The organism is Candidatus Profftia sp. (ex Adelges kitamiensis) (genome assembly GCF_020342455.1).
Classification (GTDB): Bacteria; Pseudomonadota; Gammaproteobacteria; order Enterobacterales; family Enterobacteriaceae; genus Profftia.
Genome location: NZ_CP080506.1, coordinates 461371 through 519041, shown reverse-complemented (window position 1 = coordinate 519041; position 57671 = coordinate 461371). Strand labels below are relative to the sequence as shown.

Annotated in this window: 49 protein-coding genes and 3 pseudogenes (2 of these 52 only partly in view); 10 read left to right on the top strand and 42 right to left on the bottom strand. The window is 27.7% G+C overall.

The genetic code is table 11. The annotated features are described in order from the left end of the window. The 4 genes from mscM to znuB all read right to left on the bottom strand — a co-directional run. Positions 1-857, bottom strand: partial view of a miniconductance mechanosensitive channel MscM gene (gene mscM, locus K0T98_RS01340; RefSeq protein ID WP_225639616.1) — the beginning only. 2437 nt of this gene lie to the left of the window's left edge; only the first 857 of its 3294 coding nucleotides appear in the window; it begins with the start codon at positions 855-857; its stop codon lies beyond the left edge, outside the window. A gap of 162 nt (positions 858-1019) precedes the next feature. Continuing rightward, positions 1020-1889 (bottom strand): archaetidylserine decarboxylase, encoded by an 870-nt coding sequence (gene asd / locus K0T98_RS01335; protein ID WP_225639661.1) that lies wholly within the window; start codon positions 1887-1889, stop codon positions 1020-1022. A 2372-nt stretch (positions 1890-4261) separates the two neighbouring features. Then, the gene (gene dnaC / locus K0T98_RS01330; RefSeq protein WP_225639615.1) at positions 4262-5008 is read right to left on the bottom strand and encodes a DNA replication protein DnaC; all 747 of its coding nucleotides are present in this window, start codon (positions 5006-5008) and stop codon (positions 4262-4264) included. A gap of 2183 nt (positions 5009-7191) precedes the next feature. After that, positions 7192-7977, bottom strand: coding sequence for a zinc ABC transporter permease subunit ZnuB (znuB, locus tag K0T98_RS01325; RefSeq protein WP_225639614.1), 786 nt, complete (start codon positions 7975-7977; stop codon positions 7192-7194). Positions 7978-8814: 837 nt separating this feature from the next. On the opposite strand from znuB, the pseudogene znuA reads away from it, so the two are divergent. Further along, a pseudogene (gene znuA, locus K0T98_RS03095) lies at positions 8815-9734 on the top strand (zinc ABC transporter substrate-binding protein ZnuA); the annotation flags it as partial. Positions 9735-9747: 13 nt separating this feature from the next. Beyond that, positions 9748-11082, top strand: coding sequence for a murein DD-endopeptidase MepM (mepM, locus tag K0T98_RS01315; RefSeq protein ID WP_225639613.1), 1335 nt, complete (start codon positions 9748-9750; stop codon positions 11080-11082). A gap of 9 nt (positions 11083-11091) precedes the next feature. On the opposite strand, the gene rplQ is transcribed toward mepM, so the two are convergent. The 29 genes from rplQ to pgm all read right to left on the bottom strand — a co-directional run bounded on the left by rplQ (position 11092) and on the right by pgm (position 27356). Then, positions 11092-11457, bottom strand: a complete 366-nt coding sequence (gene rplQ / locus K0T98_RS01310; RefSeq protein WP_225639612.1) for a 50S ribosomal protein L17 — start codon at positions 11455-11457, stop codon at positions 11092-11094. 44 nt (positions 11458-11501) lie between these two features. Next, positions 11502-12491, bottom strand: a complete 990-nt coding sequence (locus K0T98_RS01305; protein WP_225639611.1) for a DNA-directed RNA polymerase subunit alpha — start codon at positions 12489-12491, stop codon at positions 11502-11504. 25 nt (positions 12492-12516) lie between these two features. Then, complete coding sequence (gene rpsD, locus K0T98_RS01300; protein WP_225639660.1) at positions 12517-13137, bottom strand: 30S ribosomal protein S4; 621 nt, start codon at positions 13135-13137, stop codon at positions 12517-12519. 31 nt (positions 13138-13168) lie between these two features. Next, positions 13169-13561: a 30S ribosomal protein S11 gene (gene rpsK, locus K0T98_RS01295; RefSeq protein WP_225639610.1), complete on the bottom strand. Its 393-nt coding sequence runs from the start codon at positions 13559-13561 to the stop codon at positions 13169-13171. A gap of 20 nt (positions 13562-13581) precedes the next feature. Next, a complete protein-coding gene (gene rpsM, locus K0T98_RS01290; RefSeq protein WP_225639609.1) occupies positions 13582-13938 on the bottom strand; it encodes a 30S ribosomal protein S13 in 357 nt (118 codons plus the stop codon). A 150-nt stretch (positions 13939-14088) separates the two neighbouring features. Then, a complete protein-coding gene (rpmJ, locus tag K0T98_RS01285; protein WP_225639608.1) occupies positions 14089-14205 on the bottom strand; it encodes a 50S ribosomal protein L36 in 117 nt (38 codons plus the stop codon). 37 nt (positions 14206-14242) lie between these two features. Beyond that, positions 14243-15571 carry a preprotein translocase subunit SecY gene (secY, locus tag K0T98_RS01280; protein WP_225639607.1) on the bottom strand — a complete coding sequence of 443 codons (1329 nt, stop codon included), beginning with the start codon at positions 15569-15571 and terminating at the stop codon, positions 14243-14245. Between the two features lie 7 nt (positions 15572-15578). Next, positions 15579-16013, bottom strand: coding sequence for a 50S ribosomal protein L15 (gene rplO / locus K0T98_RS01275; protein ID WP_225639606.1), 435 nt, complete (start codon positions 16011-16013; stop codon positions 15579-15581). A gap of 3 nt (positions 16014-16016) precedes the next feature. Continuing rightward, a complete protein-coding gene (gene rpmD / locus K0T98_RS01270; protein WP_225639605.1) occupies positions 16017-16196 on the bottom strand; it encodes a 50S ribosomal protein L30 in 180 nt (59 codons plus the stop codon). Between the two features lie 7 nt (positions 16197-16203). Next, a complete protein-coding gene (gene rpsE, locus K0T98_RS01265) occupies positions 16204-16704 on the bottom strand; it encodes a 30S ribosomal protein S5 (protein WP_225639604.1) in 501 nt (166 codons plus the stop codon). A gap of 19 nt (positions 16705-16723) precedes the next feature. Then, the gene (gene rplR, locus K0T98_RS01260; protein ID WP_225639603.1) at positions 16724-17077 is read right to left on the bottom strand and encodes a 50S ribosomal protein L18; all 354 of its coding nucleotides are present in this window, start codon (positions 17075-17077) and stop codon (positions 16724-16726) included. Between the two features lie 22 nt (positions 17078-17099). Beyond that, the gene (gene rplF / locus K0T98_RS01255; RefSeq protein ID WP_225639602.1) at positions 17100-17633 is read right to left on the bottom strand and encodes a 50S ribosomal protein L6; all 534 of its coding nucleotides are present in this window, start codon (positions 17631-17633) and stop codon (positions 17100-17102) included. A 15-nt stretch (positions 17634-17648) separates the two neighbouring features. After that, a complete protein-coding gene (gene rpsH / locus K0T98_RS01250) occupies positions 17649-18041 on the bottom strand; it encodes a 30S ribosomal protein S8 (RefSeq protein WP_225639601.1) in 393 nt (130 codons plus the stop codon). Between the two features lie 34 nt (positions 18042-18075). After that, positions 18076-18381 (bottom strand): 30S ribosomal protein S14, encoded by a 306-nt coding sequence (gene rpsN, locus K0T98_RS01245; protein ID WP_225639600.1) that lies wholly within the window; start codon positions 18379-18381, stop codon positions 18076-18078. 13 nt (positions 18382-18394) lie between these two features. Next, the gene (gene rplE, locus K0T98_RS01240; RefSeq protein ID WP_225639599.1) at positions 18395-18934 is read right to left on the bottom strand and encodes a 50S ribosomal protein L5; all 540 of its coding nucleotides are present in this window, start codon (positions 18932-18934) and stop codon (positions 18395-18397) included. 16 nt (positions 18935-18950) lie between these two features. After that, the gene (gene rplX, locus K0T98_RS01235) at positions 18951-19265 is read right to left on the bottom strand and encodes a 50S ribosomal protein L24 (protein WP_225639598.1); all 315 of its coding nucleotides are present in this window, start codon (positions 19263-19265) and stop codon (positions 18951-18953) included. Between the two features lie 10 nt (positions 19266-19275). Continuing rightward, positions 19276-19647, bottom strand: a complete 372-nt coding sequence (gene rplN / locus K0T98_RS01230) for a 50S ribosomal protein L14 (protein ID WP_225639597.1) — start codon at positions 19645-19647, stop codon at positions 19276-19278. 168 nt (positions 19648-19815) lie between these two features. Next, positions 19816-20070, bottom strand: a complete 255-nt coding sequence (gene rpsQ, locus K0T98_RS01225) for a 30S ribosomal protein S17 (RefSeq protein WP_225639596.1) — start codon at positions 20068-20070, stop codon at positions 19816-19818. 2 nt (positions 20071-20072) lie between these two features. Then, complete coding sequence (gene rpmC, locus K0T98_RS01220; RefSeq protein ID WP_225639595.1) at positions 20073-20264, bottom strand: 50S ribosomal protein L29; 192 nt, start codon at positions 20262-20264, stop codon at positions 20073-20075. Further along, positions 20261-20677: a 50S ribosomal protein L16 gene (rplP, locus tag K0T98_RS01215; RefSeq protein WP_225639594.1), complete on the bottom strand. Its 417-nt coding sequence runs from the start codon at positions 20675-20677 to the stop codon at positions 20261-20263. The genes rpmC and rplP overlap by 4 nt, the downstream gene beginning before the upstream one ends. Positions 20678-20688: 11 nt before the next feature. Continuing rightward, entirely contained in the window at positions 20689-21393 is a 705-nt protein-coding gene (rpsC, locus tag K0T98_RS01210) for a 30S ribosomal protein S3 (RefSeq protein ID WP_225639593.1), read from the bottom strand. 19 nt (positions 21394-21412) lie between these two features. Continuing rightward, positions 21413-21745: a 50S ribosomal protein L22 gene (rplV, locus tag K0T98_RS01205; RefSeq protein WP_225639592.1), complete on the bottom strand. Its 333-nt coding sequence runs from the start codon at positions 21743-21745 to the stop codon at positions 21413-21415. Between the two features lie 16 nt (positions 21746-21761). Continuing rightward, positions 21762-22040 (bottom strand): 30S ribosomal protein S19, encoded by a 279-nt coding sequence (gene rpsS, locus K0T98_RS01200; RefSeq protein WP_225639591.1) that lies wholly within the window; start codon positions 22038-22040, stop codon positions 21762-21764. 10 nt (positions 22041-22050) lie between these two features. Continuing rightward, a complete protein-coding gene (rplB, locus tag K0T98_RS01195) occupies positions 22051-22878 on the bottom strand; it encodes a 50S ribosomal protein L2 (protein WP_225639590.1) in 828 nt (275 codons plus the stop codon). Between the two features lie 19 nt (positions 22879-22897). Continuing rightward, the gene (gene rplW / locus K0T98_RS01190) at positions 22898-23200 is read right to left on the bottom strand and encodes a 50S ribosomal protein L23 (RefSeq protein WP_225639589.1); all 303 of its coding nucleotides are present in this window, start codon (positions 23198-23200) and stop codon (positions 22898-22900) included. Beyond that, positions 23197-23802 (bottom strand): 50S ribosomal protein L4, encoded by a 606-nt coding sequence (rplD, locus tag K0T98_RS01185; protein ID WP_225639659.1) that lies wholly within the window; start codon positions 23800-23802, stop codon positions 23197-23199. The genes rplW and rplD overlap by 4 nt, the downstream gene beginning before the upstream one ends. Before the next feature lie 10 nt (positions 23803-23812). Continuing rightward, complete coding sequence (gene rplC / locus K0T98_RS01180) at positions 23813-24445, bottom strand: 50S ribosomal protein L3 (RefSeq protein WP_225639588.1); 633 nt, start codon at positions 24443-24445, stop codon at positions 23813-23815. Between the two features lie 30 nt (positions 24446-24475). Then, positions 24476-24787 carry a 30S ribosomal protein S10 gene (gene rpsJ, locus K0T98_RS01175; protein ID WP_225639658.1) on the bottom strand — a complete coding sequence of 104 codons (312 nt, stop codon included), beginning with the start codon at positions 24785-24787 and terminating at the stop codon, positions 24476-24478. Positions 24788-25724: 937 nt separating this feature from the next. Continuing rightward, entirely contained in the window at positions 25725-27356 is a 1632-nt protein-coding gene (pgm, locus tag K0T98_RS01170; RefSeq protein WP_225639587.1) for a phosphoglucomutase (alpha-D-glucose-1,6-bisphosphate-dependent), read from the bottom strand. Positions 27357-29457: 2101 nt separating this feature from the next. On the opposite strand from pgm, the gene fldA reads away from it, so the two are divergent. From fldA to suhB, 3 genes and pseudogenes are all read left to right on the top strand, one after another. Next, positions 29458-30000 (top strand): flavodoxin FldA, encoded by a 543-nt coding sequence (fldA, locus tag K0T98_RS01165; protein WP_225639586.1) that lies wholly within the window; start codon positions 29458-29460, stop codon positions 29998-30000. A gap of 924 nt (positions 30001-30924) precedes the next feature. After that, positions 30925-31378: pseudogene (gene fur / locus K0T98_RS01160) on the top strand (ferric iron uptake transcriptional regulator). A 1591-nt stretch (positions 31379-32969) separates the two neighbouring features. Further along, positions 32970-33749: an inositol-1-monophosphatase gene (suhB, locus tag K0T98_RS01155; RefSeq protein WP_225639585.1), complete on the top strand. Its 780-nt coding sequence runs from the start codon at positions 32970-32972 to the stop codon at positions 33747-33749. Positions 33750-34117: 368 nt separating this feature from the next. On the opposite strand, the gene tusA is transcribed toward suhB, so the two are convergent. Beyond that, the gene (tusA, locus tag K0T98_RS01150) at positions 34118-34396 is read right to left on the bottom strand and encodes a sulfurtransferase TusA (protein ID WP_225639584.1); all 279 of its coding nucleotides are present in this window, start codon (positions 34394-34396) and stop codon (positions 34118-34120) included. A gap of 1716 nt (positions 34397-36112) precedes the next feature. Here tusA and K0T98_RS01145 point away from each other — a divergent pair. From K0T98_RS01145 to miaA, 5 genes and pseudogenes are all read left to right on the top strand, one after another. Continuing rightward, positions 36113-37414, top strand: a complete 1302-nt coding sequence (locus K0T98_RS01145; RefSeq protein WP_225639583.1) for an anaerobic C4-dicarboxylate transporter — start codon at positions 36113-36115, stop codon at positions 37412-37414. A gap of 2227 nt (positions 37415-39641) precedes the next feature. Further along, entirely contained in the window at positions 39642-40403 is a 762-nt protein-coding gene (gene mlaA / locus K0T98_RS01140; RefSeq protein ID WP_445082779.1) for a phospholipid-binding lipoprotein MlaA, read from the top strand. Between the two features lie 4264 nt (positions 40404-44667). Continuing rightward, a complete protein-coding gene (gene tsaE / locus K0T98_RS01135) occupies positions 44668-45144 on the top strand; it encodes a tRNA (adenosine(37)-N6)-threonylcarbamoyltransferase complex ATPase subunit type 1 TsaE (RefSeq protein ID WP_225639581.1) in 477 nt (158 codons plus the stop codon). 3 nt (positions 45145-45147) lie between these two features. Further along, positions 45148-46455: pseudogene (locus K0T98_RS01130) on the top strand (N-acetylmuramoyl-L-alanine amidase); the annotation flags it as partial. 925 nt (positions 46456-47380) lie between these two features. Further along, the gene (miaA, locus tag K0T98_RS01125; protein ID WP_225639579.1) at positions 47381-48340 is read left to right on the top strand and encodes a tRNA (adenosine(37)-N6)-dimethylallyltransferase MiaA; all 960 of its coding nucleotides are present in this window, start codon (positions 47381-47383) and stop codon (positions 48338-48340) included. Between the two features lie 433 nt (positions 48341-48773). Here the strand turns inward: miaA and nuoN are convergent, their stop codons facing one another. The 8 genes from nuoN to nuoG form a co-directional block, all read right to left on the bottom strand. Continuing rightward, complete coding sequence (gene nuoN, locus K0T98_RS01120) at positions 48774-50258, bottom strand: NADH-quinone oxidoreductase subunit NuoN (protein WP_225639578.1); 1485 nt, start codon at positions 50256-50258, stop codon at positions 48774-48776. A gap of 20 nt (positions 50259-50278) precedes the next feature. After that, a complete protein-coding gene (gene nuoM, locus K0T98_RS01115) occupies positions 50279-51790 on the bottom strand; it encodes an NADH-quinone oxidoreductase subunit M (RefSeq protein ID WP_225639577.1) in 1512 nt (503 codons plus the stop codon). Between the two features lie 90 nt (positions 51791-51880). Next, positions 51881-53731, bottom strand: coding sequence for an NADH-quinone oxidoreductase subunit L (gene nuoL / locus K0T98_RS01110; RefSeq protein ID WP_225639576.1), 1851 nt, complete (start codon positions 53729-53731; stop codon positions 51881-51883). Next, on the bottom strand, positions 53728-54030 hold the full coding sequence (nuoK, locus tag K0T98_RS01105) for an NADH-quinone oxidoreductase subunit NuoK (protein WP_225639575.1): 303 nt from the start codon (positions 54028-54030) through the stop codon (positions 53728-53730). Before nuoK ends, nuoL begins: the two co-directional genes overlap by 4 nt. Positions 54031-54057: 27 nt before the next feature. Then, positions 54058-54606: an NADH-quinone oxidoreductase subunit J gene (nuoJ, locus tag K0T98_RS01100; protein WP_225639574.1), complete on the bottom strand. Its 549-nt coding sequence runs from the start codon at positions 54604-54606 to the stop codon at positions 54058-54060. Positions 54607-54737: 131 nt separating this feature from the next. Then, positions 54738-55280, bottom strand: a complete 543-nt coding sequence (gene nuoI / locus K0T98_RS01095; RefSeq protein WP_225639573.1) for an NADH-quinone oxidoreductase subunit NuoI — start codon at positions 55278-55280, stop codon at positions 54738-54740. A gap of 12 nt (positions 55281-55292) precedes the next feature. Next, positions 55293-56270, bottom strand: a complete 978-nt coding sequence (gene nuoH / locus K0T98_RS01090) for an NADH-quinone oxidoreductase subunit NuoH (RefSeq protein ID WP_225639572.1) — start codon at positions 56268-56270, stop codon at positions 55293-55295. A gap of 11 nt (positions 56271-56281) precedes the next feature. Then, on the bottom strand, positions 56282-57671 hold the 3' portion of the coding sequence (gene nuoG, locus K0T98_RS01085; RefSeq protein ID WP_225639571.1) for an NADH-quinone oxidoreductase subunit NuoG. 1346 nt of this gene lie beyond the right edge of the window; 1390 of the gene's 2736 nt are visible here — the last part of the coding sequence; its start codon lies off the right edge, out of view — the gene reads right to left on this strand; its stop codon occupies positions 56282-56284.

Genomic DNA, 57671 nt, shown 5'->3' with positions numbered 1-57671 from the left:
ATCTCATTCATTTTAGCTGTTTGTTCATTCCATAATCGTGAGAGATCTTGGTTTATTTTAAGCTGTTTTGTGATAAATTGCGGAATATCTTGACTGTGTTCTATTAGTTGTTCAGTATGCCTTAAGACCTGCTTAGCTTCTCTCTGACGCTGAAAATGTAGAATATTATGTAAATCTTTTAATTTAATTTTAAGCCATTTGTGATGCTTACGTAATACATCAACTTGTAATCGCGATAATTCTTGACGATTTTCTGCTGAAATCTGCTCAAGTTCTAATTCATCTACCAATGCTTCGTGTGCTACAACTTCAGCTTGCAATTGGTTATATTTAGCCTGTGATAACTGTGTATTAGTAGTAATAATATTTTTTAATCTATATTCTGCTTCTGCTAAATATTTACGAAATATAACTTGTTTTTGTGGAATTTTATTAAGTGAATCACTAATCTTACGTGATTGATATAACTCTTGTTGTAATGCATGTGATACTTCCAATAATTGCCTGCTAGTTTGTAAGATTAGCTGTTCAACGTCTTTAGAAGACATATTAGATACAATTAGTGGTGGAATTTTTTTATTGCCTAACTGCTGACGTAGTTCAGTGTTAAGTTTAGGAAAGTCACTAATAATTTTTAAGTACTTCTGAGTACGTTGGGTAGATTCCTTAATCTTATTTAACCACTTTAAACTGCCCTGGAGTACTTCAACTATTTCAGCTTGATTAGCAGTATTGTTATGAGTCTCAATTTGTGTTAATGTATGATAAATTTTCTTTTCATTAAAGGTAGCATTCAAATCTACCGGAAGGGATAATATCAGTAACCCGGTTATCAATAATTTGGTAATCAGGCGCATAATTTTTCCTTTCTTTAGAGATTTTTTTCATTAATCCTTATATAATATTTAATAGTAAAAAATATTTAAAATAAAGCATATAGATATAATATTTTTATTTAGTAAAGAGATTTTATCTTTTATATTATTAAGTTAATCTTAGAATATTTCTTAGTATTTTATTTATCCTTTTGTTTGTGTAAGAGTTGCTCTTTGCGCAAAATCTCCACCCATAATAATCTTAAATCCACTGATAAAATTTGGAGTAAATTGAATATGATTAGCTGTAAATAAATTTATAATAGTGGATCCTAATTTAAAATATCCCATCTCTTCTCCTTTTTTTAACATAATCACCCCGGTACCAGTACTAGGGTAAGTCCATCTCTTAACAATGCCTTCACGAGTTATATTTACAGTTCCTGACCATGCTGTTTTAATACTACCTACAATAGTAGCACCCACTAAAATTTGTGCCATTAAGCCAAAATCCGTTTTAAAAATACAAATTAAACGTTCGTTACGAGCAAATAAATTAGGTATATTTGAAATCATCAGGAGATTGACAGAAAATAACTCTCCTGGTACATAAATCATCTCTTGTAGTATACCGTTACATGGCATGTGTACCCGATGATAATCTCTAGGAGAAAGATAAATAGTAGCAAAATGACCATCTTTAAATTCTTCTGCTAAGAAGTAGTTACCTGCCAGAAGTGATTCAAGGGAGTAATCATGCTTTTTAGCCTGTATAATTTTACCTTGTTTTATTTTACCTAATTGGCTAATTATACCATCTACAGGAGATACTAAATGATCAGGATTTTCAGTAACTGGACGTATACCATAACGTAACTGACGAATAAAAAAATCATTAAAAGTTTTATAGTGCTCAGGATTTGGATATAAAGCTTCCTTCATATTAACTTTATAATATTTGATAAAAGTTTTAATAAATAACTGAGTAAACCATCCAAACTCTTGATCTGCTACCCAACCAATAAGATGAGTAATAATTTGTTTAGGAAGTAAATATTGAAATTTAATTTTCATTTTATCGAACACATTAACCTCTTCTAATAGGTAGATATCGTTATCGTTAAATATTATAAATAAAATATACGCTGTCTAAATATATTATTTAAAATTATTTTTACATAGATATATATCTTAAAGTTATAGAAACTCATATTGTAGTAATCTACTAATTAAGTATATTTACGTTTTAATTATAATTAACATATTATATAATTTTTTGTTTTTAGAAAGTAAGTTATCTTTAGGCAAAAAATATTATATAGGTAATATAATGGAAGTATTTTAAAATACTAAATTATATTACATGGTGTTTGATAGTTAAAATTACTTTTTTAAATAAAAGTAAAATTTTACTAAAAAATTAGTATAATAAATAATTAGAAGTACTACTAACTAATAGTAGACTATAAAAAAATTTGTATTTAGTGAATATCAAAAATAAAATATTAATTAAATAGTTTAAACATAAAAAAATTTTATTTTTAAGATATATATAAAATATGTCTTTTAACTATGTAGCTAACTAAATAATTTATGTTATTCTACGCATGATATGTTTTTATTTTATAAAATGTTATATTATAAAATAAATTATAAATTTCAACACACTAAATAAAAATTTATTTTTATTACTGTAAAACACTTTATTAGGTCTTTATAATATATTAAGTATTTATACTATGTAGTATATTCAGTACTAAATAATCTATTATAACCTCTTTAAAACTAAAATATTAGATATAACTATCAGATTCAATATAGATTATATAATTATATAAAATGAATTGATTAAAATAATAAGTTTAGCGCTATTTTTTATAAAATAATTATATATAATATATAGAAATAATACTTAATTCATAGAAATATTATTCTAGGGACTTACTTATATTATGAAGTTATAGTTACTCTTATTTACCTAACTGATATTTATTAAAAATTATAAAAGTTAAAGTATTGTATAAATAGCGCTGTAATGCATCTTAATATTATTATAATGAATAGGTATATATCAATAAAATTTAATGTAATATACAAGACATAACTACTTAAAGCTTAAAGTACTTATATAACAAAATGTTGATATAGATATAAATACTTCCTATGAATAGCTGTTTGTATCTATTCAGTATATACTTATAATAAGTAAATGGTTTATTTTTCTCTATGATAAAATAAATAAATTATACGCTATGTTATGATAATATCATTTATTTAAGTAGTTTTAGTTAATCTAATACCGCTTGAACAAATATATCTATATTTTCATGCAATGCTGTATAAGACATAAGATCTTAAATAGATATTTTGATATATTATGTAAATCTAGACTGAACAGAAGATATCTGATATTTATAAGTACAAATAAAAAGTATTATATTTACTTTGCGTACTTTAGATAAATGGTTTAAGAATTATGATAGTTAAATAGCTATACTAACTATTTTTGTTACTAATAAATTAGAAAATTAGTGGAGTAATATTATTACTCTTAATACTCTACTTATAAATTAACTTATAATCTATTTTCTAAAAACATTTTTATTAATGATAATATCTTATATAACAAATAAATATAGTAATAATATTATAAAACCATAGTATATTTATCTATACTTAATATAGAAAAATAAAGTAAAGACTTAAATATATATTACATATTAAACATATAAATATTAGTATTAAATTTTATTAATTATATAAATAATTCTTATTAATATTAATAATATAAACTGAAAAAATATAATCAATTATTTAAATTATTATAGATAAAATAAATAAATAAATGACTAATCTTAATAACTCATATATAATATTGCAAGTCAGTTTTCATTATTTAATAATGACCGGATAATTAATTCTATTAATAATTAACACATTATTATTCTTAAATATATTGTTGTAGAAAAAAAGATAAAATATAAATTACCTAAATTTATAATATTTTTATACATATCAATAGGTATTCTACGTTACTACTTAATATGATACCGCATATATCAGTTGTTTATGTGATCGTCAATATTTTATTTTATTATGAAAAATTCTATTCTAGAATATATAGAAATATACTTGATTTTAAAAATTATTTTATATTAACTATTATTTACTGTAGGATATGAATAATCTTATTATATATTTAAATAATAAAGGTATAAAATAGTATATAAAACATAGTAGAATATGTATTCTACATATTAAAGTTAATACAAATACATCTATTATCAACATGATTGATAATTCATAACATTCTTAACATCTAATAATAAATGAGATATTTATCTAAAATAATAAAAGAAATAAGTAATACTAATATTACCTCTTCACAATAAAACCCTTTAAAGGATATAGTTAAACACCTACAAATATTACCAGGTTACTTAATTTTAGTATTCATTACCAACTACCCTGCTACGATAGCTTTCCCAATCAAAATTAACCCATAAACTATTACCTAAACTCATACGATCTATAACACGTTCACCTAAAAGAGCATTCATATTTTGTATATTCAAGTTAGAAAGCATACCCGTAGGACGTTTTGAAGAAGATCGTCGATCGACTATTTGGTTGATGATAACTTTTTCATAACGTGATTCAGTCTGCACACCAATTTCATCAATCACCAATAGATCAACTGAACTAATATTTGTTAATAAACACTCTTCTGTAGTATTACTGTTACTATTAAATGTTCTTTTCATACTAGACATTAAATCAGCTACTGTTATAATAAATACCGATTTATTACGCAAAATTAAATTATTACTAATGGCTACTGCTAGATGGTTTTTACCAGTTCCAGGTTTACCTGAAAATACAAAACTAGCAATATTACCATCAAATTCATTAGCGTACTGACGAGCACGTTTTAAAGCTAAACTCTGCCCTTTACACTCTATTAGATAATTATCGAATGAGCAATTCATATGTAAAGAACGTATGCCAGAGTTTTTAAATACACGCTGCATCTTCATAGCCTGATTTTCTCTTGCAATAGCTTCTGAACACTTACGTCCCTCCTTCTCTTGCCATATACGCCATTCTTCAGCATTTGTGAACTTAGGAATAATATGGGTAGGCATTATTCTTTTTAATTTCTGCATGAGATTCATGCTAGTAATATCTTTCATTATAACCTCTAACACTTTAGGCGCATAATAGTACTTTTACCTATTTAATTAATACTCTAATATAATGGAATGTAATGTAATTAAACTTACATTGTATCGTGGATATTATACGCTATTTTCTAATTTTTATTATGGATAGAATGATTTACTTTTGAAAGCATAAAAAGAGACTAAATGACGATTTATTGTCTTTTTATTTACTTCAGATAATATAAATTTATACTGATAGTTTAATTAGTATTAATAGAATATTTACTTTTAAAGAGTAATTCTTATTATTCTATTTAATAAATATATCTCCAAAATAAATTTATTAATATCAATTACTGTATTATAAAAATAATCGTGTGATAAAAATTAATAACAATACACTATAACTGTAATCAGTACTGATATTTATCATTCTGTATATCTTTATATAAAAACAAAATTTTAATTACATTATATACTGAATCAATATGTATAATCTAAGTTATACTTTACTTTACTTTTAACTATATAGTATTATTTATAATAAAATGAATGATTTCAAGAAATTATAATAAGGGTATATAATTACTTATTATATAATAATAAGCTTATTTTACCTTATTTTACTAAATTTAATACAAGTTATAACTTTTAATTATATAAAAAATTATTTTAATAGACAAAAATTATAATAATAAAAGTATTAACTTAAGATCAGAAGCACAGAAAATTTATATACGCATATAACCATAAAAATTAATATAATTAACGAGAAGAAATGAAAAAATTTATTAAATTTTTTAATAAATAAATTTTAGTAAATTACTGCTATAAAAATTAGTCACTGTAATTTCTAGTTGTTTTTCTATTCATAAGTATACACTGTTGATAAACATAACTATTTATTTAAATTACCTCAACACTAAAAGACTATTATGGCTAAGTAGTTAGATTATTAAGGGATGATTCTTTAATCCTAAAAATATTATCCTATAAAAATTAATACTAATCATTCTAAAGATAGAATTTTTCTTTCATTCACTATATCTAAATAAAGGTCTTTTATGTTAGTTACTTACTACAATATAATTGTATAATATATTATTTCTAGAATAGAAATACACTTTCTCCTAATAATAACAGTAAATATACTTTTGCATTATTAAATATATGATAAAAATCAAAATATTAAGTTATTCTGTAAGAATAAATGCTATATTATTGATCAATAAAATAGATAATATACAAAAAATTATATACTTGAATCACGCTACTAAACTACAGATTGGTGTAAATATTTTACGTATGTATTATATATACACTTATATATATTGAAAATATATCTTTATTTCTCATTAGAATATTATTAAATTTTCTTAATAAAGTATATTCAAAAAATTAAATGAGTAGTTAAGAATAAGTTATTATATATAATATTATTTTTTCTTATTATATTTACGGTATATCATTAAATAGCGAATTCAAGATTACTAATGCTTATAATTTTATATTATAACTAAGGATTATTACCATAAATTATTATTAATTAGTAATTAAGTTTAATTTGTTATAAAAATATGATTAAGATTTCTTTTGAAATATTTATATATATAAAACTAATAGTCATCCCTCAAAATAATCTAAAAAAATTTAAGAATAAAAACAAAGATTTGTTATTTTATAAAAAATAATTTTTTTATTAATGTATGTTTTCTGTTAAATAAATGCCGATGAAATTTAGTTAATATAATATCTATTTTTTTAAAAATAATCTTTAAAAGATTAACTTACAGAAGTTATATATTATAAAAATATAAATTCATAGTATTTTAAATTTTAGGACTATCACATATAAAATATGTTAGATATTAACAACAAAACGGGTATGATTAAATCTTTTTTATAGTTTACTCTTATTCAATACTATAAATAATAAAATTATTTAAATTTTCAATATATGAAAGACATCATCTTTGGTGCGCATTATTCTTATTAATACAAATAAAGAAAAGACATAAAGATATTGTAGGTACCTTATAATCTTGTAGGCAATATATAAAAAAATATTAATACTTTAATCCTAATAAAACTAATTTTATTAAATTTAAACCTCTTTACTAATTATTATAAATTTTTAATACATAAATCTTGTGGGATTATTACCCTTCTTTAACTAAAAAATATATATTTGATCCTTTAATATATTAGTAATACTAAATATTATTTTTCTTATTTAAACTAATAACAAACATCACTGTTGCGCATAGAACTACTGCAGGACCAGCAGGAAGATCGTATAAAGCAGAAAATGTAAGACCTCCACTTACTGCTAAAATACCTATTATAACTGCTATACCTGCCATCTGCTCTGGTGTTTGAGAAAAATGACGAGCAGTAGCAGCAGGAATAATGAGTAATGACGTAATAATGAGAGCACCAACAAATTTCATAGCTAACCCAATGGTTAAAGCAGTTAATAACATTAGTATCATGCGAACACGTTCAAGTTTTACTCCGTCTACATAAGCAAGTTCTGAACTAATAGTTACTGAAAGCAAAGGACTCCATTGATACCATAAAATAACAAGAACAATTATAACACCAATAGCAATCATTAGGATATCTTTATAGGTGACAGAAAGTAAATCCCCAAATAAATAAGCCATAAGATCTACACGTACATTAGACATTAATGAAGCTAATACTAAACCTAGTGAGAGCGCGCTATGAGCCATGATACCAAGCAAGGTATCCACACCAATCGTTAGACGACTTTCTAACCATACCAAACCTATAGCTAACGGCAAGACTACTATGATAACAGCAATAAAATGATTAACATTAAATAATAAGCTCAATGTTACACCTAGTAATGAGGCGTGTGCTAACGTGTCACCGAAATAAGACATACGTCGCCATATAATAAAAGAACCTAGAGGACCTGCTATCAATGATAATAATATTCCTGCAATCCAACTAGGAAGAAGTAATTCAATCATTACTACTAATCCTCGCTATTCTTTTATATTATATTTGTCTATAAATATTAGTAATATATTATACTTAAAATAAAACATCCTCCTTTCTTTTAATTTGAATAACTGAACGACAGCTATAAATCTATATATAGAAATATCTTAGATATATATAAAAAATAAAGTTAGATTTAATTTTGTAAATACTATATAATAAAAATATAATTTTGTTTAAAACGTAGTAGGTAATTTATATTACAAATCTAATTAATCATACATTATAAATTTAATAAAATAATAGCTAACATTAAATTATATACTATATATAATAATTATATACAGCAAAACTAGCGCTAATAATATTTGTTTATTTATTATATATAACTAATGATTTATGTAATATATTTATTTAACATACTAACTAAATATACATACATTCTATATAATGAATATCTAAAATACTTAATAACAGTATTGTAATGACATTTTTATAAAAAATATCATAATTAAATTATTTTATAGTATTAGTTAAATTTTTCTAAAATTCATCTCATCATATTAAATAATATTTACTAAAATTATTAATTATTTATAATTTAAGCAAAAATTACTAAATAAAATACCTTTATATGTAAAGATGATATAAATAAAATTTTATCTCATGTGCTTTAAAACAATATGAATACGTTATTATCATTAAACTGATATATATTTGTATAATATATAATTTATGCATTGTTATGGTAAATAATATATATAAATTAATAAAGATAATTTGATATGATACATAATAAAAATTGGTTTCAGTGCATAATTATTTTCTCTGTATTAATACTCAATGCAAGTATTTATTGTGCTAAAGCAACGATATTAACCTCTATAAGACCGTTGGGATTTATTGCATCAGCAATTGCTGATGGTATAATAAATACTGAAATTTTACTTCCTAACGGTTCTTCCCCACATAATTATGCACTAAAACCATCTGACATAAAACGCTTGCATGATGCAGATCTAGTTATATGGGTAGGACCAGACATGGAGTATTTCCTAAAAAAAACTACCCAACAGATAGAGAGTAAAAATAATCTTATTTTAGCTAATCTACCTAATATTCATAGCTTACTCATTGCAGATAATAAAGAACATAATATAAACACCACACCGGTGGTAACATACAATAAAAAGGAGTATAATTTTTTTTTAGAAAAAATACTGAAAATAATACTAATTCTATCATAAAAAAACATAAAGATTACCATCGAGGCCAGTATAACCTGCATATTTGGTTATCTCCAGAAATTGCAAAACAAATTGCAATTTCTATTCACAACAAATTATTATTACAATATCCAAATTATAAAGATAAATTAGATGTTAACCTACGTAAATTTGAAAAAAAATTAGAACAAACACAAAAAAATATTGTTATTATGCTACAACCTGTGCAAAATAAGGGTTATTTTGTATTTCATGATGCCTATGGTTATTTTGAGAATGCATTTGGACTGAAACCTTTAGGGTACTTTACTATTAATCCCGAGATTCAGCCTGGTGCACAACGTTTACATCAAATTAAAACACAACTAGTTAAGCCAAAAGCTATTTTTACTGAACCACAGTTCAGGCCGGCAGTAATAGAGGCGATCGCGCAGGGGTCTAAAGTATGCCATGGAACTTTGGATCCCTTAGGAAGCGCAATTGCATTAGGTACTGATAGTTATATGAAGTTTTTAACTCATCTATCAAAACAGTATTTAAGCTGCCTGAGTGGAGATTAAGAGGAACATCCTAGTGCAGCAGATAGCGCGAACTATCGCCCTAGCTTATAACAACTTACCCCGAAAACATAGAATTATGCTAGAATTATTAACTGTTATAACTCTAGCCATTTCTATTGGGCAATCATTTATTTACCAATCAAATAGCGGTAATAACACTGTTAATAGTATTTATTTAGACCACAAACAATTAAAGACAATTAATAATGAAGCGAGTGAACCAATCGATCAACCAGCTCCAGAAAATGAAATTAGTACGGACGAATTAGAAGATAAAACAGATAATAATTCTGATACTCATGACTATATAGTTACTGCAGGTGATACTCTTGGAAGTATTCTAACTCAGTTTGGTATGGATATATCTGATGTTTATATGATTGCTAAAAATAATTTAGCACTCCGCAATATTAAGATAGGTCAAACTATTTCATGGACTGTAAATAATATAGGAGAACTTCAACAATTAAAATGGAAAGTTAATAGTTATGAAACTCGTCTTTATACTCTGATTAATGGTAAATTTCAAGAAACCATCGAACCTCAACAGGGAGAGTGGAAAAATAAGGTTTTTACCGGAAAGTTAAAGGGAAGCTTTGTAAATAGTGCTCGTATTGCAGGGCTAAGCTATATTGAAGCTAATGTAATTATCAAGATTTTACAGTGGCAAATGGATTTTCGCAAATTACATCAAGGTGATCAATTCGCTGTACTAATTTCTCGTGAAGAATTAGACGGTCGTAATATACAAAGTCAACTACTAGGTATAAGAATTAATACCGGTGGAAAAGATTTCTACGCAATACGGGCTGAAGATGGAAAATTCTATGATCGTCAGGGTGGTGGTTTAGCAAAAGTATTTATGCGTTTCCCTACAATTAAACATTTTCGCATTTCATCTAACTTTAATCCACGACGAGTAAATCCTGTAACTGGACGTATAGCACCTCATCGAGGTGTAGACTTTGCTATGCCTGTAGGAACCCCAGTATTTGCAGTAGGAGATGGTGAAATTATAATTGCAAAGCACGGAGGAGCAGCGGGTAATTATATTGTTATTAGACATGGTAGCCAATATACAACACGTTTTATGCACCTTAAAAAGATCCTTGTAAAACCAGGACAAAAAGTTAAGTGTGGTGATCGTATAGCTTTATCTGGTAACACGGGGCGCTCTACAGGTCCACACCTTCATTATGAATTTTGGTTAAATAATCATGCTGTAAATCCATTAACTGCGCAGCTACCAAACTCTTATAAATTATCAGGAAGTGAACGAAGAGCGTACTTAATACGTGTAAGCCAAGTTGTACCTAAACTACAAAACTTTAATATATCACTTGGATAAAAAAGAATGTTACTTAACATTACGGTCAACCAGTTCAATATAAGCCATAGGTGCCTTATCCCCTGTACGAAAACCACACTTAATAATACGAGTATAACCACCAGGACGGTTGGAAAATCGCCGTCCTAGTTCGTTAAATATTTTTGATACAATTTTATTGTTCCTAGTATGAGAGAATATTAATCGACGATTAGCTATGCTATCAATCTTAGCAAAAGTAATTAATGGTTCAAACACACGACGTAGTTCTTTGGCTTTTGGTAGGGTCGTTTTAATTATTTCATGAAGTACCAAGGAACTAGCCATATTGCGAAACATAGCTTTACGATGACTACTATTACGATTTAATCGACGACCAATTTTGCGATGGCGCATAATATTTTATCCTTTTATTAAAATAATTAAAATAAATTATTTAATTATTCTTCAGTAATGCTAACTGGTGGCCAGTTTTCAAGACGCATACCAAGAGATAAACCACGTGAAGCTAAAACATCTTTAATCTCAGTAAGAGATTTTTTACCTAAGTTAGGTGTTTTTAATAATTCAACTTCGGTACGTTGTACTAAATCTCCAATATATTGTATAGATTCTGCTTTTAGGCAATTAGCAGAACGGACAGTTAATTCCAGATCATCAACAGGACGTAGTAGATTTGGTTCAAACTCTGGTTTATCTTCTTTTACTTCAGGTTGGTGTACGTCACGTAAATCAACAAAAGCTTCAAGTTGTTCAGCTAAGATAGTAGCTGCACGTCGGATTGATTCTTCAGGATCAATTGTACCGTTAGTCTCCATTTCAATAACTAGCTTGTCTAGGTCAGTACGCTGTTCTACACGAGCTGCCTCAACATTGTAAGCAATGCGTTCGACAGGGCTGTAACAAGCATCAACTAGCAGCCGTCCAATGGGACGTTCATCTTCTTCTGCATGAATTCTGGAAGAAGCTGGTACATAACCACGTCCACGCTGAATTTTAATACGCATACCTATAGATGCATTTTTATCAGTTAAGTGGCAAATGACATACTTTGGTTTGACTATCTCAACATTACCGTCATGACTAATATCGTTAGCAGTTACAGGACCAATACCAGATTTATGTAACTTAAGAATAACCTCATCCTTACCTTGGACTTTTACAGCAAGTCCTTTTAGATTTAGTAGTATTTCTAAAATATCTTCTTGCACGCCTTCCTTAGTACCATATTCATGTAATACTCCATCAATTTCAACCTCTGTTACTGCATAACCTGGCATAGATGAAAGCAAAATACGGCGAAGTGCATTACCAAGAGTATGTCCAAAACCCCGCTCTAAAGGCTCAAGGGTCACCCTGATATGCGTTGAACTTAGCTGTTCTATACCAACTAAGCGCGGTTTTAAAAAATCTGTTACAGAACCCTGCATTATATCCTCTCTTTTATACTAAGCTTTATTTGGAGTAAAGCTCAACAATCAGGTGTTCGTTAATATCTGCAGATAGATCGGAACGTTCAGGATTACTTTTAAATACACCTTCCATCTTAAAAGCATCTACTTGAAGCCAGGTTGGATTCTCACGTTGCCCTGATAATTCCAGGGCAGCCTTTACACGAGATTGATTTTTAGCTTTCTCACGTACGCTCACAATATCTCTAGGAGATATTTGATAGGAAGCAATATTAACAACGCGACCATTAACTACTACTGCTTTATGGCTAACTAACTGACGAGCTTCTGCGCGAGTGGCACCAAAACCCATACGATAAACTACATTATCTAAACGACCTTCTAATAATTGTAGTAAATTTTCACCAGTATTACCTTTAAGTCGAGCTGCTTTTTTATAGTAATTATGAAATTGACGTTCTAAAATACCATAAATACGACGAACTTTTTGCTTTTCACGTAATTGAATACCATAATCAGATAGGCGCATTTTGCGTGCACCATGCTGGCCAGGTGATTGTTCAATTTTACACTTAGTATCGATCGAGCGAACTCCAGACTTAAGAAATAAGTCAGTGCCTTCACGACGGCTTAGCTTGAGTTTAGGACCCAAATATCTTGCCATTTTATTTCTCCAACAATCCGAAGAAATGACGTTATACGCGACGTTTCTTAGGGGGACGACAACCATTATGAGGTATAGGAGTAACATCAGTGATATTAGTTATACGAAAACCAGCTGCATTTAACGCACGTATAGTAGATTCACGACCTAAACCAGGTCCTTTAACCATGACATCTAAATTTTTAATACCGTACTCTTTTACTGCTTCAGCACAACGTTCTGCTGCTACTTGTGCAGCAAAAGGAGTGGATTTGCGAGAACCACGAAACCCAGAATCACCCGATGTTGCCCAACCTAATGTATTACCATGACGATCTGTTATAGTAACGATAGTATTATTAAAAGAAGCATGGATGTGTGCTACACCATCTAATATTTGCTTGTTTATACGCTTATTACGTACACGAATAGGTGTTTTTGACATTTTATTTAATCATCCCTATTTTATTTCTTAATAGGTTTACGAGGACCTTTACAGGTGCGTGCGTTGGTCTTAGTGCGCTGACCACGAACAGGTAGACCGCGACGATGACGCAAACCGCGATAGGTACCAAGATCCATTAGGCGCTTAATACTTAAGGTTATTTGACGACGTAGATCACCTTCTACGGTATATTTGACAACTTCTTCACGAAGATTATCTATTTGCTCTTCAGAGAGCTCACTGATCTTAGCATTTTTAGCAATACCAATTGTCTCACAAATAGTATGTGAACGGTTCTTGCCTATACCGAAAATAGCAGTTAACGCTATAACAGTATGTTTTTGATCAGGAATATTAATGCCTGCTATACGGGCCACTATTCACTCCTAAATTTTTTTATACAACAGCAGCACTCTGAAAAGCCCGTTTCAGGATACTCAAATGATACTGTAGCAACATACAAAAATATTATCTAGCTAAAATTGAGTTAATTTTAATATTAACTCTGCAAGAAATATGTTAGATTATCATCCTTGACGCTGTTTGTGTTTGGGTTCTACATTACATATAACATACAAGACACCACTACGCTTAACAATTTTACAGTTACGACATAATTTTTTGATAGAAGCACGCACTTTCATGTTATTCTCCGTAAATCTTTCAAACTTATTAATACTATTAGTGATGGATTTTTAGATTAGCTCTCTTTAATGCAGATTCATACTGACTTGACATCATTATTGTTTTAACTTGAGCCATAAAATCCATGATAACAACTACTACAATAAGAAGTGATGTACCCCCAAAATAAAATGGTACTTTCATTGCATCACGCATAAACTCAGGAATAAGACAGATAAAAGTAATATACATGGCACCGATTAAAGTTAAACGAGTCATAACCTTATTAATATACTTAGCTGTTTGTTCTCCAGGACGTATTCCTAGTACAAATGCACCTGATTTTTTTAGATTATCAGCTGTTTCTCTTGGATTAAATACTATGGCGGTATAGAAAAAACAAAAAAAGATAATTGCAGATGCATATATTAATAAATAAAGAGGTTGTCCTGGATGCAAATAAAGAGAAATTATAGTCAACCAATTCCAATTAGTACCTCCTCCAAACCAAGATGCAATTGTAGCTGGAAATAAAATAATACTAGACGCAAATATAGCAGGTATTACACCGGCCATATTAACTTTTAATGGTAAATGCGTACTCTGTGCTGCATAAATTCTACGACCATGCTGACGTTTAGCATAGTTAACTACTATACGACGTTGTCCACGTTCAACAAAAACAACAAAAAAAGTTATTATAAATACAAATATTACAATTAACAGTAATAATAGAAAATGCAAGTCTCCTTGCCGTACTTGCTCTATAGTATTACTCATTGCCGATGGTAACCCAGCTACAATACCCGCAAAAATAATAATTGAAATACCATTACCTATTCCACGTTCGGTTATTTGCTCACCTAGCCACATCAGGAATATAGTTCCTGTTACTAAACTTACCACCGCAGTACAGTAAAATGTAAATCCAGTATTTATAACTAAACCTTCCATTCCTGGCATACTAGGAAGACCAGTTGCAATTCCGATAGACTGAAATATAGATAAAATTAAAGTGCCATAACGAGTATACTGACTAATCTTACGACGACCAGCTTCACCTTCTTTTTTAATTTCTGCTAAATATGGATGGACTATCATTAATAATTGAATAATAATTGATGCCGAAATATATGGCATAATACCTAAAGCAAAAATAGAAGCACGACTAAGTGCGCCACCAGAGAACATATTGAACATTTCAATAATAGTACCTCTCTGCTGCTCTAATATCTTGGTAAGTACAGAGGTATCTATTCCAGGGATAGGAATAAAAGAACCAATACGAAAAACTATAAGTGATCCAATTATAAAAAGTATCCTATCCTTGATCTCGCTAAGTCCACTTTTAGCACTTTGAAAAGCTAGTTTTGGCTGTCTAGCCATCTGCTTTTTATTCCTCAATTTCACCACCAATAGCTTGAATAGAAGCGCGAGCACCTTTAGTTACACGCAGGTTACGTAAGGTCACAGCACGCTTTATTTCACCAGAAAGAATAACTTTTACAGATATAATTTTTCGGCTAACTACGTTAGCGTCTTTTAGGATATTTAAATCAATAACATCAGCTGTAATGTGATTAAGATCTGATAAACGAATTTCTGCAGTAGTCATTGCAGAACGAGAAATAAATCCAAACTTGGGCAAACGTCGACAAAGAGGCATCTGACCACCCTCAAATCCCCGACGTACACCACCACCAGAACGAGAGTTATGTCCCTTATGACCCCGACCACCAGTTTTACCTAATCCAGAACCAATACCGCGTCCTAGACGTTTATGGGGGTGTTTAGACCCCTTAGCTGGAGATATATTATTTAAACGCATCTCTTATTCTCCAATTTTTACCATGTAAGAAATAGCATTAATCATACCCCGTACAGAAGAAGTATTTTCACGCTCTACAGTATGACCAATACGACGTAAACCTAAACCAAGGAGAGTTGCTTTATGTTTTATCCGACACCCTATTTTACTACGAATTTGAGTAATCTTAATAGTTTTAACCATGTGTAAATTACCTAAAAATTTCTTTAATGGATTTGCCGCGCTTAGCAGCTATCATACTTGGAGATTTCATATTAGCTAGACCTTCTATAGTTGCACGAACTACATTAATTGGATTAGTAGAACCATAAGCTTTAGCTAAAACATTATGAACTCCAGCAACTTCTAGAACTGAACGCATTGCGCCACCTGCAATAATACCAGTACCTTCAGAAGCAGGTTTCATAAATACACTAGATCCAGTATGAGAACCTTTTACAGGATGTTGTAGAGTACCACTATTAAGTATAATATGCATAATATTACGACGAGCCTTCTCCATAGCTTTTTGGATTGCAGCTGGGACTTCTCGAGCCTTACCATAACCAAATCCTACGCGACCGTTGCCGTCACCCACTACAGTTAGTGCAGTGAAGCTAAAAATACGCCCTCCTTTTACAGTTTTAGAGACACGATTTACTGCAATTAGTTTTTCCTGTAGTTCATTGTTTTGTTTATCTATATTAGCCATCCAATACCTCTTTTACACCTTAAAAATGTAAACCAGCTTCACGAGCAGCATCGGCTAGTGCTTGGATTCTACCGTGATACTGAAAGCCAGATCGATCAAAAGATATATCTTGAATACCTTTCTCCAATGCACGTTCAGCAATTATTCTGCCTACAACTATTGCTGCATTTTTATTTCCAGTATATTTTAATGAATTACTAATTACTTTTTCTAGAGTAGAAGCAGTAGCTAGAATTTGAGAACCATTAGGAGCAATTATTTGTGCATAAATATGACGTGGGGTACGATGTACTACTAATCTAGTAACACCCAGCTCTTTAATTTTTTTGCGTGTGCGCGTAGCACGGCGCATACGGGCGATTTTTTTATCCATAGCGAGTTTTTTTTACCTTACTTTACTTTTTCTTAGCTTCTTTGGTACGTATGACTTCGTTAGAGTAACGAATACCCTTGCCTTTATAAGGCTCAGGAGGACGATAAGCACGTAGATCTGCTGCTACTTGTCCTACTAACTGTTTATTAGATCCTTTCAATATAATTTCAGTTTGGGAGGGACATTTTGCAGTTATACCTGTTGGTAAATCATATGCAATCTGGTGAGAAAAACCTAGGGATAAATTTACAGAGTTATCCTTAACAACTGCACGGTATCCAACACCTACTAGATGGATCTTCTTTGTAAAACCCTTAGTAACACCAATAAGCATTGAGTAAAGTAGCGCGCGAGCTGTACCAGCCTGAGCCCAAGCATTTGTACAATCTCTATGTGGAATAAAAGTTAATACATTATCAATATATTGAACTTTAACAGCGTTATTAAATATATGAGTAAGATTACCATTTTTACCCTGTATCGAAATTACCTGACTATTGAGTGTAATCTTTACTCCCACAGGAATGACGATCGGTATTTTTGCAATACGAGACATTCTTGACTCCCGCAATTAAGCTACATAACATATAATCTCACCGCCAATACCATCCTGGCGTGCTTCATAATCAGTCATTACACCTTTTGAAGTAGAAATAACAGCTATCCCTAAACCGGCCATAACTCTTGGTAGATCATCTTTATTTTTATAGATACGTAAACCTGGACGACTAATACGTTTAATATTTTCTATCACTGGATGGCCTTGGAAGTACTTAAGAGTTAATTCTAATATAGGTTTAATATTACCTACAACTTGAAAATTTTTAATAAAACCCTCCTCTTTAAGCACATTTGCTATTGCTCTCTTAAGTTTAGAGGAAGGCATGATAACTATTTTTTTTTTCGCAGCTTGACCATTACGAATTCTAGTTAACATATCTGCTATAGGATCTTGCATGCTCATTAATCTTTACTCCCTTCATTCAATTGATAATGAATTACCAACTAGATTTTTTCAAACCAGGTATTTCACCACGCATAGCAGCTTCACGGACTTTAATTCGGCTTAACCCAAACTTACGCAAAAAAGCATGAGGACGACCAGTTTGACGGCAACGGTTACGCTGACGGGACCTACTGGAGTCACGTGGTAAGGTTTGTAGCTTAAGTACAGCATCCCAGCGATCTTGGTTAGAAAAATTCATATTAGAGATGATCTCTTTTAGTTTAACACGCTTAGCAAAGAATTTATTAGCTAATTTTACACGTTTAACTTCGCGTGCTTTTATGGATTGCTTGGCCATTAATAAACCTACCTTACTTACGTAATGGAAAGTGAAAAGCAGTTAGCAGAGCTCGGCATTCATTATCTGACTTTGCAGTAGTAGTAATTGTAATATCTAAACCACGCGCACGATCTAATTTATCATAATTAATTTCGGGAAAAATAATCTGCTCACGTACCCCTATACTATAGTTACCACTGCCATCAAAAGATTTAGCAGACAAACCACGAAAATCATTAATGCGAGGTATGGCAATATAAATAAGACGCTCAAAGAAATCCCACATACGTTCACCACGTAGAGTAACCTTACAACCTATTGGGTATCCCTGGCGTATTTTAAAGCTTGCAACTGACTTACGTGCTTTAGTTATTAACGGCTTTTGACCGGATATTGCTGTTAAGTTAGCTACTGCATTATCTAATAACTTCTTATCTGAAATTGCTTCACCAACACCAATATTCAGGGTAATTTTCTCTACTCTAGGAACTTGCATGATAGATTTGTAACCGAAAAAAGACATTAATTGTTTGATTACCTTGTCTTTATAGTAATCATGCAGTTTCGCCATTTTACTATACTCCAAATTACTTAATTGTTTCACTGTTAGACTTAAAGAAACGTACTTTTTTCTTATCCTCAAATCTAAACCCTACACGGTCAGCTTTACCTGTTGACGCATTGAAAAGAGCTATATTAGAAACCTGAATACAAGATTCTTTTTCAATAATGCCACCTGGTTGTTTTAGGGTAGAACTAGGCTTTTGATGCTTCTTAACTAAATTAATATTTCTTACTATAACCTTCCCAGAAGAAAAAATATTTTTTACTTTACCGCGCTTACCTTTATCCTTACCAGTAAGCACGATTACTTCATCATTACGACGAATTTTTGCTGCCATGATATATTCCTTATATTACTTCTGGTGCTAACGATATGATTTTCATAAATTTTTCATTGCGTAATTCACGAGTTACAGGACCAAAAATACGTGTCCCTACAAGCTGCTCAGAATTGTTATTTAAAATAACACAAGCGTTATTGTCAAATCTAATCACAGAACCATCTGAACGACGAACACCTTTTTTTGTACGCACAACTACTGCCTTAAGTACATCACCTTTTTTCACTTTTCCACGAGGAATTGCTTCTTTTATTGTAATTTTAATAATATCACCTATTCCTGCATAACGACGATGGGATCCTCCTAGCACCTTAATACACATAACAAGACGTGCTCCGGAGTTATCGGCTACTTTTAGTGTGGTTTGTTCTTGAATCATTTTATTGCTCTACTAATTTTTATTCAAAATTATACCTATAATAGGTATTTTGAAAATATTACAATGAAGAATTTATTATTCTAGAATGGTTTATAAATATATAATAGAAATACACTGCTCATAAACTAAGACGTATATACGATTGAAGATATATACTCTGCAGTATTATTACATAATAGATTTTTCTATTATACGTACCAAAGTCCAGGCTTTCATTTTGGATAGTGGACGGCATTCTTTTATTTCTACTACATCACCAATCATGCATTCATTTTTTTCGTCATGTACATGTAGTTTAGTTGTACGTTTAATAAATTTACCATATATTGGATGTTTTATCATGCGCTCTATTGTAACAACAATGGATTTCTCCATTTTATCACTAACTACTTTACCCTGCAGGGTGCGTATTTGTTCAATCATTATTACGTACCTGCCTTCTCAATTAGTAAAGTGTTAGCGCGTGCTATATTACGCCTTACTTGCTTGAGTAAGTGCGGCTGTTTTAACTGTCTACTTGCTGCTTGTATTCGCAACCTAAATTGTTCACCCAGCAAGTTTAAAAGTTCAGTTTTTAAATCTTTCACATTTTTTTGATGTATTTTATGTACTTTCATGACATTACCGTTTTAGTTACAAAGGTAGTTTTTATAGGTAATTTTGCTGCTGCTAACTTAAAGGCTTCACGAGCTAACTCCTCAGATACACCATTTATTTCGTATAGTATTTTACCAGGCTGAATTAAAGAAACCCAATATTCTACATTACCTTTACCCTTACCCATACGAACTTCAAGAGGTTTTTCAGTAATTGGTTTATCCGGGAATATTCGGATCCAAATTTTACCCTCACGCTTCACTGAACGAGTCATAGCACGACGGGCAGCTTCAATTTGACGAGCACTCAACCGGCCACGGCTAATAGCTTTAAGACCAAAAGTACCAAAGTTCAAATCTATACCTTGCGTTGCTAGACCACGATTACGATTTTTATGCATCTTACGGAATTTTGTACGCTTTGGTTGTAACATTCAGGACCCCCTTACTTGCGGCCTTTACGTTGCTGTTTTTTAGGTTGAGCAGTAGATGGTTTTTCTAATTGCGACATAGCAAGAACACAACCTAAAATCTCTCCTTTAAAGATCCATACTTTAACTCCGATGACACCATAAGTAGTATGTGCTTGAGATATATTATAATCTATATCAGCACGTAAAGTATGCAAAGGAACACGACCCTCACGATACCACTCAGTACGAGCTATTTCAGTACCACCAAGACGACCACTTACTTCTACTTTAATACCTTTAGCACCTAGACGCATAGCATTCTGTACAGCGCGCTTCATAGTACGACGGAACATAACTCGACGTTCCAGCTGTGCAGTAATACTATCAGCAACTAATTTTGCATCTAACTCTGGTTTGCGTACTTCAGAGATATTAATTTGTGCTGGAACCTTTGCTATATCAGATACTACCTTACGCAGTTTTTCTACATCTTCACCTTTCTTACCAATAACTATACCTGGACGAGCAGTATGAATAGTAACACGAATACTCTTTGCAGGACGTTCAATAACAATACGAGAAATAAAAGCCTGCTCCAGTTTTTTATTTAGAAATTTACGAACTTTAAAATCGCCATCTAAGTTATCGGCAAACTCTTTAGTATTTGCAAACCAGGTAGAATTCCAAAGTTTGACAATACCTAAACGCATACCATTTGGATGTACTTTCTGACCCATACTAGCCCCTCCAAGAGTCTCAATGATCAGACACGACCACTGTAATGTGGCTAGTGCGTTTCAAGATACGATCTGCACGACCTTTAGCACGCGGCATAATACGCTTCATACTTGGTCCTTCATCAATAAATATTTTTATAACCCTTAGATCATCAATGTCAGCGCCATCGTTGTGTTCTGCATTAGAAATAGCAGAATAAAGCACTGTCTTAATTAAACCAGCAGCTTTTTTATTTGTATAAGATAACGTCTCTAATGCTTGAGAGACCTTCTTACCACGAATCATGTTAGCCACGAGGCGAATCTTCTGAGCAGAAGAACGCGCATAGCGATGTTTCGCAAAAGTTTCCATATCTATCTCCTGTAACTTAGCGCTTTTTAGGTTTTTTATCGGCTAAGTGACCGCGATAAGTACGAGTATTTGCGAATTCACCTAATTTATGACCAACCATTTCATCAGCTATAAATACCGGGACATGTTGATGTCCATTATGAATGGCGATAGTTAAACCGATCATGTTTGGAAAAATCGTCGAACGACGAGACCAGGTCTTAATAGGTTTTTTATTTCCATTTTCCACTGCTTTCTCTACTTTCTTTAGCAAGTGTAGGTCAATGAAAGGACCTTTCTTGAGAGAACGTGGCATGGCTTATCCTCTAATTATTTTTACTACGATGACGTAAAATGAATTTATCAGTACGTTTATTACTACGGGTCTTCTTGCCTTTAGTCTGCAGTCCCCATGGTGATACAGGGTGCTTACCAAAATTACGACCCTCACCACCACCATGTGGATGATCAACTGGGTTCATGGCAGTACCGCGGACAGTAGGACGTACGCCACGCCAGCGACTTACACCTGCTTTGCCTAATACTTTTAACATATGCTCAGCATTCCCTACTTCACCTAAAGTAGCGCGACATTCAGAATGAATTTTGCGCATTTCACCAGAACGTAACCTTAAGGTTACATAAGAGCCATCTCGAGCAATTATCTGAACATATGCACCAGCAGAACGAGCTAACTGCCCCCCTTTACCTGGTTTCATTTCTACATTATGAACTATAGAACCTACTGGAATATTACACATTGGTAAGGTATTACCAATCTTAATATTAACATCTAAACCAGATTGAATCTTATCACCCTCTCGTAAGCTTTTAGGTGCTAAAATATAACGATATTCTCCGTCTCTATATAAAACAAGAGCAATATTAGCTGAACGGTTTGGATCATATTCTAAATGCTTCACAATAGCAGAAACACTGTCTTTATTACGTTTAAAATCAATTAAACGATAATGCTGTTTGTGACCACCACCGATATGACGAGTAGTAATACGACCATTATTATTACGACCACCAGATTTACTTAACTTTTCAAGTAACGGAGTATAAGGTTTACCTTTATGTAACGAATAGTTTACAACTTTAACAACATGGCGACGCCCAGGAGATGTCGGTTTACATTTTATAAGTGCCATTGTTTATTACTCCTCCAACTTAATCTACGCCGCCTATAAAGTTTACTTGTTGTCCTTCTTTAAGAGTTACGTAAGCCTTTTTCCAGTCGTTACGACGACCAATACGTTTACCTTGACGCTTAATCTTTCCTTTAATTATTAAAGTATGCACTGCATACACGTCAATTTCAAACAGCTTCTTGATTGCTGTTTTAATGTCTGTTTTTGTTGCATCTCTCACAACTTTTAAAACTATAGTATTATTTTTTTCAATAACTATAGATGTTTTTTCAGATATGTGCTTCGCTAGAATTATTTTTAGAAAACGTTCTTCACAGATCATGTCAGCATCTCCTCAACTTGCTTTACAGCTTCACCAGTCATCATAACTCTATCAAAGGAGATTAAACTAATTGGGTCTATGCTTGTAACAATGCGTACATCAACTTTATGTAAATTTCGAGCAGCTAGAAATAAATTTCTATCTACTGCGACGGTCAGAATAAGAACTTCTTTTAATGCTATATTTTTTAATTTCTGTGAGAGTAATTTAGTTTTAGGAGCTTTTATAGAAAAATTCTCAACAATAATAAGACGATCTTGACGTACAAGTTCAGATAAAATGCTTCTAAGAGCAACACGGTACATTTTTTTATTAACTTTTTGGTAGTAATTTTGAGGCTTAGCAGCAAACGTAACACCCCCAGATCGCCAGATAGGACTTTTAACTGAACCAGCTCGAGCACGGCCAGTACCTTTCTGACGCCATGGTTTCTTACCCGATCCAATAACTTCAGCACGGGTCTTCTGAGAGCGAGTTCCTTGACGAGCACTAGCTGCATAAGCAACAACAACCTGATGTACTAAAGCTTCGTTAAAATCACGACCAAAGATTGTTTCGGAAACAGTAAGCATGCTTTGTGCGTCTTTTATTGCTAATTCCATTCTTCTAGCCTCACGCCTTAATAGCTGCTGGTGTAACAATGAGATCACAGCCAGTTGCACCTGGAACAGCTCCTTTTACCATTAGAAGATTACGATCAAGGTCAATATTTACTATATTTAAGTTATTAATAGTTACACGCTCATTACCTAATTGACCTGCCATTTTTTTACCTTTAAACACTCTACCTGGTGTTTGGTTCTGACCAATAGAGCCAGGAACTCGATGGGATAATGAGTTACCATGGGTAGCATCTTGTGTATGAAAGTTCCATCGTTTAACTGTACCAGAAAAACCCTTTCCTTTTGAAATTCCGGTAATTTTAACTTTTTTAACATTAGCAAAAATTTTAACACTAATATTCTGACCTAAAATAAAAGATTCTTCTGTATTTAAACGGAATTCACGTATAATACGACCGGCTTCAACGCAAGCTTTAGCAAAATGGCCAGCTGCTGACTTAGATACACGACTTGATTTTTTAATACCCGTAGTAACTTGAATAGCATGGTATCCATCATTACTCAATGTTTTTACCTGAGTCACACGATTTACTTCTATTTTGATAACGGTTACTGGGATAGATACACCATCATCAGTAAAGATGCGGGTCATACCCACTTTTTTACCGACTAAACCAATCATGCTCATCCTCTCATTTATTTAATAAATCGTTTAACCTAGGCTAATTTGAACATCTACACCAGCAGCTAAATCTAAGCGCATCAAGGCATCAACAGTTTTTTCTGTTGGCTCAACAATATCAACAAGACGCTTGTGTGTACGAATTTCGTATTGATCTCGTGCGTCTTTATTTACGTGAGGAGAGATAAGAATAGTTATTTTCTCTTTACGTGTTGGTAATGGAATGGGTCCATGAACTTGCGCACCAGTGCGCTTAGCAGTATCGACAATTTCTGCAGTTGATTTATCAATTAAACGATGATCAAAAGCTTTAAGGCGTATACGGATTCTTTGGTTCTGCATGAGACCAGAGCTCCAGATTATTTTATGAACAAAAGAAATTACCCTCACACCCATTAAATTAATGGAGAGCGTAATATTGGATATATCACCCCATAATCGAGGATATTTTAAATAGTTTAAAACTATCTCTGATATAAAATCGAGTTTACTGCAATTTAAGTAAAACACTTTATAATATATTGTATTATAACTTAAATATTTAAGGAAGCATCTTAAATAGATAGCAATAAAAAGTAATTATTTTTAACTTACTATAAAATATTTAGTATAAATATACTTAGTTAATGCACATAAAACCATAAATAATAGATAAAATCAATTCTATTAAGTTTTTATTGTATAAATTATTAGAGTATATAACCTTATGCATAAATATCTTAATAAGATGTACCTCATTTCACATAAAAATTATAGCATATAATATGATTATATATACAGATAGCAGTATTTATTTTTGTATATAAAAATAAATATTATTTGTATTTAATACTCTTTTACATTTAATGATATTGTTTATTTATATTTTTACTAAATATACCTAAATTGTCTTATCTCATATAGATATATAGTAAAAATATTCCAGTAAATATTAATCTTTATTATTAATAATAATATCAAAATTTTTTTGCATTGTGTATCTATAATTTTACAAAATTTATTTTTATATTTTTTAATATTTATTAATATAATTAATTAATGTAACGCTGAATTATAAAATTAACTCCATTAAGTACCTTCAACCCTATTGTAACTGAATAAATGATATTTTTAATTATTTTAAATTAAAAGATAGAAAATAAAAAATTAATTAGTAAATTATAAAATATATTTTTATAATATATTTTATAATATATATATATTATAGATCTTGCAAGATATAAATGACTATTTAATAGCACTATATAAACACACTATAAGAGTATATTACTATAATTAATTATAGTACCGTATTAATAATATTCAAGGCTTCTCTTTCGATACGTTGACGATGTTCTATACTAAAAAAACTTTCACAATATATTTTATAAGCCTCTTCAGTACCAGATGGACGTACAGCAAACCAACCATTATTTGTTATAACTTTTAAACCACCGATAGAAGCGTTATTACCGGGTGCTTTTGTTAAACATGCTATAATAGGATCACCTGCTAATTTATTATCTCTGATAATATCAGATGAAAGTTTAGAAAGAACTTTTTTTTGTTCATGGGTTGCTGGTGCTTGGATACGGTTATAGCTTATCGTGCCAAAACGTTCAGCTAACTTATTATAATGCTTCTGTGGATTTTCACCGGTCACAGCGGTAATTTCAGCAGCAAGTAGGCACATTATTATACCGTCTTTATCTGTTGACCAAGGAGTTCCGTTAAACCGTAGAAAAGAAGCCCCTGCGCTTTCTTCACCACCAAAACCAAAACTACCGTTAAAAAGACCGTCAACGAACCATTTAAAACCAACTGGCACTTCTATTAGCCTACGACCCAAATTTTGAACTACGCGATCTATCATACTGCTAGATACAAGAGTTTTACCAACCATAATATCTGCAGACCACAATGGGCGATGTTGAAAAAGATAGTTAATCGCTACCGCTAAATAGTGATTTGGTTTCATTAACCATGAGGGAGTAACTATGCCATGGCGATCATAGTCTGGATCATTAGCAAATACTAAATCAAACTTATCTCGTAGTGCTAATAAACCAGCCATTGCACTTTCTGATGAACAGTCCATACGAATTATATTATCGTAATCTAAATGCATAAAACGGAATGATGGGTCAATCTGATCATTTACCATAGTGAGATCAAGTTTATAGTACTCTCCAATTCGCTGCCAATATTCTATCCCAGAACCACCTAAAGGATCAATACCTAAATGTAATCTAGAATTATAAATAGCTGTCATATCAATAATATCAACTAAACCTTCAATATATGGCTGTACAAAATCTTTAGTATGTATAAGACCACTATTACATGCTGCATATAACGTTTGGCGTTTTACTCCATGTAAATTAAGTCTTAGTAGCTCATTTGCACGCTGTTCAATAACCTTCGTAATTCGATAATCAGCAGGTCCACCTTTTGGTGTATTATATTTAATACCACCATATTCTGGTGGATTATGCGAAGGAGTAATCACTATACCATCTGTAAGTACGGTATGTTTTCTATTATAAGTAAGAATAGCATGAGAAACTACAGGTGTTGGAGTAAACCCATTATCTCGTTGTATAACTACGTCTAAACCATTTGCCGTGAGAACCTCTAGAACACTTATAAAAGCAGGTTCAGAGAGAGCATGAGTATCTTTGCCAACGAAACATGGACCGTCAATTCCATATGATTTACGCACTTCAGCAATAGCTTGTGAAATAGCTAAAATGTGTACTTCGTTAAAACTATGGCGACTTGCACTACCACGGTGACCAGAAGTGCCAAAATTTACTGCATGAGATAAATTACCTATCTCTGGCGTTAATACATAGTAATGAGAAACAAGTTGTGCCACATTAATTAAATCTTTTTGTTGAGCAAGCTGTCCTGCGCGGGTATGATTTACCATAGATGGTTTCTTCTCCCATGCACTTAAATAATTAAGTGCCCAATAATTTTATCTTAACATAGTTACAGTATATAATACTAAGAGCAGGTATCCACGCAGTATTTTAAATAATTTTTAGTTAAGAGCTATATCAGCTTACCTTACATATTTAATAAAGTTCTTTTATATTTTATATTACAATTATTAATATACAATAAAATTTAAAGTTATGTATGTGAATAATATATGTATCCTCTAAAGATACATTGTAATTATTATTTATAAAAAATATTCTTAATATAAGAAGTTAATATACAAGTATATATGATTAATGTCCTATATTATATAATATTTAAAGTAATGTAATGCAAGTATTTATCACTTTATTTTGATATTTGTATACTTACTTTCATAGTAGAGATTAAATCTATTAATTTATTAATTAATATAATAGAGATTATTTCTTTGTATTAGCTATTAATGTTTTTTAGCATTATTATGCTACCGCATATATATTCTTTTTAAAATATAAATTTTTATTGTAATTTTTAAATTATGGTTTCATTTTTTAATAAAATAGATTAGTGCTGTAGAAATATTCTATTTATGTAAATATAAGTATCATTATTTCAATAATTTAACTTATTACAGATATCTTTTATAAAGATACATATTAAGAAATAAAAAAATCTTTTTATTACCTAATAAAATTAAATACATACTCACATAAAATAAAACATAAAGAAAGCCTATTTTATTTTTTATTAAACGATATAACCTGATAATATAGATTATTATATAAAAGTACTACGTTTAAAAATATTGTATAGCAAGGTAAAAATAAATTTATAAATGTATACTTAAGAAGATTATCATACTTTAATTAAAATAATATATATGATTGATTATGTTAGCATTTAAATATTATACTTTTATAAGTATAAAAAAGATATCATCTTAATCATGTTATATAAGCATATAATTTTAAACTTATCAATAAACTTTATATTTAATAAATTTATTTTTAATAAAATATTGTATAAATAACATATCATTACTAAATATTTTATATTTAGAATTTTTCTATTATTCTTTAATCATTAAAACGAAAAATATTCATTAAAACAGAACAATTATTATAAATAATTCATAATAAACAAAATATTAAGATTGTATATAAAATATTCTTCCAAAACTATAGCCATAAGTTTATTAAATCATAATAAAATTGAGGAGTCATATAAAATTATTATTAAAATTTTATAAAAACATTTGTATGTTTATTTGAAAAAACTTGCCGAAATTATTAATTTTTTATTTACACTACTTTTATCAATAAATTAGTAAGCAGAATACAATGGGTATAACTACTTATGTAATATTAAGTCACTCTTATATTATATAAATATTATAATATAATATATTATAATTTCTACCTTGTAAGGTGTTCTTTAAAAACAATAAGTACTACCTATTAGTACATAATATTAATACATATAAAATATAGTATATAATACGTGTCTTATAATTTAGCTTGAAATATATATAATATAGTTTATCCTATGAACTAGGGGAAAAAATAGTAAGATTATTCACATACAATTACGTTACCTTTTATAATAATACAAATAGTATCCTACTAATGTGTTATTAGTTAATTATTTTAATACATAAGATATTTTATAGTAGGGGAATCAATTATCGCAATATTATATTATTAATAAGTATATTTGTCTGCCATCTAAATAATATAGAAATTCTAACACAATACTAGCTAGTTTATCTATACAATAATTGGTTATCATTAGTATAAAAAATACTATCGATATATAATAATAGTTCTTAATTTTATTATACCAATATAGTATTATAATAAAGATAATATAAAAAATTTTCATTACTGTAGTATATCAAAATATTTTTATCTAGCTAAAAGTATTTATAAAATACTCCAAACTGAATATTAGTGGAAATAAATTTATTATTTTAATCGATAATATTTTCTAAAATTAGTATTAAAAATACTAAAATAAGAGACTAAATAAAATTTAACTTGATATATAGTATATAAGTAATGATATACTCTATATGAATGATGAATAGACTTAAGGTATAAATTAATATGGTAAAATTAGGAATTTTCTTTGGTAGTGATACAGGTAATACAGAAAATATTGCTCATATGATACATAATCAACTAGGCAAGGGAGTTTCTGAAGTTTATGATATTGCTAAAAGCAATAAAGAAGATATTGAAAAATTCAACATTCTTTTATTTGGTGTTCCTACTTGGTATTATGGTGAAGTTCAATGTGACTGGGATGATTTTACCCCTTCATTGAAAAGTATAGATTTTAACGGAAGGTTAGTTGCTTTATTTGGTAGCGGCGATCAAGAAGATTATGCAGAATATTTCTGTGATGCTATGGGTATTATTCATAATCTAATAAAACCCCTAGGTGCAAAAATTATTGGCTACTGGCCAATAACAGGTTATTATTTTGAAAATTCTAAATCATTAATAAATGATAAAGAATTCGTTGGTTTAGCAATAGATGAGGACCGTCAACCTGAACTAACTACTGTCAGAATAAAAGCATGGATAAAACAAATCACTAAGGAGATAAATATGTATAATAAAGTATTTAATATAAGTACTAGCTAAATAATGATTTAATAATCAATCAAAGAAAAAACACAGCAAAGTCGCAACACTCTTATAATATAAAAATAGTATATCAGTATATGTACTGTTAATATTATTTCTTAATTAAGTAAAAAATATAGATAATCGTTAAATTTATTACGATTGCAGTACTTTTTAATCTTTAGTTGCTACTTTTGAATGGGATATTATAAGAATAAATAACTTTTTTCATTATAGCAGTAAATATACACCATACATTTCTCAGTAAAATAATTGTTCCAATAACATTATAATTACAATTAATAAAATCACTATAGAATATCTATTCTAGAGTGTTTTACTTTTTTATAAATTACATAAATAAACTTTATAAGTCATTAATTAGATACATATAAATAAGATAATCTATAAACTATGCTTGTGTATTAGTAATATGTTGCCAAGCATTTAATGACTGTTACTACAAAGTAAGACAAGAGAATATAAAACAATTAAAGTAAAAAGGATAATTCATAAAATTATATGATATTAATATTTATTATATTTTATATTCTTTACACGTAATATACTGATTAAAAAACATAAGGAATATTCTTCTTCATAAATATGTTAGAGTTATATTAACTTGATTACGAATGTCAAGTAATTACATAGTTTACCTAAGTTAGGTTATCAACTAATAAAAATAATTTATACCATTTATGCAATAATTTTATTATTATGCCATAGTATAATTACGTAATATCTTATATGTTACGTTATAATTAATAATATAAAATGACTCTTAAATAATTAGATTAATAAGTATTTTTTATTAAAAGTATTATATTTAAAATAAATAATTAATGATATTTAGGTATATTAATTATTTTAAGGTAAATATTATTAAATATATAATTCATCCAAAACGTCTTTAAGATAATTAAAGGATAATAATCCTTAATGACAAATAACAATACAACATTAAAAAAAGCTGAACTCAAAGTTATACTACCACGTTTAAAGATTTTAGAAATACTATCAAGATCCTACTTTTTAGTACGTAAGTGCAGAAAATTTATATAAAAAGATGATAGATATGGAAGAAGAAATAGGTTTAGCAACTATTTACCGTATATTAAATCAATTTGAAAATGCTGGTATTATTATTCGCCATAATTTTGAACGCAGAAGATCCCTATTTAAACTAACTCAACAGCAACATCACGATCATTTAACCTGTTTAGATTGCAGAAAAGTAATTGAATTTGGTGATGATGCCATAGAAAAGCGTCAACATAATATTGCTCAAAAATACGGAATGCATCTTATAAATCATAGTCTATACTTATATGGTCATTGCGTTTTAAAAAAGTGTTGTACAAATAGATCCTTGCAAGATAAATTGGAATCATAATAAAATCTTATAAATAAACATAGAAAGACTATTTAAAATCATTATTATTAATAATAATACAACAATATTCAATAACGTCATATAATCTCAATATGTTTTATATTTTATGTATATTTTATAGTAATTAAGGGGCATTATGCATCCAACTAATTATTATAATAGTATTATTATGTTATATATGTATTTTAATATTTACGGGATATAATCTATTTTATAGATACTAGTATATTTTTTAAAAAAATAGATTTATTTAGCGTATTTATATATATTATCAATTATAAAATATTGAGTGAAAATAAAATATCACAATAAATTATTTCTACCAAATAATCTTCTTACCTTATAATAAATAACCATAAACTATTATACCATTTTTTAAATCATAAAGTATTTTTCTGAAATACTAGTTCAAATGATTTAACTAATATCTAAAATTACTTATTATTGTATTTACTAATTTTAGATATTTAAAAACATCACTTAACCAAATAATATAAATAATAAAAATTTTATATAAACTACCTTGAATATAATTATAAAATTAGAACAAATTTCTTCAAAAAATTCCATGTTTATACGCGCTTTATATAAGTAGTTAATTTTTAATGACATAAAACACTAATTACTAGTAAATACTAATTAATATAATGTTGTATTGTACTTATTGATTTTTTAATGATGGTATTATGATTTTATTTTTAAATATAGTACCTCGTACTTATAAATAACCTTAATCTAGATTATAACGCTGTGCGGTCTTAATACGTGCTTTATGATTGTATTCCTAAAAACGTATATTTGCTCCTAATTAATAAAATATTTATTTAATAAGGAAACAACATCTAATAATAATTAACTAAGACTACTATTCCGTAATCAATCTTCACTACATATCGTAAAGTATAATTGGTATATATCAAAAGATGACCTTATAAGATACAAAATTATTGTATTATTTTGTGCATTTGACTTACTATTATATAGCTCTGATTATTACGATATAACTATATAAATGATTAAAAGTTTAGCTAAATTATATAAAACTAATAATATATTTTTTTAAAAAAATATCAGTAATAATAATTTTTTTTAATTAAAAGAAAATATTCTTTTAATTAATCTACTCTATATAGCAATAATGACCAATATATGGTATATATAATACTATATTAATAACATCTAACTTTAGATATCTATATTATAAAATCTTTAAGGTAAATTTAATTAAGAATATTGATTTTCTATAATTTTAAGTAAGATAAATCAATAAGTGATATTTATTACTTTATTTCATCACTAACAAAATAGTAATCTTACTTAAAAAGTAAAATACATTATACAATCATCCTTATATAAAGTAATAAAAATTAATTAAATATTACAATATTTAGATAATCTTAATTTGTTTCTAAATATTATACTTTTAAAGTATAGACTTATTATTAAGATTATATAGCATCTATATAATTGGTTTATAAATTATCAATAAAGATAAAATTAAAATCAGTCATAGCTGTTTTATTGGAAATAATCTATTATTATAGAATAATATTCTTGTGCTTAAATGTTTTTCTATGGGAAATAAAAAGACATGAATCCAATACTAAATATCGCTATACGAGCAGCACGTATGGCTGGTAACCTGATTATTAGATATTATGAAAATTCTAACGCTATTCAAAATAATCAGAAATATGGAAATGATTTTGTCATAAAACTTAAGCGTAATGCTGAACACTTAATTATAGAAACTATCCGCAAATCTTATCCTAATCATATAATTATAAGTGCAGCACAAAATACAGTAAGCAGTACTGCTACTAATATTCAATGGGTAATTGAACCACTTGATAGTACTGCAAACTTTATTAGAAATTTTCCACACTTTGCAGTATCTATCGCAGTAAGTGTAAAAGGACGCACTGAAGTGTCTGTAGTTTATGATCCTATGCGTAACGAACTATTTACTTCAATTAGAGGTGAAGGAGCTCAGTTAAATGGATATCGTTTAAGAGTAAAAACAGCTAAATATTTAGACAATACTATCCTAGCAACAGGTTTTCCATTAAATATCAAATATTCCTCTTCTAATTATTTAATTATATTGAGCAAATTATTAAAACAATGCGTTAATTTTCGTTGTACTGGATCCCCTGCGCTAGATCTAGCTTATGTTTCAGCTGGACGTGTAGATGGTTTTTTTCAACCAGGCTTAAAACCTTGGTATTTTTCAGGTGGAGAGTGTTTAGTGCGTGAAGCAAATGGTTTAGTAACTGATTTTTTGGGTGATCATAACTACTTAAAATCCGGCAATATTATTGCCGGTAACCCGCGTATTGTTAAAGCTATTCTAGCTAATATACGTTATTAATCTAAATACAGAACTTAATAGTTACATATTCTAAGATTTTTATAAAGTATTAATAAAATTTAAAAATTAAATGTTATAAAATGTATTCAGTAAAGAATTTGTATTTACCCATATAAATAAATTGTAGTTACCCTATATAATATATATAAACATTTTAATCTTTATATATATTATATATTATTTTTTCTTTTTAATTATTTAAGCATTACCACATATTATGCGTTTTATAATACAATATTATATTATTAATAATAAAAAATTTTAATATAATAATCTATATATTATTACTATTTTATATAAAATATTTTATGCTTATAGCACTTAAATATTTAACGTTAAAAAATTAAATATTTTATATCAAAATTATTTTAACAATACTTATCAATTGAATGTGTATTATTACCTAAACCTTTGCGTAATAGATAACAATAAGGTATTGTTTCAGTATTTTTTGCAATCATTTGATGATCCATAAAGTTACAGAAACCAGGAATATCCCGAGTAGTCGATGGATCATTAGTGATAAGCAATAGAGTTTGTCCATCTTCCATATAGCGTATAATTCTACGTACCATCATAAGAGGTTCGGGACAAATAAGTCCTAATGTATCTAATATTTTATCGGGATTAGAAAAAATATTGTTCATAAATTTTCTCTGACTAATAATAAAATGAGCAATGTTGGTAAATCAATAGATTAAACCATTGTAAATAAAAAATTATTTTATTTTATCTCTTTAAAAGGATTAAAAAAGTATTTATATAAATTATATTTAATTAACACTTTAATATAAAATTTTTAAAAAATATATGAGTGATGATACTAATCATATTAATGACTCATTATATGTTTTTTATAAAATTTAGAAAACAATTATATTGTGTTGTACATACACTTAATAATATTTAATATTATTAAGTTTATACCTAATAATTATAGTCAATAATTACTTATTAATATACTCAGTTTTGAAACTATTTACAGTTATCTAGATAACTATCATTTTATTCTTTATAATATTTATATAATAAAAATATCTAAATTATTCAATTGCCTATTATATCACAAAAATATAAAAAAGAAGAATTAATAGATCTAATATATAAGTAAAGATACAACCTAATACTTTTAAGTAACTATAAATTTTAATATTATTAATTATGGATAGATAATATACTAAAACTAGTTGTTAACTATACTTTAATAGTTGTATTAATATTTGTTTTTACTTTTAGGTGGATATAATATTATATACTGTATTTATACAGTAAATAATAATTAATTAATGATTAAATACAAACTTAAAATATCTAATAAAATAATAACTATTATAGAAGTAAAATTAAAATAAATAAAGATCACTTAATTACCTTTTATATTGCATATTCTAGCATAATTTATTAGATTACATATTTTATGTGATAATAATTAAAGAACATTTAGTATAGAAAAATAAAAAAATTTTATCTATAAATACAGTCACTATTCTAGCAAAACTATATTATTACTACAAAAGTAGTTTTTTTATTACTGATAGTGATTTAATCATATATTTTAAAAACATTAAATGTATAAGATATTAAAACCTAGATTAGTAAAATTTTTTTATAAGCAGTACAAATAAATAGCATTTAGATACACTAACTTAAATAATCAGTAATATAATGAAACTATGATAATATAAATAATATTTTATAACCTAGTTAACAAAAAATTATAATTAATATTATATGATGCACTGAAAAAAATAACTATTATATATAAGTATCTGCTTAAGAAGAATGTAGATTCTTATATGTTATCGATTAATTATCATAGCTTATAATTTTAAATATATTTTTATACTCTTGATAAGAATATTTAGTGTATCTCTAATGAATATCTAGCCTATAATCAATATTAATACCTACTCTTAGTTTTTAATAAAACATAATACTGTCGTATATCATTTTCCTAATGAGATACGTTGCAGAATACATAAATATTATTTTTTGTAATAAAATTCATATGACTACTAATCATAATATGTGAGGATTATTATGCTGTAAAATATTCGATACAATATAAACTTCATTATGTTTTTTATAAACTTAACAGTGTTATTATTAAAATAAATATAAAAAGATAAAAAATAATTATATTTAATAATAATAAGTAACTTATGATATTTTTACATATGACTTGTTATTGACAATAACAAATATACTTAATACTTAAGTATTTTTAACTATTATTTTTTTAACTAGTTATAGAATTAATATTCTACTTATAAACCTTGATTACATATACAAAATAATTTCTTTTTAGCAATTTTATTAAGAATAACAGTAATATTATCACTGTAGCTTAAGGAAAAAGCATTATGTTAGCTTTAGAATTAATAATTGTATTACTTACTATATTTTTAGGTATAAAACTTGGAGGGGTTGGAATAGGATTTACTGGTGGTTTAGGGGTTTTAGCTCTCGCAATGCTCGGTATTAAACCTGGCAATATTCCACTAGACATCATTATTATTATAATGGTGATTATGACCACAGTATCTACTATACAAATTGCCGGTGGCATGGATTATTTAATACAAAAAACTGAAAAAATTTTACGTAAAAATCCTAAATACATTACGGTTATAGCACCTATTATTACTTATTTTCTTACTATTTTTACCGGTACTGGAAGTATTATCTTATTTACTCTTCCAATTATTACAGAAGTAGCAAAAGAACAAGGAATTAGGCCATGTCTCCCACTATCTACCTCAGTTATTGCATCTCAACTTGCAATTACAGCTTCTCCAGTCTCAGCAGCTGTAGTATATATGTCTTCTATTATAGAAAGCCAGGGTATTAGTTATATTAATCTGCTAATAGTGGTTATTCCGTCTACTTTTATGGCTGTATTAATAATGTCAATAATAGTTTCTCTATGCCTTAATTCAAAACTGTCAGATCACCCTATCTATCAAAAACGTTTATCTGAAGGACTTATTAAGGTAGTTAGAAAAAAGCCGCTGGTTATTAAATATCAAGCAAAAAGATCTGTATGGATATTTTTGTTGGGTATTATATGTATAGTATGCTATGCAATAATTAATAGCCCAATTACAAATTTAATTAAAGAACCAATTATGAATACAACAGAAGCCATTCTAAGTATTATGCTGAGTATTGCAGCAATTACAATTATTTTATGTCATATTGAAACTAATAAAATATTAAATTCCAGTACACTTAAATCTGGTATGAACGCATGTATTTGTATTTTAGGTGTTGCTTGGCTAGGGGATACTTTTATTCAAGCCAACCTTGAGTGGATTAAGGACAATATAAGTAGTATAATTCAATATCACACGTCGTTTTTAATAATAATATTTTTTTTTATATCGATATTATTTTATTCTCAAGTAGCAACAGCTAAAGCATTAATGCCGATGATAATAACACTAAATATTTCTCCTGTAGATGTAATATCTGCTTTTGCAGCAATTTCTGGTCTTTTTGTAATACCAACATACCCAACTTTAGTTGCAGCAGTAAGAATAGATGATACTGGTACTAGTAATATTGGTAAATATATTTTTAACCATACATTCCTTATCCCCGGTACTATAGGTGTAACTTTGTCTATTATATTTCATATTTTACTAGGTAGTGCAATACTTTAAGACTATTTATTTATATAATTACAAAAATTACGTAAAAAATTCTTTGATAGCTATCTTTTAAAATTGAATTATAAAACACTGATAATTTTATTATATTAGCCATTATATATAAGTTATAGTAAAATTAAATATATGAGGAGCAATTATTAAATACAATAACGTAATAAAATAATAGAATTATACAGGTTATTATACTAATCACATATAATATTTGCGTACTTAACTAAAATAGTTTTCATATAACATATAAAATATTTTTACTATGAACTTACATATATATACTGTTTATATTAAATGAAATTTAAATTTACTCACACTTAAATAATACTACTTTTAAAAAAGAAAGAATTATAATAACTCAACAAAATACCATGTTTATAAGTTACGATACTAATAAAGTATTTATACATATTTTTAGAAAAGATAAAAGTATATATATATGGAAATAAAGATATTACTAATATATTGAGAGTATTTTATTTTTAAAAGTAAAATTATATTAATAAGTATCAATACTTAGTAATTACTATACTATATATCAATATTTTTATATAAATCAAGATAACTCATTATTATATTATATTGATTAACAATATAATACTACTTTCCTAGGTTTAATTTGATACTTAATATAAGTGTATATTAATAATAATATTAATATATTATATATGAACTAAAAGTTATTACTATTTATAAAATATATAATACCTAAAGTTTATAATCTAATTGTTTGCAGTATAAAAAAACCTTTTAATAAAAAGGAAATATAATTTATTAAAACACAGTATTTAATAAATATTTTATACAGTAAAAATAATATATAGATATTTATCTATTATGTAAATAATGCTATTTATAATTTAATAATATTGTGGATACAACTATAATAAGTAATCAATATTAATATAATAATATTATTATACAAAATATGCTGCTTTACTCTTTGATAATTTAGTATGTATCTTTATATACAATAGTTATTTAATATAAAATATGCTATAAAGATTATTATTGCATACTTCTTGATATCAATATTTTGAAAAGATTATTTCCACCAGGAAAAATTTTAATAAAAATATTATTTTACAATCACTAAAGTTTAATATAGAAGCAATAATACATCACTCTTAATATATCGTTATTTTTAACCAACTATATTAAAATTATAATTTTACATAGTACTAGAGTAGACTAATGAGTAAAAGTAAAAATTTTTACTCATTAGAAATGATATACCCTTAAATATACTGTAATTATCAAAATATATATCTTATTAATAAGATCAGTTAAACTTTCTTAATAAACTTATTAATATTAAATACAGATATTTTTTTAAATAAATTATACTAATATTTGTAATAATGATTATATATTCACTAAATATTTAAACAATACATTTATTGTAGTAATAATAATTTTAAAATTATATAAATATAGTCATAATAGAATATTTAATTAATTTAATTATATATATTCTTATTCTAAGAGTTTTAATTTTAGTGCATGATAAATAATAAAAGGATATATCTCAATTATTTTAAATAAATTATTTATAATATAAATTTTTATAATTAAGATTTGATATTTTTTTTTACAAAAAAATTATAATACATATAATAATTAATTTTAAGTATTTTATAAAATTCAATATAATATCTATATAAACCAATCTAACCATTCTAGTAGGTAGGTATATATAATGTCAGAGTATAAAATATGATTAAATTATCATAGGTTATAGTACTCCAGAAAATTAATACATTATATTTATTTAAATATACTATATTCAGAAGATAATGTATACGTTATAACATACAACTTAAAAAGTAAGTACTTATATTTATGTTATTGATTTTTTGATAATACTTAAATCGTATTATATTTACTAGTATAGTAAACAATATAACTATATTGTTGCTATTAATAGTTTATTTCGATACTTATGTATTGAATGCAATACTTACTAAGTTTTTAAGTATTACTAATAATACTTTATATATAACATATAAATACATAAAATCAATAACTATATGACTAGTATATTAAAAATAAAATTTTATTATTTATTATAAATAATCTAAGATTACCTTAAAAGTATAATACAGTACTATATATTTTATATATTAAAAATAGTTACCTTCACTAAAAAAATTCTCAGGAGAAGATATAAATTTTGATTAATATCATTTTAGTAAATTATCAGGAAATTGTTTTTATGGAGCAAAATATGAAACCTCAGTTTATAAAAGTCACCTTAATAAGTTTTTTATTATTAAAATGTATATTGTATTCATTAACAGCTCAAGCTCAATGGCGCTCAGATCCTTTAGAAAGTTTTAATCGCACAATGTTTAGTATCAATTATAATTATCTAGATCCATATATTTTAAGACCAGTAGCAGTCGTATGGCGTAATTATATGCCAGTTTTAATACGTATTAGTTTTTCTAACTTTTTTAGTAATATTGAAGAACCAGCTAGTATGGTTAACAGTATTTTAGAAGGTAAAATTTATAATGGATTTATACACTTTAATCGATTTTTTTTAAATACTATCTTAGGTATGGGTGGTTTCGTAGACGTTGCATCCATGGCCAATTCTAAACTAGCTAAACAAGATTCTCATAGATTTGGTAGTACACTGGGATATTATGGTATCCCATATTTTCCATACATCGTACTACCTGGCTACGGCAGCTGTACTCCCCGTCAAGAATTTGGTAATTACATCGACTATCTTTACCCTACTCTTAGTTGGTTAACATTTTGGATGTATATAGGGAAATGGGTTGTAGAGGGTATTGAAACACGTGCGCAGCTTTTAGATTCTGATAGTTTACTAAAAAACTCTTCAGATCCCTATACAATATTACGTGCAGCTTATTTTCAACGAAATAATTTTCTAGCTATAAATGGTCAATTAATGACGTCAACACATCCAAATACTTCTACGATTCAGTATGCATTAAAAGATATTGATTCGGGTTAAATGGTATTCATAAAAGAATATTTTTATTCTACTTAAAATTATTATATTATATAAAATATAAACTACTATATTAAGAATAGCTAAAATTAAATACCTCTCCACATAGAATTATAAATGTTTAATTTAGTATAGTAAAAGACTACTAAATTAAATAAAAATATTAATGTATATATCTTTGATATAAAATATCATTTTACATATATAAAATATAGATTCAATTATATTAAAAAATATTTATAAATACCTATTGGCTTACAAATAAACTAATTCTTAAATAAGAATTAATTTATTTTGCTAACTATATTGTAAAATTACGTAATCTATATTTTATTTATTACAAATTATTGAATATTTCTTAGGTATTCATAAAATATTATCTTAATATATAAACCACATTAAATTAAGTTTCTATGTTTTCAAGCATAATTTTAAATGTTAAATACTATTTAACTACATTTGGAAGGTAATTATAATAATAGTTAAATATTCAAGAAACCTCTTAATTATTCCCTTGCTAAAAATAAATCTAATAAATAAAAGTATGTATATTATAACAGATATCCTAAATTTATTATTTATATTTCTTGATCTTATACTATAATTATATATCTAAATTGAGATATAAAACCACTATGGTTATCATATAATATATACATATTATAACATTATATTTTATGTTTACTATACTACCTAGTAATACATCAAAGTATTAAAATAATACTTTAAATTTTAAAAAAATTATTGTAAAATAATAGTATTATCATAAATATTTTAGTATTAAGTATCTACTTAAATAGTTATTTTTACAATCTATTATTTGTTTTATAGCGTATATTGACAAGAATAAATATTCTGCTATTCGAGAAACATTATTATTTTAATGGCTCCGTAATATAGACAGAGCTATTGCTTACTATAAGTACAGTTTATTACTAGCAATATAGTTCTTATGATTTATCTCTAATATTGTTAATCTAATATTCAAAATAGCTACATATTTGGTAAATAAAATTATATATTTAGATATAATAATTAAAAATATAGCTACTAGCTTATATAAATATTTTATTGAATAATGTTCAGATTTAAATGCATATCAGACAAGAAACACACATAAAAATATATAATCCGCATCAATAAGAATACTATATTTAAAACTAGAAGACTCAAATACTAAAATTAATTTACGATTATATCCACTTAATAAGTTTATGATTAACATTTTTCTTATTTTATATACAGATATTTATGAGATATTAATATAATATCAGTACAAGAACATAACATTTTAAGTGTATCATCGTCTTTATCTATATAACTCATTATAAAACAATGTTATGATTGAAAAGAGAATACAGACGACGTGTATAGCTATAACTACACATTAGGGTATTATGGTAAATATCTAAGAATAGAAGTTATGGGGAAAAATATCTGGAATGTTATTTATTACTATTTCTAGTACTGTGATAGATGTAGGTATATTACGTACATCTAGACTAACAGAAATAAAATCTAACTATTTACTAAAGAAAGAGCTAAATTAGGTAAAAAATCTAGAGTAGATTATATATAGAATAAAATTCTCTATCTTTAATATACATAATATAACTAAATATTACTAAGTAATTACTGTATATCCACTTTCTTATATAATATTCATCGTCTACTATGTAGATTACAATATAAGATATTTTATCTGTAAATTTTATATAAAACAAATATTTAATATTATAGATCAGTTTGATATTATCTGTTAGATATTCATAGAGTATACAACAACTCAATAATAGATGTATATTGATGTTTATATTTATCTTAATAAAGATAAACATCAATATACATTAATACCACAATTATTTACAATACACTTAATAAAAATATATTCATGAAATACAGTAGTCATTATTGATATAAATTAATGCTAATCTAATAATATTTATAAATTAATATTTAGTAGTTTACATGTAATAAAAAAATTACAATATTATTACTTATAAAAACAGTGGTTTTATTAGTAATAATAGCTGTTTAATTAATAATTAAAAAGGATCAATAAATTATATTTAGAGATATACAAAGAAGTTATATATAATAATATTTATTATTATATTTTTTATTTAAATAAGTAATAATATTATTTTATATTTTAATAATTTATTAACACTACATATCAAATCAATAAAAAATATAATTCCTTAATATTTTAAATCAGTTCAATATTAGAGTTTTTAATAATTAGCAAACTAAATCAATGTGATGGTTAATTTAGTGTAAATAAAAGATTATAAGATAATACTTTAGTTTTTTGATATATATCGTAATTACTTTATAATTATAATAATATAACATAGACATTCTTACTCAAGAATAATCTATTGATTTAGAATAAACATTAATACAAGAAAATATTATATATTTAATATAATTATCTGATTTAGAAAAAAATATATTATAAATTTTAATGAATACAAAATACTTACATTACTCAATTAAGTAATTGTCAAATTTGCTTATTAAGTCAAGACAATAAACATTAAAATATTTATTTTTCTATTAATCTAAATATATCCAATGAATTAAGAAGAATATTTTATTCTCAATAAATGGTAATTATTCAGGGGTCTTATATAAAAGACGTTAAAAATATTACAAAAATACTATTTTGCTAATCTGATAAACTAATATTATTTAAATTCAATATAAATAAATTATATCTAACTTATCAAGTATTTTATTGCTTACTTATTTCGGGACTACTAATACATAGTTATATAAAAATATAATTCACTTTTAGTGAACAATAGAATTGTTATTATTCTTAATATATCCTTATAACTAATAACAATCAAGATATAAAGATAATTTAATTTTTTTATTCTAAATAATATTTTATCTACATTTGATCTATACAACTAAATTCATATATTGTTAATATACTCTAATATCTTAATTGATAGAGGGGTAAGATTCTTATAGAATTTCAGGGCTATATAATTAAAATATTTTAAACTATACTATAAGATATAAAAACTATACTGTTTTTTTTAAAAGTGTTCTCTCTACAGAGAAAGTGATTTAATTTATTAAAAATACAAAATATTATAAATATCTACCTCTTATACTAATATACAATATTTATTGTTAGAAAATGTTTTTGTTTATTTTCTTACTTTAATAAAGTTATTCTATAACTTCTAGATAGTCGACTTATTAAATTTATAATCAGAATCATAGTGCATTATTAAATAAGTCAAAATTCATAAGATATCTTATATAAACAAGATATAATTACAGTATGTGATTTTTTATAAAAATTTTAAAATTGATGACTACTAACTACTAATATTTATATATAAATTTCAAAATAAAAATCAATAAACCTATTTATTATTACAGAAATAAATAAGATCGAAATTATCTAAATAATTATATTAGAATAATATCAATAAGCAAATTAATAAATTTATTATTTAGGAAAAAAATTATTTAACTAATATACTAATGATAATTAAATGATTTATTAAAATATAATTATTTATCCTAGCTAATGTGTTATTTTTTATCTATACGGGTATATCTTAATATAATATTAGTATCTAGAGTAAGTTATTAATAGTTTTATTTATTTAATAAAATGATTGGTTATATTGATGTTAGTACTAGTATAAAATTTATTATTACCATTATAATATGATATGTCATACTTTATAAAAAAATATAGTAAGTTTAATTTTAAGATACCATAAGAAATAGCCTATAATAATATAGCTAGATGTAATAAATAAGCTTTTAATATTATTAATATAATATTATTACTCATAAAATTATAAATGATAAATACTATAATTTTTAATTATTTTACTTTATTTTAGCGTATTATTAATAATTTGACATATAAAATAATAAAACTTAATAAACTATCATAATTTAAATAAAAGTCCTAAGTTATATATATCTAATTCTTAACAATTAAAATATTAAGAGGAAAAAGGTCTAAAATAAATTTTAGAATATAATATTTTATATCTACTATACTATCTATACAAATATATAATAATACATTATAAGGACTATAACTATTAATTAAATAACTATAAATATTTTAATAGAAAAATTGATAATGAAAGATATTTTTTATACCAACATAAAATATATGCGCGCTTGTCATTTATAAAAATAAACAACAAGAACTATAAAATTATTATTTTATATAAAATAGATTTTTCATAAATATTTTAATAAGAATGCGTAATCAATAATCATGATATATAAAATAACAAGTACTCTCAAAAACACAACAGATACAATATTCTTGAGTACCTTGATAGCATTAGCTATTTGTAATAGTGCTACTATTATTTATTTATACGGTGATATAGGAACAGGTAAAACTACCTTTAGTAGAGGATTTTTGCGATCTTTAGGATACACGGGGAATGTTAAAAGCCCTACATATACCTTAATAGAATCTTATAAATTAAAGTTAATAAATGTGCACCATTTTGATTTTTACCGTTTTAAAAACCCAGAAGAATTAGAGTTTATAGGTATTAGGGATTACTTTAATACACAATCTATTTGTCTAGCTGAATGGTCACAACAGAGCGAAATTTTTTTACCTAAACCAGATATAAAAATATATCTTTCTTATCAAAGAAAAGGACGTGCAGCCAGTATACAAGCATATACAATACATGGTAAATTAATTTTAAAAAAAATAAAAGGACAAAAACAATAGCAAATGTATATATATAAAAAATTTTGTATAATCATATGGTTATGTTTTATTGAATCATTACTACCTAAAATAGTTAATGCAACACAAATCACTAATATTAAAGTTTTAAATGGACAAAATGAAGCTAAGGTAATCTTAATATTTGATAAACAACCAACATACACTTGTTTTGCTCAATCTAGATTAAATAAAGTGCTAGTATATATAACCAAAACTAAAAAAATTTCTAGGGGATTACCTATGAAGTTTAGTAAAAATAATATACTTAGCTGTATTCATACAGGTAAAAATTTAAGAGATGATACAATTCAGGTGATCTTTGATGTTACAAGAAAAATAAAATTAGGTATACTTAATATAGGAAAATTAGCTATATTTACAATAAAATATGACGTGCCTGCAATATCTGTAAAATCATCATTAAATAATATTCATATATCTACAAGAGATGTTATACATAGTAATACTATAATTACTACGTGTCATATAAAAAAACACCAATATAATACTACTAAGACAACACTGATAACTAAAAAAACAAAACCAATAATAACAGCTTTACACCGCAGTAATTGCTATAATTTTTATAAAATTGTAGTAGCTATTGATGCCGGACATGGTGGGCAAGATCCTGGTGCAGTTGGTAGTCATGGTATATACGAAAAGAATATAACCTTATCTATTGCTAAGCGTTTACAAAATTTGATGAATAATGATAAAATATTTTACCCTATTCTTACACGTACTGGAGATTACTTTATACCTGTAATAGGACGGGCTGAAGTAGCGCGCAAAAAACAAGCTAATCTTCTTATTTCTATACATTCAGACGCGGCACCAAATCATAATGTATCAGGATCTTCAGTTTGGTTGTTATCAGATAGACGTGCAAATAATGAAATGGCTAACTGGTTAGAAGAACAACATGATAAGAAAACTAAACTGCTTGGTGGTGCAAGTGATGTATTAGCTAACAATAGTCATGATAAATACTTGAGTCAGGCTGTTATAGATTTGCAATTTGGTCACTCACAACGCGTAGGAACAGACGTAGCTATAAGAGTGATACGTGAAATGAAATTAATTGGTAATCTACATAAAATACGCCCTGAGTACGCAAGTTTAGGAGTTTTACGCTCTCCTGATATTCCTTCTTTATTAGTAGAAACTGGTTTTATTAGTAATAATAAAGAAGAACGTTTATTAAATAGTTCCGCCTATCAAGAAAAAATTGCTAAGGCTATATATAATGGAGTGCGAAAATATTTTCTTGAACATCCATTACAAAGTAGCCATAAAATAGCAAATAGATCGAAGGTCTTAATATAGTCTATTCACTTAAAATAAAAAAAATTAGAAAAAAATTTATTACCAAATAATATATTTATTTGAATACAATTTTAAAAATATAAGTTTAATCCACATACTATCTTAATTATACAAAATAATAATTTAGTTATCAAACTATTATAGAAATATAATATTTTAATTTTATGTAATATTTTAATATAAAATCAATAATATATGATATATACTAGACTTAGTATAAGTCATACTTTTAAGTATGTTATAAAGCTAAAAAAATAAAATAATATGATTATAGTAAATAAATTAAATTTTATTTAATAACAGTTAAAATAAGTTATAAATTATAAATTAAGCTCCATTTGATTATATAAATCTTAATTTAGTAAGTATTTTAATAAGAAAACTAGAATAAATTTAAAAAATACTACTTTAGTAAAGGTATACCTAACCTACTAGATGATAGATCATCTTAGTAACATAATTTTATTATAGTGTATTACTAATTAAATATATATTACCTAACTAGATTCAAATTATGTATAAATTTATTTATATTATGCAATTTGAAAATTTTTATCCTTGATTTTAATTTAAGATGATATATATAAATACAAAACATATAAAATATATATTTTATTTTTTTTATTTAGTACATCAATATACTTTGTTAAAGTAACCTATCTTATTAATTTTTAGCTTAAAAACTAATTATAATATCCTAGATAACAAAGTTATAAAAGTTGATATTAAAAATGGGGTATAAATAATACTAATCTATAGTAACACTTAAGTTATTATATAACTAAGTAATATTATCTTAATGAATATTTTTAAATAAATGATAGTAATAATAGATTACAAATAAACTAATCAAATACAATATTATTATCACATTAAATAAGAATTTATAAAATAAATAAAAAATTTTATGAATACTAATATAAATTATAATTACCCTCCTGCTATTTTTATTATGGGACCAACAGCATCTGGTAAGACTTCCTTAGCCATAGATCTTTGTTATAATTCTCCAATTGGATTAATAAGTGTTGATTCTGCTATAATATATCGTGGTATGGATATTGGTACTGCTAAACCTACTAAAGAAGAATTAGCAAAGATACCCCATAGACTAATTAATATTTGTGATCCGTCAGAAAGTTATTCCGCTGCTAATTTTCGCGTAGATGCAATACATGCAATGAATGAAATAACCGCGGAGGGAAAAGTACCTTTACTAGTCGGAGGAACAATGCTTTATTTTAAAGTATTACTAGAAGGTCTGTCGCCCTTACCTACTGTAAATATACAAATTCGCTCCCAGATAAAAAATTGGGCTCAAGTATATGGTTGGAATACTCTACATAGCAAGTTATATTGTATAGATCCTAATACTGCAGAAAAAATACACCCAAATGATTCATATAGATTAAGTCGTGCACTAGAGGTATTTTTTAGTTCTGGTAAAACTTTAACTGAACTTACTAAAATTTCAGGAACAGTACTGCCTTACAATGTCCATCAGTTTGCTATCGCGCCAACTACACGAAAACAATTACACCAAAGAATTGCTGTACGTTTTGAACAGATGATGGCAACTGGTTTTGAGGATGAAGTTAGAATGCTATTTAAAAAATATACTACATTAAATACAGATTTACCTTCTATGCGCTGCACAGGTTACCGTCAAATGTATTCATATATAAAAAATGAAATAAATTATAATCATATGTTATACAGCACACTATGTGCTACACGTCAGTTAGCTAAACGTCAAATTACTTGGTTACGTAGTTGGAAACATAAAATCCAGTGGTTAGATAGCGATAAACCTAAGGAGGCCATGGAAATAGTTGCAAGAATTATTAATAAAAATAAATATCAGTAATTAGTATAATAAATAAATCTATTAATACATTGATAATGCTAGTATTTTTCTTGCGCTTTATTGATATGATATGTATCATAATCACTTGATAATCATTAAAAAAATCTTAAATTAATTAGTATGATTATTATAGATAAGATATTTTAAATAAACTCATTCTAGATGATAATATAGAGTAATATAGAATACTGTAATATAATCAAATATTTTATCGTAAAAACAAAACAACTAAATATAAAAAATTAACTTAATTAAAATTAATTCTTTATATAGTTATAAACTAAATAAATATTTTTTTCTTGTAAAAATAAGATAATTACATTTAATAAATGTAATTATTTATATAAATATTATAATAATTTTATCTAACTTTATAACATTATAATAATATTACTTTTTAAGATACATTACATCTAAAACAAAATTCAATTCATTAGTTATATAATAAACTATTTTGTACTACTTGTATTAAAGAAATTAACGGTTGTGGAAAGATACCAAATAAAATTACAGTTACACCAGAAATTAAAACTACAATACCACCAGCAGTAAGTATCCAATTATTTGGTGTATCACGTACTAGATGTTGTGGTGCATGCAGATACATACTAATAGATACTCGCAGGTAATAACACAAACCAATAGAACTACCTACAATAACCGAACCTGTCAACCACCAAAAATGCGCGATTACACCCACTGAGATAATATAGAATTTACCTATAAAACCTACCATAATTGGTATACCAGCTAGAGATAACATAGAGATAGTCATTAATGCTGATAAAATAGGTCTATGCCAAAATAAGCCGCGATATGAGAATAATGATTCTGCATCGGGTCCACTATATGGGCTAGATATTAAACTTATAACCCCACATACACATAAACTAGCAAATAAATAACCTGACACATAAATACAAATAGCCTCAGAAGCAATATGCTGGTTTTGTAATGCAATTAACGGTACTAGCAAATATCCTATATGAGATATAGAAGAATAACCTAATAAACGTTTAATATTACTCTGATTAAGAGCCATTATATTTCCAAATAGTATAGAACAAGATGCAATAATACTTATTAGTAAGTAAACATTTTTACTGTTCATTAAAGGAACAGACATAAATAAACGCATAAGTACAGCAAAGACAGAAATTTTACTACTAGTAGATAAGAAAGTTAACACCGGCGCAGGAGTTCCCTGATAAACATCTGGTGTCCATAAATGAAATGGAACTAAAGAAAGTTTAAAACCAAAACCAACTAACATCAAACCTAGACCAGATAATAGTAAAGAGTTGTGTAGCATTATGCCATCACTAATATTTTTACTAATACTAGAAAAAGATAATTCACCAAATATAGCATATATTAATGCAATACCGAACAGAAGAAAAGATGAAACGGCCATAGAAAGAATAGTATATTTGATAGATGCTTCTAAGGAATTTTTTTGGTTATAGGCATAACCAATTAAACCAAATATTGGTAAAGAGGTAAGCTCTATACCAATAAAGAGCGCAACTAAATGATTTGCACATACCAGCACCATACCACCCAATGTAGCCAATAGGAGTAATAAATAAAATTCATCTTTATTTTCTGGGTAGCCTTGTAACCATAAATAAGCAAAAGTACTTGTAGCAAGACTAGATAATAAAATTACACTGATATAGAATATAGAAAAATAATCAATACAAAATAATGTAGTAACAATTAAGGGGTTATCTATAATGGAAAGAGCCTTTGTCGTAAAATAAAGAGAAAAAAAAGATAAGATTAAACCTATTACTGTACAGGTTGCACTGAATAAATGATTACGTTGCCATGCAATATTTAGCATTAAAAAAATCACCATGAACATAACTATCAAAAAAGGTAATAATGCAATCAAATGTTGAGGAGTGATAACCATGGTTACTTATGGCCTTGTGATTAAATTTTAAAATTATTAAATAAGTATTGAATATTACTCATCGGGATGTTAGATATATTTAAAACTGGTTGAGGATAAATACCTAGCACAACCAGCAAAATCATTAAAAGTAGAATAATTGATAATTCACGTATACTCATATCTGTAAGAGGATTTTTAGATTTTGTAGCACCATAATACGCACGTTGCATCATAATTAATGCATAAACAGAAGCAAATACTAAACCAAAAGTCGCAGTAACAGCAATAAATGGAGCTATTTGAAAACTACCCAATAGAATCATAAATTCACCAATAAAGTTACCAGTTCCAGGTATACCTAAAGTAGCTACAGCAAAAAATAACGATAGTGCAGGAAGATACATAATACGACCCCACAAACCACCCATAAGACGCATATCACGAGTATGTAGACGTTCATATAGCTGACCGCATATAATAAACATACCAGCAGCAGACATACCATGAGAAATCATTTGAATAACAGCACCCTGATAAGCTAATTGATTTCCAGAGTATATAGCAATTAACACAAAACCCATATGAGAAATAGAGGTATATGCAATCAAACGTTTAATATCAGTTTGAGCAAAAGCTATCCATGCACCGTAAAAGATACCTATGACACCCAGCCACATCGCAATGGGAGCAAAATTATGAGATGCCTCGGGAAATAAAGGCAGGCTAAAACGTAATAATCCATAGGCAGCAGTTTTTAACAAAATACCTGATAAATCAACAGAACCCGCTGTTGGTGCCTGACTATGTGCATCAGGCAACCAACCATGTAATGGCACTATAGGCATCTTTACTGCAAAAGCAATAAAAAAACCTAGCATTAGTAAATACTGCACGTTATAATTCATTGGTGTATTTATTAGATTTTGATAATTAAATGTCCATATACCAGTTATATTATAATGAATACATACTAACCCCAAAATAGCAATCAACATGATTAGACTACTAAATTGAGTATAGATAAAGAATTTAGTTGCAGCACTAATACGAGTTTTACCATCAGATGCCTTATGACCCCACAGTGCAATTAAAAAATACATTGGAACTAGCATTATTTCCCAGAAAAAAAAGAATAAGAATAAGTCAATAGCTAAGAATACACCAATAACTCCACCTAAAGTCCATAATAGATTGAGATGAAAAAATCCTTGATATTTCTGAATTTCATTCCAAGAACAAAGAATAGCCAATATCCCTAATAAACCGGTAAGCACTACCATTAATAATGATAAGCCATCCAATGCTAAGTGAAATTCAATTCCAAAACGTGGAATCCAAGGTGTAGAAAACTCTGATTGCCACTGAGTTATACCCTGCGAATTAGTCAGAAGAGTATAATGAATCTGTGACCATAGTTTAATTGATAGTAATAACGTTAAAATCATTGTAAGTAATGCAATACAACGAGGATATTTAGTGCCAAAGCGTTCGCTCTGCCAGCTTAAAACGCCACCGATAAACGAGATCATAATTATCCAAGGTAATAACATAGTATTTTATATACCCTTTAAAGTTGTATTATATAAAATTTACTATTAATAACTCTGTATAGTCTTAATTTTAAATTTTAAAATATAGGTTTATTTAATAAATAATAATAAAGCCAATATTATTACTGCTCCCATACTCATATATATCATATACCAGCGTAAATTACCATTTACGCTGGTAATAAGAGCACAATGACACCATTTAATAAAAACTACCGATAGATTGATCAGTTTATTTAATGGATCATTTTGCAATAAATATGCAATAAAATTAAAAATATAAATAAAAAATATTTTATATAACCAGTCAAACCCCCAAGAATAGAACCACCATTTAGATAACAATCTACCATACATACTATTTGCTATCTTATTGATGAACTGTCTCTTACCAAGAAATAAAATCGCCGCTAATAATACGCCTAAAGTAGATATAATACCGGAAATAATTTCTAACATTAATTTACTGCCTACTATAATGCTGTGATTTTCTGGAAATACTCCAACTAATGGAGGTATAATTAATTTACCTATATAAGTAGATAAAACTAATAGAATAATTAGTGGTAAATTATGTGTAATCCCTTTATTTACATGTACTTTGATATGTTCTTTTCCATGGAAGACAATAAAAATCATACGAAAAGTATATAACGATGTTAGAAAAGAGCTAAATAAACCAGCAATTACAAGATTTATATGACCAGAAGATAATACATTCCATAGAATTTCATCTTTACTATAAAAACCAGCAGTAAATATTGGCAACGCTGACAGAGAGGAGCCACCAATTAAAAAACAGATATATAAAAATGGTAAGGATTTATATAATCCACCCATTTTAAACATATTTTTCTCATGATGACAAGCTAGAATAATTGAACCAGATGAAAGAAACAATAATCCCTTAAAGAAAGCATGCATTATTAAATGTATAATTGCTGATCCCCACCCTTGAACCCCAAGAGCTAAAAACATATAACCAATTTGACTCATAGTTGAGTAAGCTAGCACTCGTTTAATATCAGTTTGTACTAGTGCAGAAAAACCACTTATAATCATTGTTATTACACCAATAATTCCGACGATATCTAATATCGTTGGTGCAATTATAAATAGACCGTATGTACGCGCAATTAAGTACACACCAGAAGTAACCATAGTTGCAGCATGTATTAGTGCAGAAACAGGGGTTGGACCGACCATAGCATCTGCTAACCATGTTTGCAATGGTAGCTGGGCTGATTTACCGACAGCTCCACCTAACAGCATTAACGTTGCCAATGTTATTGCTGTAGAATTTAATTCTAATTTCTGTGATGCTGTAATCATAAGTTCATGTATATTTAAAGTGCCTAGTTCCCTATAAAGAATAAATAAACCAATAGCAAAAAAAACATCACCTAAACGTGTTATAATAAACGCTTTAATTGCTGCCATACCATTAACAGAATTAGTATAGTAGAATCCAATTAAAAGATAACTACATAATCCAACGCCTTCCCATCCTAAATACATAAGCAACAAGTTATTTGCAAGAACTAGTACTGCCATACTAGCAATAAATAAATTAGTATAAGCAAAAAAACGAGAATATCCTTCTGATCCTTGCATATACCAAGAGGAAAATATGTGAATTAAGAAGCCCACACCAATTACTACAGAAAGCATACTCAAAGATAAACCATCAATAGTCAAGGTTACTGGAATGATAAAATTTTCTACTGCTATCCAGTTCCATAGATATTGATTAAATACTCGCATGCCAATAGCTTGTTGGCTAAAAAAATCAAAACCTACATAAATAGTTACAAGAGCCGTTAAACCTATAGAACCCACACCTATGATAGACGAAGTTCTTTCTAACCAACGTCCACTAGAACATGCCAATAAAAAGAACCCCATGAATGGTATTAGTATTATTAAATAAAGTAGGTTCATCCACTCATCTCACTAACAGTATCAATATTTATAGTATGAAGACTACGATATAACCGTAATAATAGTGCTAATCCAATACTAGCATCTGCAGCTGCTATGCTAATAGCAAAAACATATATAATTTGACCTTCTACACTACCCCAATAACTTCCAGATATTACACATGCCAAAGCAGAAGCATTAATCATAATTTCTAAACTAATAAGCATAAATAATAAGTTACGTCTAACTAATAAACCGGTCAGCCCTATAACAAATAGTATAGCCGCTAGAATTAAACCATGTTGTAACGGGATCATATTTAGTCCTCTGTATTATTATTGTATTCAACCTTCATTTACTTTATTTGAATAAACTTTTAGTCTATTACTCAAAATTTTATCCTGTTTATGTTTGCACCCTATATGAAATGCCACAATTAAACTAGACAGTAACAACATAGATATTAACTCAACTGCTAATAAATATGAATCAAATAAAGCGATACCAACTAATTTTGCATCAATTATATTTCTATTGATATTACAATATTTAGTATTCATAATAGCATAAATAAGTCCTATGAGAAGAATTAAAGATACAATACTTGGTCCAATCCATAAAGAAAACTTTAACCATGAACGCTCCTGCTCTATTACAGAATTGCCTATATTGAGCATCATTACAACAAAAACAAATAGAACCATAATAGCTCCAGCGTAAATAATTATTTCTAGTGCACCAGCAAAATACGCTCCTAATGAGAAAAAAATAACAGCAACAGACAATAACGATATAATAAGATATAATAAGGCGTGCATGGGATTAGTATGTGAGATCACTAGGATTGTTGTAACCAATGCGATTAGAGATGATATATAAAATATAAATTCCATACTTGTTTCCTTGTTTATATCTATATTACTGTATTACTTTGAATTTAAATAGACTCAATGTTGTATCTTTGCTTACTATCCAGTATATCTATTTGCTGATCTAAATATTTAATATTAGTATGATATCACTTTTATGGTAATAAACTTTTAACATCAATAGGTTTTACTTCATTCTCCGCTTCACCTTTATCTTTACCATCAATAGCCATACCTGTTATCCTATAGAAGTTATATCCAGGATATTTTCCTGAACCCGATATTAAAAGATCTTCCTTTTCATATACTAAGTCCTGACGTTTAAATTCACCTAGTTCAAAGTCAGGAGTTAGCTGGATAGCTTTAGTTGGGCAAGCCTCTTCACATAAACCACAGAAAATACAGCGAGAAAAATTAATACGAAAAAATTTTGGATACCAACGTCCACATTTACTTTCTGCTTTCTGTAAAGAAATACAGCTAACAGGGCAAGCAACAGCACATAAATTACAAGCAACACAACGCTCTTCACCATTAGGATCGCGCGTCAACACAATACGACCCCGATAGCGGGGGGGTAAATATACTGATTCTTCTGGATATAATTGAGTTTCGCGTCTTGCAAATATATTTAGGGCTATTATCCACAAACTGCGAATCTGAGTTCCAAAACCAAACACTAATTCTTTTAATGTCATAACTACATCTCATCATTGATTATGATATAAAATCACGGCAGCAGTTACTAATAAATTCAATAACGTTAATGGTAAACAAATTTTCCAACCAAATAACATTACTTGATCATAACGAGGACGCGGAAGTGAGGCACGTATAAGAACAAACATTACTATAAAAAATAAAGTTTTTATTATAAACCAAATTACTGGTGGTAAAATAGGACCTTTCCAACCTCCAAAGAATAAAGTTACTAGAAGAGCTGAAATAGTTACTATACCGATATATTCCCCTAAGAAAAAAAGACCAAATTTCATACCAGAATATTCAATATGGTAACCATCTGCTAGTTCTTGTTCAGATTCTGGTTGATCAAATGGATGACGATGACATACTGCAATACCAGCTATCATAAAAGTTAAAAAACCAAAAAACTGAGGTATAATATTCCATATAGTAGTCTGTGATTCAATAATATCATTCATGTTAAAAGATCCTGCACGGGCCACTACACCCATAACTGAAAGACCTAAAAATACCTCATAGCTCAAAGTTTGAGCTGATGCTCTCATAGCTCCTAATAAGGAATATTTGTTGTTACTTGACCAACCAGCAAATAGTACAGCATAGACTGAAAGTCCTGCCATCATCAAAAAGAATAATATGCCAATATTTAAATTTACTCCAATTAATGTGGGGCTAATAGGTATAATAGAAAATGCTATTAATAAGGATGAAAATGCAATTATAGGTGCTAAAGTAAAAATCACACGATCAGAAAAAAGCGGAGTCCAGTCTTCCTTGAAGCATATTTTGATCATATCAGCAACTAGTTGTAACATCCCTCCCCAGCCAACTCGATTTGGTCCATAACGATTTTGAAATAAGCCAAGTAAGCGACGTTCGCCATAGCTCATAAATGCTCCAAAAAAAACTATCGCCATAACAATTAATATTATCTTTATGATGATAAAAATAATATTAAGAATTTCTGCAGACAGATACGTCATTATATGTTTTCCTACATTTTTATTTTCTTAATAACATTTACCTTAATACCATTTAACACTGGTGATATCCCTGGAAAACCAAGAGGAAGACCAATTTGACCTGATCTAAGATTTTTGCTTAATTGTACTGGTAGAGTAAGTATTTGATCTTCAATAGTAAGTTCTAAAAACATATTTCGATTTATAACTAACTGTAATGCGTCTTCTTGATTTAACATTACATAAGCTTTTGGCATGCGTTCTTGAATAGTAGGTGAACGTTGAGTCATTTCGTCACTACCAAAAAGATGATAGTAAGGAGCAACTACCCAACCATCTTTTTTATAAGCATGAGGGATATTTTTAAAGTAATCTAGTGAGCATTGACTATTAAAAATTAAACGCACACCAGGATCCCCATGGCGCAAGTGACCCCCTACTTCATCCTGAAATTTATTCCATGCTTGAGGAGAGTTCCAACCAGGAGCCCATGCAAATGGTATATGCTGGCGTTGCTCTACAGTACCGTTGTACCCTTCCATAGAAAATGTAAAGGCAGTGTCTTTATCTTGCGGTTGACTATGTTCATGCACATTAATGTTGGCACGTATTGATGTGCGACCACTATAACGGTGTGATGCACGCGCTAATTTTTGTCCTTTAATGCGGAATTTTGCATCAGGAGCAGCATCTATAATACCTCGAAGTTCTGGGTAAGTGTTAGTACAAGATTTTATTACGTGATCTAATGTAGTCCAATGAATCTTACTATTTTTTCTAAAAGAATATAATGCATATAACCAACGCCAGCTTTCTAATATAATAGAAATTATGTTTTTATTGTGATCATCATAATATGATGGATCGTAAACTTGAAAAAATCTCTGCGCACGACTTTCTTGATTAATTAGTGTGCCGTCACTTTCTACAAAACTTGCTGCAGATAGAATTATGTTAGCTTTATCCATAATAGCAGTATGCTGATGATCAATTACTATTAAATTTCGTGCTTTTGCAAGAGCTACATCTACACGTGTAGTTAATGCATGACGATATAAATCATTTTCTAAAACAATAACAGAATCAGCGATACCTTGCTCTAACTGATCTAATGCAGCATCAATAGGTAGTGTATTCATCATAGCCAATCCAAAGCTATTTGCTTCAGAAGCAATAAACGTAATACCTACTTCAGTATTAAGTGCTTTAAGTGCTTTTACTATATTACCTGCTGCTTCAATTAACGGATTATAACCAGCGTTACTACCTGCTATAATCAATGGTTTTTTTGAACTAGATAATACCTGAACAATCATATTAACTTTCTTGCGTAATAATTCAGATAACTCTGGAACTGCTGGAGCAAAATGATCAAGAGCATGTGCAATAGCAAAACCTAGACGAGCTTGATCAGCAACGGGT

Coding starts and splice junctions, on each gene's coding strand:
- nuoM (WP_225639577.1), bottom strand. CDS start 51,790: ATGTTATTACCTTGGATAATTATGATCTCGTTTATCGGTGGCGTTTTA.
- rpsD (WP_225639660.1), bottom strand. CDS start 13,137: ATGGCAAGATATTTGGGTCCTAAACTCAAGCTAAGCCGTCGTGAAGGC.
- rpsK (WP_225639610.1), bottom strand. CDS start 13,561: ATGTCAAAAACACCTATTCGTGTACGTAATAAGCGTATAAACAAGCAA.
- secY (WP_225639607.1), bottom strand. CDS start 15,571: ATGGCTAGACAGCCAAAACTAGCTTTTCAAAGTGCTAAAAGTGGACTT.
- nuoN (WP_225639578.1), bottom strand. CDS start 50,258: ATGGTTATCACTCCTCAACATTTGATTGCATTATTACCTTTTTTGATA.
- rpsN (WP_225639600.1), bottom strand. CDS start 18,381: ATGGCCAAGCAATCCATAAAAGCACGCGAAGTTAAACGTGTAAAATTA.
- rplO (WP_225639606.1), bottom strand. CDS start 16,013: ATGCGTTTAAATAATATATCTCCAGCTAAGGGGTCTAAACACCCCCAT.
- rplE (WP_225639599.1), bottom strand. CDS start 18,934: ATGGCGAAACTGCATGATTACTATAAAGACAAGGTAATCAAACAATTA.
- rpsC (WP_225639593.1), bottom strand. CDS start 21,393: ATGGGTCAGAAAGTACATCCAAATGGTATGCGTTTAGGTATTGTCAAA.
- rpsS (WP_225639591.1), bottom strand. CDS start 22,040: ATGCCACGTTCTCTCAAGAAAGGTCCTTTCATTGACCTACACTTGCTA.
- rpmD (WP_225639605.1), bottom strand. CDS start 16,196: ATGGTTAAAACTATTAAGATTACTCAAATTCGTAGTAAAATAGGGTGT.
- K0T98_RS01145 (WP_225639583.1), top strand. CDS start 36,113: ATGTTAGCTTTAGAATTAATAATTGTATTACTTACTATATTTTTAGGT.
- suhB (WP_225639585.1), top strand. CDS start 32,970: ATGAATCCAATACTAAATATCGCTATACGAGCAGCACGTATGGCTGGT.
- dnaC (WP_225639615.1), bottom strand. CDS start 5,008: ATGAAAGATATTACTAGCATGAATCTCATGCAGAAATTAAAAAGAATA.
- rplV (WP_225639592.1), bottom strand. CDS start 21,745: ATGGAAACTTTTGCGAAACATCGCTATGCGCGTTCTTCTGCTCAGAAG.
- miaA (WP_225639579.1), top strand. CDS start 47,381: ATGAATACTAATATAAATTATAATTACCCTCCTGCTATTTTTATTATG.
- rpmJ (WP_225639608.1), bottom strand. CDS start 14,205: ATGAAAGTGCGTGCTTCTATCAAAAAATTATGTCGTAACTGTAAAATT.
- rpsE (WP_225639604.1), bottom strand. CDS start 16,704: ATGGCTAATATAGATAAACAAAACAATGAACTACAGGAAAAACTAATT.
- nuoK (WP_225639575.1), bottom strand. CDS start 54,030: ATGATCCCGTTACAACATGGTTTAATTCTAGCGGCTATACTATTTGTT.
- nuoJ (WP_225639574.1), bottom strand. CDS start 54,606: ATGGAATTTATATTTTATATATCATCTCTAATCGCATTGGTTACAACA.
- rplD (WP_225639659.1), bottom strand. CDS start 23,802: ATGGAATTAGCAATAAAAGACGCACAAAGCATGCTTACTGTTTCCGAA.
- rplR (WP_225639603.1), bottom strand. CDS start 17,077: ATGGATAAAAAAATCGCCCGTATGCGCCGTGCTACGCGCACACGCAAA.
- rplB (WP_225639590.1), bottom strand. CDS start 22,878: ATGGCACTTATAAAATGTAAACCGACATCTCCTGGGCGTCGCCATGTT.
- rplN (WP_225639597.1), bottom strand. CDS start 19,647: ATGATTCAAGAACAAACCACACTAAAAGTAGCCGATAACTCCGGAGCA.
- asd (WP_225639661.1), bottom strand. CDS start 1,889: ATGAAAATTAAATTTCAATATTTACTTCCTAAACAAATTATTACTCAT.
- nuoH (WP_225639572.1), bottom strand. CDS start 56,270: ATGACGTATCTGTCTGCAGAAATTCTTAATATTATTTTTATCATCATA.
- rplW (WP_225639589.1), bottom strand. CDS start 23,200: ATGATCTGTGAAGAACGTTTTCTAAAAATAATTCTAGCGAAGCACATA.
- rplF (WP_225639602.1), bottom strand. CDS start 17,633: ATGTCTCGTATTGCAAAAATACCGATCGTCATTCCTGTGGGAGTAAAG.
- tusA (WP_225639584.1), bottom strand. CDS start 34,396: ATGAACAATATTTTTTCTAATCCCGATAAAATATTAGATACATTAGGA.
- rpsH (WP_225639601.1), bottom strand. CDS start 18,041: ATGAGCATGCAAGATCCTATAGCAGATATGTTAACTAGAATTCGTAAT.
- tsaE (WP_225639581.1), top strand. CDS start 44,668: ATGATATATAAAATAACAAGTACTCTCAAAAACACAACAGATACAATA.
- fldA (WP_225639586.1), top strand. CDS start 29,458: ATGGTAAAATTAGGAATTTTCTTTGGTAGTGATACAGGTAATACAGAA.
- nuoI (WP_225639573.1), bottom strand. CDS start 55,280: ATGACATTAAAAGAATTAGTGTTTGGTTTTGGAACTCAGATTCGCAGT.
- rpsJ (WP_225639658.1), bottom strand. CDS start 24,787: ATGCAGAACCAAAGAATCCGTATACGCCTTAAAGCTTTTGATCATCGT.
- K0T98_RS01305 (WP_225639611.1), bottom strand. CDS start 12,491: ATGCAGGGTTCTGTAACAGATTTTTTAAAACCGCGCTTAGTTGGTATA.
- rplC (WP_225639588.1), bottom strand. CDS start 24,445: ATGATTGGTTTAGTCGGTAAAAAAGTGGGTATGACCCGCATCTTTACT.
- rpsQ (WP_225639596.1), bottom strand. CDS start 20,070: ATGATTGAACAAATACGCACCCTGCAGGGTAAAGTAGTTAGTGATAAA.
- rplP (WP_225639594.1), bottom strand. CDS start 20,677: ATGTTACAACCAAAGCGTACAAAATTCCGTAAGATGCATAAAAATCGT.
- znuB (WP_225639614.1), bottom strand. CDS start 7,977: ATGATTGAATTACTTCTTCCTAGTTGGATTGCAGGAATATTATTATCA.
- mlaA (WP_445082779.1), top strand. CDS start 39,642: ATGAAACCTCAGTTTATAAAAGTCACCTTAATAAGTTTTTTATTATTA.
- nuoL (WP_225639576.1), bottom strand. CDS start 53,731: ATGAACCTACTTTATTTAATAATACTAATACCATTCATGGGGTTCTTT.
- pgm (WP_225639587.1), bottom strand. CDS start 27,356: ATGGTAAATCATACCCGCGCAGGACAGCTTGCTCAACAAAAAGATTTA.
- rplQ (WP_225639612.1), bottom strand. CDS start 11,457: ATGCGCCATCGCAAAATTGGTCGTCGATTAAATCGTAATAGTAGTCAT.
- rpmC (WP_225639595.1), bottom strand. CDS start 20,264: ATGAAAGTACATAAAATACATCAAAAAAATGTGAAAGATTTAAAAACT.
- rplX (WP_225639598.1), bottom strand. CDS start 19,265: ATGGCAGCAAAAATTCGTCGTAATGATGAAGTAATCGTGCTTACTGGT.